The organism is Streptomyces sp. NPDC005722 (genome assembly GCF_040630935.1).
GTDB lineage: Bacteria > Actinomycetota > Actinomycetes > Streptomycetales > Streptomycetaceae > Actinacidiphila.
In genome coordinates this window covers 113,007-168,784 of record NZ_JBEXYN010000017.1, presented here as the reverse complement: position 1 = coordinate 168,784, position 55,778 = coordinate 113,007, and the positions used below count along the sequence as shown (strand labels likewise).

General features: G+C 73.6%; 52 protein-coding genes and 2 pseudogenes (2 of these 54 cut by a window edge). 30 read left to right on the top strand and 24 right to left on the bottom strand.

Annotated elements, in window-relative coordinates; all coding sequences use genetic code 11:
- Positions 1–393: the end of an NUDIX hydrolase gene (locus ABZ479_RS21440; RefSeq protein ID WP_500463070.1), read on the top strand. 648 nt of this gene lie to the left of the window's left edge; only the last 393 of its 1,041 coding nucleotides appear in the window; its start codon lies beyond the left edge, outside the window; its stop codon occupies positions 391–393.
- 45 nt (positions 394–438) lie between these two features.
- Here the strand turns inward: ABZ479_RS21440 and ABZ479_RS21435 are convergent, their stop codons facing one another.
- Positions 439–1,797 carry a dipeptidase gene (locus tag ABZ479_RS21435; protein WP_500463069.1) on the bottom strand — a complete coding sequence of 453 codons (1,359 nt, stop codon included), beginning with the start codon at positions 1,795–1,797 and terminating at the stop codon, positions 439–441.
- A gap of 156 nt (positions 1,798–1,953) precedes the next feature.
- Here ABZ479_RS21435 and ABZ479_RS21430 point away from each other — a divergent pair, with 156 nt between their 5' ends.
- Both ABZ479_RS21430 and ABZ479_RS21425 read left to right on the top strand, forming a co-directional pair.
- Positions 1,954–3,183 carry a geranylgeranyl reductase family protein gene (locus ABZ479_RS21430; RefSeq protein WP_499607619.1) on the top strand — a complete coding sequence of 410 codons (1,230 nt, stop codon included), beginning with the start codon at positions 1,954–1,956 and terminating at the stop codon, positions 3,181–3,183.
- 102 nt (positions 3,184–3,285) lie between these two features.
- On the top strand, positions 3,286–3,939 hold the full coding sequence (locus ABZ479_RS21425) for a DUF4230 domain-containing protein (protein ID WP_500463068.1): 654 nt from the start codon (positions 3,286–3,288) through the stop codon (positions 3,937–3,939).
- Here the strand turns inward: ABZ479_RS21425 and ABZ479_RS21420 are convergent.
- A complete protein-coding gene (locus ABZ479_RS21420; RefSeq protein ID WP_499607612.1) occupies positions 3,932–4,390 on the bottom strand; it encodes a nitroreductase family deazaflavin-dependent oxidoreductase in 459 nt (152 codons plus the stop codon). The genes ABZ479_RS21425 and ABZ479_RS21420 overlap by 8 nt on opposite strands.
- Before the next feature lie 152 nt (positions 4,391–4,542).
- On the opposite strand from ABZ479_RS21420, the gene ABZ479_RS21415 reads away from it, so the two are divergent.
- Genes ABZ479_RS21415 through ABZ479_RS21405 form a run of 3 tightly spaced genes read left to right on the top strand, consistent with a single transcriptional unit; the run spans position 4,543 to position 7,260 of the window.
- Complete coding sequence (locus ABZ479_RS21415) at positions 4,543–5,265, top strand: TetR/AcrR family transcriptional regulator (protein ID WP_500463067.1); 723 nt, start codon at positions 4,543–4,545, stop codon at positions 5,263–5,265.
- A gap of 58 nt (positions 5,266–5,323) precedes the next feature.
- Entirely contained in the window at positions 5,324–6,598 is a 1,275-nt protein-coding gene (locus ABZ479_RS21410; RefSeq protein WP_500463066.1) for a sensor histidine kinase, read from the top strand.
- Positions 6,595–7,260, top strand: a complete 666-nt coding sequence (locus ABZ479_RS21405; RefSeq protein WP_499607605.1) for a response regulator — start codon at positions 6,595–6,597, stop codon at positions 7,258–7,260. The genes ABZ479_RS21410 and ABZ479_RS21405 overlap by 4 nt, the downstream gene beginning before the upstream one ends.
- A 60-nt stretch (positions 7,261–7,320) precedes the next feature.
- Here ABZ479_RS21405 and ABZ479_RS21400 read toward each other — a convergent pair whose 3' ends face one another.
- Positions 7,321–8,823, bottom strand: coding sequence for an MFS transporter (locus ABZ479_RS21400; RefSeq protein WP_500463065.1), 1,503 nt, complete (start codon positions 8,821–8,823; stop codon positions 7,321–7,323).
- Between the two features lie 87 nt (positions 8,824–8,910).
- Between ABZ479_RS21400 and ABZ479_RS21395 the strand changes: the two genes are divergently transcribed.
- Positions 8,911–9,306, top strand: a complete 396-nt coding sequence (locus ABZ479_RS21395) for a MarR family winged helix-turn-helix transcriptional regulator (protein ID WP_499607600.1) — start codon at positions 8,911–8,913, stop codon at positions 9,304–9,306.
- Positions 9,307–9,338: 32 nt separating this feature from the next.
- On the opposite strand, the gene ABZ479_RS21390 is transcribed toward ABZ479_RS21395, so the two are convergent.
- Positions 9,339–10,085, bottom strand: coding sequence for a maleylpyruvate isomerase family mycothiol-dependent enzyme (locus ABZ479_RS21390; RefSeq protein ID WP_500463064.1), 747 nt, complete (start codon positions 10,083–10,085; stop codon positions 9,339–9,341).
- A gap of 76 nt (positions 10,086–10,161) precedes the next feature.
- Positions 10,162–11,394, bottom strand: a complete 1,233-nt coding sequence (locus ABZ479_RS21385; protein WP_500463063.1) for an MFS transporter — start codon at positions 11,392–11,394, stop codon at positions 10,162–10,164.
- Between the two features lie 17 nt (positions 11,395–11,411).
- On the opposite strand from ABZ479_RS21385, the gene ABZ479_RS21380 reads away from it, so the two are divergent.
- On the top strand, positions 11,412–12,635 hold the full coding sequence (locus tag ABZ479_RS21380) for an ROK family protein (RefSeq protein WP_499607590.1): 1,224 nt from the start codon (positions 11,412–11,414) through the stop codon (positions 12,633–12,635).
- A gap of 23 nt (positions 12,636–12,658) precedes the next feature.
- On the opposite strand, the gene ABZ479_RS21375 is transcribed toward ABZ479_RS21380, so the two are convergent.
- Positions 12,659–13,555, bottom strand: coding sequence for a DUF2797 domain-containing protein (locus ABZ479_RS21375; protein ID WP_500463062.1), 897 nt, complete (start codon positions 13,553–13,555; stop codon positions 12,659–12,661).
- Positions 13,556–13,717: 162 nt separating this feature from the next.
- Between ABZ479_RS21375 and ABZ479_RS21370 the strand changes: the two genes are divergently transcribed.
- The 6 genes and pseudogenes from ABZ479_RS21370 to ABZ479_RS21345 form a co-directional block, all read left to right on the top strand.
- Positions 13,718–14,011 (top strand): SHOCT domain-containing protein, encoded by a 294-nt coding sequence (locus ABZ479_RS21370; protein WP_500463080.1) that lies wholly within the window; start codon positions 13,718–13,720, stop codon positions 14,009–14,011.
- Positions 14,008–14,145, top strand: a pseudogene (locus ABZ479_RS21365) (ABC transporter ATP-binding protein); the annotation flags it as partial. The gene ABZ479_RS21370 and the pseudogene ABZ479_RS21365, both read left to right, overlap by 4 nt.
- A 199-nt stretch (positions 14,146–14,344) precedes the next feature.
- Complete coding sequence (locus ABZ479_RS21360) at positions 14,345–14,605, top strand: hypothetical protein (RefSeq protein ID WP_500463061.1); 261 nt, start codon at positions 14,345–14,347, stop codon at positions 14,603–14,605.
- A 193-nt stretch (positions 14,606–14,798) separates the two neighbouring features.
- Positions 14,799–15,035, top strand: a complete 237-nt coding sequence (locus ABZ479_RS21355; RefSeq protein ID WP_500463060.1) for a hypothetical protein — start codon at positions 14,799–14,801, stop codon at positions 15,033–15,035.
- Positions 15,036–15,203: 168 nt separating this feature from the next.
- Complete coding sequence (locus tag ABZ479_RS21350) at positions 15,204–15,404, top strand: hypothetical protein (protein WP_500463059.1); 201 nt, start codon at positions 15,204–15,206, stop codon at positions 15,402–15,404.
- A gap of 226 nt (positions 15,405–15,630) precedes the next feature.
- Positions 15,631–16,045: pseudogene (locus tag ABZ479_RS21345) on the top strand (ABC transporter permease); the annotation flags it as partial.
- Between the two features lie 64 nt (positions 16,046–16,109).
- Here the strand turns inward: ABZ479_RS21345 and ABZ479_RS21340 are convergent.
- Positions 16,110–16,667: an ATP-binding protein gene (locus tag ABZ479_RS21340; RefSeq protein ID WP_500463058.1), complete on the bottom strand. Its 558-nt coding sequence runs from the start codon at positions 16,665–16,667 to the stop codon at positions 16,110–16,112.
- 190 nt (positions 16,668–16,857) lie between these two features.
- Entirely contained in the window at positions 16,858–17,166 is a 309-nt protein-coding gene (locus ABZ479_RS21335; protein WP_499607575.1) for a hypothetical protein, read from the bottom strand.
- 105 nt (positions 17,167–17,271) lie between these two features.
- Here ABZ479_RS21335 and ABZ479_RS21330 point away from each other — a divergent pair, with 105 nt between their 5' ends.
- From ABZ479_RS21330 to ABZ479_RS21320, 3 genes are all read left to right on the top strand, one after another.
- Positions 17,272–18,423, top strand: a complete 1,152-nt coding sequence (locus ABZ479_RS21330; RefSeq protein WP_500463057.1) for a PLP-dependent cysteine synthase family protein — start codon at positions 17,272–17,274, stop codon at positions 18,421–18,423.
- A 93-nt stretch (positions 18,424–18,516) separates the two neighbouring features.
- The gene (locus ABZ479_RS21325; RefSeq protein WP_500463056.1) at positions 18,517–19,917 is read left to right on the top strand and encodes a GlnX family signal transduction membrane protein; all 1,401 of its coding nucleotides are present in this window, start codon (positions 18,517–18,519) and stop codon (positions 19,915–19,917) included.
- A 135-nt stretch (positions 19,918–20,052) separates the two neighbouring features.
- Positions 20,053–21,258, top strand: coding sequence for a hypothetical protein (locus ABZ479_RS21320; protein WP_500463055.1), 1,206 nt, complete (start codon positions 20,053–20,055; stop codon positions 21,256–21,258).
- Positions 21,259–21,274: 16 nt separating this feature from the next.
- Here the strand turns inward: ABZ479_RS21320 and ABZ479_RS21315 are convergent, their stop codons facing one another.
- Both ABZ479_RS21315 and ABZ479_RS21310 read right to left on the bottom strand, forming a co-directional pair.
- Entirely contained in the window at positions 21,275–21,751 is a 477-nt protein-coding gene (locus ABZ479_RS21315; protein WP_500463054.1) for an SRPBCC family protein, read from the bottom strand.
- A gap of 25 nt (positions 21,752–21,776) precedes the next feature.
- Complete coding sequence (locus ABZ479_RS21310) at positions 21,777–22,637, bottom strand: DeoR/GlpR family DNA-binding transcription regulator (RefSeq protein ID WP_500463053.1); 861 nt, start codon at positions 22,635–22,637, stop codon at positions 21,777–21,779.
- A gap of 248 nt (positions 22,638–22,885) precedes the next feature.
- Between ABZ479_RS21310 and ABZ479_RS21305 the strand changes: the two genes are divergently transcribed.
- A complete protein-coding gene (locus tag ABZ479_RS21305) occupies positions 22,886–25,186 on the top strand; it encodes a hypothetical protein (RefSeq protein ID WP_500463052.1) in 2,301 nt (766 codons plus the stop codon).
- Here ABZ479_RS21305 and ABZ479_RS21300 read toward each other — a convergent pair.
- The 4 genes from ABZ479_RS21300 to ABZ479_RS21285 all read right to left on the bottom strand — a co-directional run bounded on the left by ABZ479_RS21300 (position 25,156) and on the right by ABZ479_RS21285 (position 29,894).
- Positions 25,156–27,579, bottom strand: a complete 2,424-nt coding sequence (locus ABZ479_RS21300) for a right-handed parallel beta-helix repeat-containing protein (RefSeq protein ID WP_500463051.1) — start codon at positions 27,577–27,579, stop codon at positions 25,156–25,158. The genes ABZ479_RS21305 and ABZ479_RS21300 overlap by 31 nt on opposite strands.
- Before the next feature lie 167 nt (positions 27,580–27,746).
- A complete protein-coding gene (locus ABZ479_RS21295) occupies positions 27,747–28,355 on the bottom strand; it encodes an Rv1733c family protein (protein ID WP_500463050.1) in 609 nt (202 codons plus the stop codon).
- A gap of 132 nt (positions 28,356–28,487) precedes the next feature.
- Positions 28,488–29,324 carry an MOSC domain-containing protein gene (locus ABZ479_RS21290; RefSeq protein ID WP_500463049.1) on the bottom strand — a complete coding sequence of 279 codons (837 nt, stop codon included), beginning with the start codon at positions 29,322–29,324 and terminating at the stop codon, positions 28,488–28,490.
- Between the two features lie 60 nt (positions 29,325–29,384).
- Positions 29,385–29,894: a DUF6643 family protein gene (locus tag ABZ479_RS21285; RefSeq protein WP_499607546.1), complete on the bottom strand. Its 510-nt coding sequence runs from the start codon at positions 29,892–29,894 to the stop codon at positions 29,385–29,387.
- A gap of 335 nt (positions 29,895–30,229) precedes the next feature.
- On the opposite strand from ABZ479_RS21285, the gene ABZ479_RS21280 reads away from it, so the two are divergent.
- A complete protein-coding gene (locus ABZ479_RS21280; protein ID WP_500463048.1) occupies positions 30,230–31,372 on the top strand; it encodes a glycosyltransferase family 4 protein in 1,143 nt (380 codons plus the stop codon).
- Here the strand turns inward: ABZ479_RS21280 and ABZ479_RS21275 are convergent.
- A complete protein-coding gene (locus tag ABZ479_RS21275; protein ID WP_500463047.1) occupies positions 31,336–32,556 on the bottom strand; it encodes a glycosyltransferase in 1,221 nt (406 codons plus the stop codon). The genes ABZ479_RS21280 and ABZ479_RS21275 overlap by 37 nt on opposite strands.
- Positions 32,557–32,613: 57 nt before the next feature.
- On the opposite strand from ABZ479_RS21275, the gene ABZ479_RS21270 reads away from it, so the two are divergent.
- Together ABZ479_RS21270 and ABZ479_RS21265 are read left to right on the top strand one after the other, a co-directional pair.
- A complete protein-coding gene (locus ABZ479_RS21270; RefSeq protein WP_500463046.1) occupies positions 32,614–33,402 on the top strand; it encodes a glutamate racemase in 789 nt (262 codons plus the stop codon).
- Between the two features lie 97 nt (positions 33,403–33,499).
- Positions 33,500–34,027, top strand: a complete 528-nt coding sequence (locus ABZ479_RS21265) for a hypothetical protein (protein ID WP_499607535.1) — start codon at positions 33,500–33,502, stop codon at positions 34,025–34,027.
- 40 nt (positions 34,028–34,067) lie between these two features.
- Here the strand turns inward: ABZ479_RS21265 and yicI are convergent, their stop codons facing one another.
- The 3 genes from yicI to ABZ479_RS21250 all read right to left on the bottom strand — a co-directional run bounded on the left by yicI (position 34,068) and on the right by ABZ479_RS21250 (position 38,926).
- Positions 34,068–36,407, bottom strand: a complete 2,340-nt coding sequence (gene yicI / locus ABZ479_RS21260; RefSeq protein ID WP_500463045.1) for an alpha-xylosidase — start codon at positions 36,405–36,407, stop codon at positions 34,068–34,070.
- Complete coding sequence (locus ABZ479_RS21255) at positions 36,404–37,798, bottom strand: GH1 family beta-glucosidase (protein WP_500463044.1); 1,395 nt, start codon at positions 37,796–37,798, stop codon at positions 36,404–36,406. The genes yicI and ABZ479_RS21255 overlap by 4 nt, the downstream gene beginning before the upstream one ends.
- Positions 37,799–37,888: 90 nt before the next feature.
- Entirely contained in the window at positions 37,889–38,926 is a 1,038-nt protein-coding gene (locus ABZ479_RS21250; protein ID WP_500463043.1) for a LacI family DNA-binding transcriptional regulator, read from the bottom strand.
- A 243-nt stretch (positions 38,927–39,169) separates the two neighbouring features.
- Here ABZ479_RS21250 and ABZ479_RS21245 point away from each other — a divergent pair, with 243 nt between their 5' ends.
- Entirely contained in the window at positions 39,170–39,685 is a 516-nt protein-coding gene (locus ABZ479_RS21245; RefSeq protein ID WP_500463042.1) for a hypothetical protein, read from the top strand.
- A 50-nt stretch (positions 39,686–39,735) separates the two neighbouring features.
- Here ABZ479_RS21245 and ABZ479_RS21240 read toward each other — a convergent pair whose 3' ends face one another.
- The gene (locus ABZ479_RS21240; RefSeq protein ID WP_500463041.1) at positions 39,736–40,803 is read right to left on the bottom strand and encodes an O-antigen ligase family protein; all 1,068 of its coding nucleotides are present in this window, start codon (positions 40,801–40,803) and stop codon (positions 39,736–39,738) included.
- A 155-nt stretch (positions 40,804–40,958) separates the two neighbouring features.
- Here ABZ479_RS21240 and ABZ479_RS21235 point away from each other — a divergent pair, with 155 nt between their 5' ends.
- From ABZ479_RS21235 to ABZ479_RS21225, 3 genes are all read left to right on the top strand, one after another.
- Positions 40,959–41,444, top strand: coding sequence for an NUDIX hydrolase (locus tag ABZ479_RS21235; RefSeq protein WP_500463040.1), 486 nt, complete (start codon positions 40,959–40,961; stop codon positions 41,442–41,444).
- A gap of 111 nt (positions 41,445–41,555) precedes the next feature.
- Positions 41,556–42,380, top strand: coding sequence for a 3-hydroxybutyrate dehydrogenase (locus ABZ479_RS21230; RefSeq protein WP_499607518.1), 825 nt, complete (start codon positions 41,556–41,558; stop codon positions 42,378–42,380).
- A gap of 66 nt (positions 42,381–42,446) precedes the next feature.
- The gene (locus tag ABZ479_RS21225) at positions 42,447–44,375 is read left to right on the top strand and encodes a helix-turn-helix domain-containing protein (protein ID WP_500463039.1); all 1,929 of its coding nucleotides are present in this window, start codon (positions 42,447–42,449) and stop codon (positions 44,373–44,375) included.
- Here ABZ479_RS21225 and ABZ479_RS21220 read toward each other — a convergent pair.
- Positions 44,366–44,776 (bottom strand): VOC family protein, encoded by a 411-nt coding sequence (locus ABZ479_RS21220; protein ID WP_500463079.1) that lies wholly within the window; start codon positions 44,774–44,776, stop codon positions 44,366–44,368. The two genes, ABZ479_RS21225 and ABZ479_RS21220, sit on opposite strands and share 10 nt — an antisense overlap.
- 95 nt (positions 44,777–44,871) lie before the next feature.
- Positions 44,872–46,248 (bottom strand): MFS transporter, encoded by a 1,377-nt coding sequence (locus ABZ479_RS21215; protein WP_500463038.1) that lies wholly within the window; start codon positions 46,246–46,248, stop codon positions 44,872–44,874.
- Between the two features lie 268 nt (positions 46,249–46,516).
- On the opposite strand from ABZ479_RS21215, the gene ABZ479_RS21210 reads away from it, so the two are divergent.
- Positions 46,517–48,736: an NADP-dependent isocitrate dehydrogenase gene (locus ABZ479_RS21210; RefSeq protein ID WP_500463037.1), complete on the top strand. Its 2,220-nt coding sequence runs from the start codon at positions 46,517–46,519 to the stop codon at positions 48,734–48,736.
- 103 nt (positions 48,737–48,839) lie between these two features.
- Here the strand turns inward: ABZ479_RS21210 and ABZ479_RS21205 are convergent, their stop codons facing one another.
- Together ABZ479_RS21205 and ABZ479_RS21200 are read right to left on the bottom strand one after the other, a co-directional pair.
- The gene (locus ABZ479_RS21205; RefSeq protein WP_499607504.1) at positions 48,840–49,565 is read right to left on the bottom strand and encodes an SRPBCC family protein; all 726 of its coding nucleotides are present in this window, start codon (positions 49,563–49,565) and stop codon (positions 48,840–48,842) included.
- 133 nt (positions 49,566–49,698) lie between these two features.
- A complete protein-coding gene (locus tag ABZ479_RS21200) occupies positions 49,699–50,370 on the bottom strand; it encodes an ArsR/SmtB family transcription factor (protein WP_500463035.1) in 672 nt (223 codons plus the stop codon).
- Positions 50,371–50,670: 300 nt separating this feature from the next.
- On the opposite strand from ABZ479_RS21200, the gene ABZ479_RS21195 reads away from it, so the two are divergent.
- The 4 genes from ABZ479_RS21195 to ABZ479_RS21180 all read left to right on the top strand — a co-directional run bounded on the left by ABZ479_RS21195 (position 50,671) and on the right by ABZ479_RS21180 (position 55,586).
- The gene (locus tag ABZ479_RS21195) at positions 50,671–51,513 is read left to right on the top strand and encodes a nitrilase-related carbon-nitrogen hydrolase (protein ID WP_500463034.1); all 843 of its coding nucleotides are present in this window, start codon (positions 50,671–50,673) and stop codon (positions 51,511–51,513) included.
- A gap of 17 nt (positions 51,514–51,530) precedes the next feature.
- The gene (gene hydA, locus ABZ479_RS21190) at positions 51,531–52,931 is read left to right on the top strand and encodes a dihydropyrimidinase (protein ID WP_500463033.1); all 1,401 of its coding nucleotides are present in this window, start codon (positions 51,531–51,533) and stop codon (positions 52,929–52,931) included.
- Positions 52,932–52,963: 32 nt separating this feature from the next.
- Positions 52,964–53,986 (top strand): TIGR03842 family LLM class F420-dependent oxidoreductase, encoded by a 1,023-nt coding sequence (locus ABZ479_RS21185; protein WP_500463032.1) that lies wholly within the window; start codon positions 52,964–52,966, stop codon positions 53,984–53,986.
- A 67-nt stretch (positions 53,987–54,053) separates the two neighbouring features.
- Positions 54,054–55,586: an NCS1 family nucleobase:cation symporter-1 gene (locus ABZ479_RS21180; RefSeq protein WP_500463031.1), complete on the top strand. Its 1,533-nt coding sequence runs from the start codon at positions 54,054–54,056 to the stop codon at positions 55,584–55,586.
- A gap of 37 nt (positions 55,587–55,623) precedes the next feature.
- Here ABZ479_RS21180 and ABZ479_RS21175 read toward each other — a convergent pair whose 3' ends face one another.
- Positions 55,624–55,778, bottom strand: partial view of a PucR family transcriptional regulator gene (locus tag ABZ479_RS21175; protein ID WP_500463030.1) — the 3' end only. It continues 1,489 nt past the right edge of the window; only the last 155 of its 1,644 coding nucleotides appear in the window; the start codon falls outside the window, past its right edge — the gene reads right to left on this strand; its stop codon occupies positions 55,624–55,626.

The window sequence follows — 55,778 nt, the reverse complement described above, 5'->3', positions numbered from 1 at the left end:
GTCGACCCGACCTACAAGCCCGGCTGGGAGTTCCCCGGCGGGGTCGTCGAGCCCGGGGAGGCGCCCGCCCGGGCCGGCATGCGGGAGGTCGCCGAGGAGCTCGGCCTCCGCCTACCGGCCGTGCCCCGGCTCCTGGTCGTGGACTGGGAACCGCCGCTGCCGCCCGGCTACGGCGGTCTGCGGCTGCTCTTCGACGGCGGGCGGCTGCCCGCGGCGGACGCCGAACGCCTGCTGCTGCCCGGCGCCGAACTGCGGGGCTGGCGCTTCGCCACGGAGGACGAGGCCGCCGCCATGCTGCCGCCCGTCCGGCACACCCGGCTGTGCTGGGCCCTGCGGGCGCGTGAGCGGGCCACCGTGCTCAACCTGGAGGCCGGGGTGCCGGTGGGCGGCTGAGAGGCGCCAGGCCCCCCTCGGACGCCCACCGGCCGCCCGCCGCGCTCAGACCGCCTTGGCGGCGTACTTCTGCAGGAAGAGCGCCTCGGTGAGCGAGAGCTTCTCCAGCTCCTCCGGGGAGACGCTCTCGTTCACCGCGTGGATCTGCGCCTCCGGCTCGCTCAGGCCGATCAGCAGGATCTCCGAGTCGGGGTAGAGCGTCGCCAGGGTGTTGCACAGCGGGATGGAGCCGCCCATGCCGGCGATCTCCATCTCCGTGCCGTACGCCGCCTGCATCGCCTCGGCCATCGAGGCGTACGCCGGGCTGGAGGTGTCCGCGCGGAACGGCTGGCCGCTGCCGACCTGGGTGACCTCCACGCGGGCGCCCCAGGGGGCGGCGGCCTCCAGGTGGGAGATGAGCAGCTTGGCCGCCTGCTGGGCGTCCACGCCCGGCGGGACCCGCAGGCTGACCTTCGCGCCGGCGGTGGCCTGCACGGACGGCGTGGCGCCGACCACCGGAGGGGCGTCGATGCCGATGACGGTGACCGACGGGCGGGCCCAGAGGCGGTCGGCGACCGTGCCGGTACCCATCAGCTCCACACCGTCGAGCACCTTGGCGTCGGCGCGGAAGTTCCCCTCGTCGTACTGCAGCCCGTCCCAGGCCGCGTCGGCGGTGAGACCCGTCACGGTGGAGGCGCCGGAGTCGTCGTGGAGCGTGTGCAGGATGCGGACCAGGGCGGCCAGCGCGTCGGGTGCCGCGCCGCCGAACTGGCCGGAGTGCAGGTTGCCCTCCAGGGTGGTCACCTTCACGTCGACCAGCGCCATGCCCCGCAGGGTCGCCGTGACGGTGGGCAGGCCGACGCGGAAGTTGCCCGAGTCGCCGATGACGATGGCGTCCGCGGCGAGCAGCTCGGGGTGCTCCTCGGCGTAGCGCTCCAGGCCGCCGGTGCCCTGCTCCTCCGAGCCCTCGGCGATGATCTTCACGCCGACCGGGACCCCGCCGTTCTCGCGCAGCGCGCGGAGCGCCGTGAGGTGCATGATCAGGCCGCCCTTGCAGTCGGCCGCGCCGCGTCCGTACCAGCGGCCGTCGCGCTCGGTGAGCTCGAACGGCGGCGACAGCCAGCCGGCCTCGTCCAGCGGCGGCTGCACGTCGTAGTGCGCGTACAGCAGCACGGTGGGCGCGCCCTGCGGACCGGGCAGGTAGCCGTACACCGACTGCGTGCCGTCCGGGGTGTCCAGCAGGGCGACGTCCTCGAAGCCCTCCGTGCGCAGGGCCTCGGCGATCCAGGAGGCGGCCTGCTCGCACTCGCTCTTGGGGAACTGCCGCGGGTCGGCCACCGAGCGGTACGACACCAGCTCGGCCAGCTCGGTCCGGGCCCGCGGCATCAGTGCGGCGACGGTTGCGGCGAGTGGTGCGGTGGACATGGGCGCTCCTGAGGGGTGGGACAGGTCGAACGCGATGTTCGTGGACTGGTGGTCGTGATCGATGGTGCCACAGGCAGCCTCGCTCACCCCGCGGATTAGTATGCGGCTGAGCAGGGGCGACGGCAGTCGGTGGGTCGGACGGGAGCGGAAGCACACGTGAGCAGCGAGTACGAGGCGCAGGACGGCGGTTCGGCGGAGGGCGCCGACGGCGCAGCGGTGTGGGACGTCGTCGTGGTGGGTGCCGGGCCCGCCGGGGCCTCGGCGGCTTACGCCGCGGCGAGCGCAGGACGCCGCGTGCTCCTGCTGGAGAAGGCCGAACTGCCGCGTTACAAGACCTGCGGCGGCGGCATCATCGGGCCGTCCCGCGACGCGCTGCCACCGGGGTTCGAACTCCCGCTGCGCGACCGGGTGCACGCGGTGACCTTCAGCCTCAACGGCCGGCTCAGCCGGACCCGCAGGTCGCGGCAGATGCTCTTCGGGCTGATCAACCGCCCGGAGTTCGACGCCCGGCTGGTGGACGCCGCCGTCGAGGCGGGCGCGCAGCTGCGGACCGGGGCGTCGGTCTCCCGGGTCGAGCAGCACGGCACCTCCGTGCCGGACCGGCGGACCGTCGCGGTGGTCCTCAACGACGGTGAGACGGTCCTCGCCCGCGCGGTGGTCGGCGCCGACGGCTCGGCCAGCCGCATAGGCGCCCACGTCGGCGTCAAGATGGCCCAGGTGGACCTGGGGCTCGAGGCCGAGATCCCGGTCCCCGCGGAGGTCGCCGAGGACTGGGAGGGCCGGGTGCTCATCGACTGGGGCCCGCTGCCCGGCAGTTACGGCTGGGTCTTCCCCAAGGGCGACACCCTGACGGTCGGTGTCATCTCGGCGCGCGGCGACGGCGCCGCCACCAAGCGCTACATGGAGGACTTCGTCGGCCGGCTTGGTCTGGCCGGCTTCGAACCGAGCATCTCCTCCGGCCACCTCACCCGTTGCCGTGCCGACGACTCGCCGCTCTCGCGCGGTCGCGTGCTGGTGTGCGGTGACGCGGCGGGCCTGCTGGAGCCGTGGACCCGTGAGGGGATCTCCTTCGCGCTGCGGTCCGGCCGCCTGGCGGGGGAGTGGGCGGTACGGATCGCCGAGGCGAACGACGCGGTCGACGCGCGTCGCCAGGCCCTGAACTACGCCTTCGCGGTCAAGGCCGGCCTCGGTGTCGAAATGGGCGTCGGCCGCCGCATGCTGAGCGTCTTCGAGAAGCGCCCCGGTCTGCTGCACGCCGCACTCACCACCCTTCCTCCCGCGTGGAACGCCTTCGCCAAGATCACCCGTGGTTCCAGCTCGCTCGCCGAGCTCGTGCGCTCCCACCCTCTGGCCCGTCGTGCACTGGAGTCCTTCGACCGCCGCTGATCTCGGCGACGGAACCCTCCGATTGATCTTGCGATGGCACCCTCCGGCACGCCATAAAGGGGGAGTTGAGGGGCAGACAACTTTGTGGGAGGTGTCCTCGTCATGCCCTTGAGGAATGAAGACGGAAGGCTGCCGTGGTGGCTGCGTACGCTCACCGGGCTCGTAGTGCTCGGCGGACTTCTGTTTCTGGTCGCACGTGCCGACCTGATACCTGGTCTGCCCAACCCCTTCGCCGAGGAGACCAAGGACCGCACCGGTCCCGTGGTGCTCAAGGCGATCCAGGACATGAACCGATTCGAGGGGGCCAGCGGCGAGTTCCAGGTGGTGGTCGACCTGGAGAAGGACGCCAAGTTCCTTCCCGACGCCGTGCGCGGCAGGCGCACGCTCTACGTGGGGGCCGGCAGCGTCGACGCCTACGTGGACCTCGGTGACGTGGGCCCGAAGGGCGTCATCGTCTCCGAGGACCGGACCTCCGCGGTCCTGACCCTGCCCCACGCCCAGTTGGAGCGGGCCTCGCTCGACCCCGACCGCTCCTACGTGGTCGCCCAGGAGCGCGGCTTCTTCGACCGGCTCGGTGACTTCTTCTCCTCGCATCCCGGGGACGAACAGCAGGTCCAGAAGCTCGCCGCGAAGAAGATCCAGCAGGCGGCCGAGTCGACCGAGCTGACGAAGCGGGCGGAGACCAACACCAGGGCCATGCTGGAACGGCTGCTGACCTCGCTGGGCTTCGAGAAGGTGGAGGTCCGCTTCAGCTGACGGGCCGGAGCCCGGTGATGCGGAAGACCGGGTGCTTGTGGGCTATGGCGCGTAGTTCCTCGTCGGTGGAGTCCGCCCCCACACCGCCGAAGAACACGCCCACCTCGGCCTTCCAGCGCTTGAGGTAGGCACGCAGCAGCTCGGGCTTGGCGTCGTCGGCGACCTCGGTCGCGCTGAACTCCTCGGCCCGCTTGCCCAGGAGCAGCCGGCCGCCGCCGGCGGCCCGCATGTTGTGCGTCCACTGGACGTGCCCGCGGGGCGCCACGAGGTAGCGCTCCCCGTTCACCACCAGCAGGTTGACCGGGGTGCGCCGCCACTCCCCGCTCTTGCGGCCGCGGACGGCCAGCACGCGTGACCCCCACACGCTGAGGCCGCGACGCGTCAGCCACGCCACCGTGCGGTTCAGGACGTTGACCGTGAACCAGCCGGGCTTCATGACGTGCTCGGACATGAGGACTCCTCGAAGACGCGCGGGCCGTGGACCGTGGACCGGTCCGTGAGCGGTGCTCTCGCTTGAGAACAGTGTGCACGAGTCCGCACCCCATGGCAAGAGCACTGCTCTCGTTCTTGGTCGTCGCTCCATCCCCGCCTACACTGATCCCCATGAGCGTCATCCGAACCGCCAGGGAACGGGCCCGCGACGAAGTGACCGCGGCCATCAAGGAAGAGGCGCGCAGGCAGCTCGCCGACGAGGGCGCCTCGAGGCTCTCGCTGCGCGCCGTCGCACGCGAGCTGGGCATGGTCTCCTCGGCGCTCTACCGCTACTTCCCCAGCCGGGACGAGCTGCTCACCGCCCTCATCGTCGACGCCTACGACGCCGTGGGCGCCGCAGCCGAGGAGGCCCTTGCCCGCGTCGGCGGCACCGACCCCGTGGAGCGCTGGAGCGAGATCTGTCGGGCCGTCCGCCGCTGGGCGCTCGCCCATCCGCACGAGTACGCCCTCATCTACGGCTCCCCCGTGCCCGGCTACTCCGCCCCGCTGGACACGATCGGGCCCGCGTCCCGGGTCGGGCTCGCCCTCCTCACCGTGGCCGAGGAGGCCCACACCGCCGGGGCGCTCGCCGTGCCCCCGCCCGACGCCCCGCTCTCCGAGGCCGTCCACGCCGACGCCTGGCGGCTCAGCAAGGACCTGGACGGCGATCTGCCGCCGGCGGTGATCCCGTCCTTCGTGGCCGCCTGGGCGCAGCTCTTCGGACTCCTGAGCTTCGAGGTGTTCGGCCAGTTCAACAACGTGGTCGAGGCGCGGGACGACTTCTTCGACCACGCCGTCGCGGGCCTCGCCCACCAGACGGGACTCCGCCGCGGTCGCGTACTCCACGGGGAGTAGACGCGGTCACCCCGCCGACCGGACGCCGACCCGCCGCATCCCGGTCTAGCGTGGCCGCATGACCGACGACAGGACACCGGGGGGCCGCCCGCCCCGGGGACCGTGGTGGCGCCGCGCCGGGACGGGACACCGTCCCGGCGCCGATCGCCTGCGCCACCCCTGGGTCTCGTCGCTCGTCGTCGCGGTCGTCCAGGTGGTCGGCACGACGGCCGCCTCGCACAACGCGGCCGGCCGGGCCGGCCTCGGCCACTTCGGCTACGCGCTCCTGCTCGCCGGGCCCGTACTGCTGTTGTGGCGCAACCGCGCGCCCGTCGCCGTGGCCGCCGCCGTCTCGGCCGTGACGCTCGTGTACGTCGCCGGGGGTTACCCGTACGGGCCGGTCTTCCTCAGCATCGTCGCCGCCTACTTCACGGCCGTGGCCGCCGGTCGCCGAGGTGCCGTCCTGGTCATCGCGGGCGCCCTGTACACGGCCTACCTGCTCATCACCGTGTGGCTGTACCGCTGGCTGCCGCCCGCCGGGGACCACGCCGCCTCGTGGGCCCAGGTCTCGGGGGCCGCCGCCTGGCTGCTGGCGATCCTCGCCGTCGCGGAGCTGTGGCGGTTGCGCAGGGAGCAGTTCGTCCGCGAGCGGCGGGAGCGGGTCGAGGCGGAGCGGCGCCGCGCCGACGAGGAACGGCTGCGCATCGCCCGGGAGCTGCACGACGTGCTCGCGCACAGCATCTCCGTCATCAACGTGCAGGCCGGGGTGGCCCTCGCCCTCATGGACGAGCGCCCCGAGCAGGCCCGGCAGGCGCTGAGCACCATCAAGGCGGCCAGCAAGGAGGCGCTCGGCGAGGTGCGCCAGGTGCTCGGCACGCTGCGCGGTCCCGGGGAGGCCCCCCGCTCGCCGGCCCCGGGCCTGGACCGGCTGCCCGAACTGCAGGAACAGGCCGCGGGCGCGGGCCTGGCCGTCGACATCACCCGCGAGGGCCGCGCCGCCGCCCTGCCGCCCGGCGTGGACCTGGCGGCGTTCCGGATCGTCCAGGAGGCGCTGACCAACGTCATCCGCCACTCGGGCTCCCGCACCGCCCGGGTCCGCGTCTCCCGCCGCCGGGACGCGGTCGAGCTGCGGATCGACGACGACGGTCCCGCCACCGCCACCGCCACCGCCGACCACGCCCACGACTCCACGGGCGGGGGCAACGGGCTGCTGGGCATGCGTGAGCGGGCGGCGGCGCTCGGCGGCACCGTCGAGGCCGGACCGCGCGCCGACGGGGGCTTCCGTGTGCTGGCCCTGCTTCCGCTCGCCGCGGCCGCCGCGACGGCGTCCGTCCCCGACAAGGAGAGCCCATGACGCGGGTCCTGCTCGCCGACGACCAGGTCCTGGTGCGGGCGGGCTTCGCCGCCCTGCTCGGCGCCCAGCCCGACATCGAGGTCGTGGGCGAGGCGTCCGACGGCGCCCAGGCCCTGCGCATGGTCCGTGAACTCACCCCGGACGCGGTGCTGATGGACATCCGCATGCCGGTCATGGACGGTCTCGAGGCCACCCGCCGGATCACCGAGGACGCGGCGCTCGCCGGGGTCAAGGTGGTCATCCTCACCACGTTCGAGCTCGACGAGTACGTCTTCGAGGCCATCCGGGCCGGCGCCTCCGGCTTCCTGGTCAAGGACACCGAGCCGGAGGAACTGGTGCGCGCCGTCAGGGCGGTGGTGGACGGCGACGCGTTGCTCTCGCCCGGGGTGACCCGGCGGCTCATCGCCGAGTTCGCGGCCCGGTCCAAGGAGCCCTCGGCCGCGGCGGAACTGGACCGGCTCACCGAGCGGGAGCGCGAGGTGATGGCCCTGGTCGGGATCGGCCTGTCCAACGAGGAGATCGCCCGCCGCCTGGTGGTGAGCCCGCTCACCGCCAAGACGCACGTCAGCCGCACGATGGTGAAGCTCGGCGCCCGGGACCGGGCCCAGCTCGTCGTCCTGGCCTACGAGTCCGGCCTGGTGCGGCCGGGCTGGCTGGGCTGAGCCGGAAGGGCCCGCGCGGACCGTGGTCCGCGCGGGCCCGGGGCGAGGGGCCGGCGCCGGTCAGTCCCGCACGGGGACCTTGTGCTCCTCGCTCGCCGGTACGGCGGTGTCGGAGGAGGAGGCGACCACGAATCCGTACGACACCCTGCGGCGCAGCCCCGTGAGGGTGATCAGCAGCCCGGCCAGGGCGATGGCGCTGACCACGACCAGCCCGGGCCGGAAGCTGTCGAGCGTCGCCTGCGGGGAGGCCGGGTGCCCGTCGCCGGACCCGGCGGTGATCGCCGCGGTGACGACCGCGAGGAAGATGGCGCCGCCCACCTGGAAGGAGGTGTTGAGGAGGCCGGAGACCATGCCCTGCTCCTCGTCGCGCACCCCGTTGGTGGCCTGGATGTTGAGCGACGGGAAGACCAGCGCGCACGCGGCGCCGAGCAGCAGCATGGACGGGAGGATCACCGCGGCGAAACTCGGGGTGAGGTCGACGCGCAGGAAGAGCACGTAACCGGCGAACAGCAGGGTGAAGCCGGTGGCGATCACCCGCGGTGTCCCGAAGCGGTCCACCAGGGGACCGATCCGCGTGGAGGCGAGCGCGACCAGCGCCCCCGCGGGCAGGAAGGCCAGTGCGGTCTGCAGCGCCGACCAGCCCAGCAGCGACTGCATGTACTGGGTGACGAGGAACTGGAAGCCCACGTAGGAGCCGAAGAACGCGGCGCCGCCCAGGTTGGCGCGTATCTGGTGGGGCGAGCGCAGGACGCCCAGCCGTACGAGGGGATGGGTGCTGCGGTGCTCGATGACGGCGAAGGCGGTCAGCAGGACGGCGACGGCGGCGAAGGAGAGCAGGGTGCGGGCCGAGGCCCAGCCCGCCTCGGGGGCCTGGACGACGGTGAAGACGAGCAGCAGCATCGCACCGGTGCCGGTCAGGGCGCCGGGCAGGTCGTAGCCGCGACCGGAGTGCCGCTCACGGGGGCTCGTCGGGATCAGCCGGATGCCGGCCACGAGGGCCAGGACCGCGATCGGGGCGGGCAGCAGCATCGTCCAGCGCCAGCCCACCTCGGTGAGCAGGCCGGACAGGACCAGGCCCATGGAGAAGCCGGTCGCGCCGCAGGTGGTGTAGATGCTGAGGGCGCGGTTGCGGACCGGTCCCTCGGCGAAGGTCGTGGTGATGATGGACAGGCCCGCAGGGGCGGTGAACGCGGCGCTCAGGCCCTTGATGAAGCGGCTGGCGATCAGGAGTTCACCGGAGTCGACGAGCCCGCCGAGCAGCGAGGCGGCGGCGAACACGGCGAGCGCGACGAGGAAGACCCGGCGCCGGCCGAGCAGGTCGGCGGCCCGGCCGCCGAGCAGCAGCAGGCCGCCGTAGCCGAGGATGTAGCCGCTGACGACCCACTGCAGCGACGAGGTGGACAGGTCGAGGTCGTCCGCGATGGACGGGAGGGCCACGCCGACCATCGAGACGTCCAGGGCGTCGAGGAAGAGCGCGGCGCAGAGGACCAGCAGGGTGCCCCACTGCCGGGCGCTCCAGCGCCCTTCGGGACCGCGGACGGCGGCGGTGTGCGGAGAGGTCATGTCGAGGAACATTACATGCGCATGCATCAAATGCAAGTGCATTTAATGTGCGTACATCTAGTGTTGATTTTCTGCTATCCTGCGGCCATGACCGGCGTGAAGAGTGAGCATGTGCTCGTGGAGCGGTGGCGTGAGGTCCTCTCCCTGCACGCGCGCACCGCGTGCGAGCTCGACCGTGAGCTGAACCAGCACGGTCTGGGCGCGAGCGACTTCGAGGTCCTCGACCTGCTCGCCGAGGGAAACCCCGACGAGGGCGGGTGCACCTACCGCGTCCAGGAGCTCGCGGACCGCGTGCACCTGAGTCAGAGCGCGCTCTCCCGGCTGGTCGGCCGGCTGGAGAAGGACGGCCTCGTGAGCCGTGGCATCTGCAGTGAGGACCGGCGCGGGGTGCGGGTCGCGCTGACCGACGCCGGCCGGGCGCGCCACGAGGAGGCCAAGCCGGCGCAACGAGCCGTCCTGGAGCGGATGCTCGGCCAGGTCTGAGGGCGCGCCCTACCCGGTCCGGCCGCTGTGGATCAGCCGATCGCCGCGGTGCGCCGCCACAGGTCGACCACGGATGTGTCGCCGGTGACCTGCAAATCCTCATAGGCGCCCCGGTTCCACAGCGTCAGGTAGAGCTCCTCTGCGGCGGCGCTCACCGTGCAGTCGGCCTCGCCGGGCGCTGCCCGTTCGACGACCGGCGGATCGGCCGACAGTCGCGCCAGCCAGACGTCCCGCGCGGCGTCGGTGTCCGTCGTACGCACGCGGAGCGTCCTGGGCGTCATGCTGCGGACCCGGCTCCTCGGCCGTACGTGGAAACCCGTGAGCAACTCGTCGACGCCGTCGGCCGCGAACTCCGGGCCGACGGGTGACGGGGCGCGGCCCAGGGCCAGTTCGGCGTCCACGCGGTGTATCGCCGTCTCGTGCGCCTGGCGCCGTGCCCAGAAGGCGCGCGGGGAGGGCGCCTTGAGGAAGGACCAGCAGTCCAGGTCGGCGGGCGCCGCTTCGAGGGCCGCGACCAGCAGCCCGTGACCCTCGCGGAACCAGGGGAGCAGGGAGGGGTCGTCCTCCGGGGTCTCGGCCTCCATGGGTTCCGGCTGCCGACGTCCCTCCGCGACGTAACGGGTCGCCCAGCGGTGCACGGTGCCCTGGTGGCGGACCAGTTCGCGCACGTGCCAGCCGGGGCAGGACGGCACCACGGCGTCGAGCCCGGCCGCCTCCGCCGCGTCGGCGAGCAGTCCGCCCTCGCGCCGCAGGACCTCGATGAACTCGGCTGTCTCCATGTCGGGATTGTGCCAGCCGGTACCGACAACCGGGCCGCAGCGGCGCGATGCGCCTGCCGCGCCCGGACGCGGGGCGTCAGACTCCGGCGGCCGCGGACGCGTGCCGGGTCGTGTGCGCGACCACGGCGGCGACCGCCGCGAGCGCGGCGACCGTGGTCAGCGCCACCGGCAGCCCGTAGGCGTCGGCGAGGAAGCCGATGGTGGGCGGCCCGAGCAGGAAGCCCGCGTACCCCAGGGTGGAGGCGGTGGCCACACCACCGGGACCGCCGAGGGCGCCGGCCCGGCCGATGGCGACGGGGAAGACGTTGGCGGGCCCGAGTCCGGTGAGCGCGAAGCCGGTCAGGACGAGCCAGACCGTGGGCCCCAACGCTCCCAGCAGCATTCCGGCACCCGCGGTCAGTCCGCCCAGCACCACCGCACGGGTCGGGCCGAGCCGCAGCAGGAGCGCGGTGCCGTACAGACGCCCCACGGTCATCGCCAGGGCGACGGCGGCGTATCCGGCGGCCGCGAGGGCCGGGCCGGTGTGCAGGTCCTCCTGCAGGTGGAGCGGACCCCATTCGGCGAGCGCCCCCTCGCCGTAGGCGGTGCACAGGGCGATCAGCCCGAAGACGGCGACCATGCGCCGGGCGCCGGGGCGCGCGGTGCCCGGCGCACCCGCCCCGCTGCCGGCCGCGCCCGCGCTCTCCGTGGGACGGGGGATCGCGTGCCGCAGCAGGAGCCGTCCGAGCGGCACGGTTGCCAGGAGCCCGAACAGGGCGACGCCCCCGAGGTGCTGAGCCGGGGTCAGCCGGGCGGCCAGAGGCCCGCCGACGCCCGCCCCGACCAGTCCGCCCAGGCTGTACGCGGCGTGGAAACCGGGCATGATGGGGCGCCGCAGTGCGGCCACCAGGTCGACGGCGACGCTGTTCATGGCGACGTTCATGCCGCCGAAGCCCACACCGAGCAGGAGCAGCACGAGACCCAGGGCGAGGGGGGAGTGGGTGAACGGAGGCAGCGCGACGCTCAGTGACAGGATCGCCCCGGTGGCGACGGTCACCTGCCGGGCGCCGAAGCGCCGGCACAGCCGTCCGCTGGGGATCATGGTGACGACCGCCCCCGCGGACACGCCGAGCAGGGCGAGACCGAGAGCGCCCGCCGAGGCGCCGACCTGCTCCTTGACGGCGGGGATGCGAACGACCCAGCCGGCGAAGACGAATCCGTCGAGGGCGAAGAACGCGGTGAGGGCGACACGGAGGCGCAGCAGCGGGAGCGCCGGACTTGCGGGATCTTGCCTGCTGAGTACGCTCCGTATTTTGTTTAGGCTCGGCACAAAGTGAGAATAGGACTGTGACCCAGACTCGGACAAGGTTGGAGCGGGGCCGCGGTGCGCTCGGTCCCGCGCTCGCGCTCGTGCACACCGGGCGTGCGCCCACCCGCGCCGTGCTCACCGTCGAACTCGGCGTGACCCGGGCGACCGCGGGGGCCGTCGCCGCCGAGTTGGAGGCACTGCGCCTGATCCGCGTCGACACCCGGCCGGGCGGGCCCGCCGGAGCACAGGGCCGGCCCTCGCACCGGCTCGCCGTCAATCCCGAGGGGCCGGTCGTCCTCGCCGCGCAGATCCACGCCGACGGGTTCCGCGCCGCGCTGGTCGGACTCGGCGGCCACATCCTCGCGTCCAAGCCGGTCGCCATGACCGTGCCCGCGGACCCCGCCCGGGTCCTCGGCGCCGTCGTCGAGGCGGGCGCGGAGTTGCTGCGCGCCTCCGGCCGGGAGTGCGCGGGCGCGGGACTTGCCGTGCCGTCCGCCGTCGCCGAACCCGAAGGCGCCGCGCTCAACCCCCTGCACCTGGCGTGGGCCGCGGGCGCACCGGTGCTGGACATCTTCCGCGAGCAGATCGAGCGTTCCGGCATCATCGCCCCCAACGGGGCGCCGCCGCCGTGCTTCGTCGGCAACGACGTCAACGTCGCCGCGCTCGCCGAGCACCGGCACGGCGCCGGGCAGGGCGCCGAACACCTGCTGGTCGTCGCCACCGGGCACCGCGGCGTGGGCGGTGCCCTCGTCCTGCACGGCAAGCTCCACACCGGCAGCGCCGGGCTCGCCCTGGAGGTCGGTCACCTGACCGTCAACCCCGAGGGCCGGCCCTGCCATTGCGGCAGCCGCGGCTGCCTGGACGTCGAGGTGGACCCCCTCGCCTTCCTGGAGGCCGCCGGGCGCATCCCCGGGCCCGAGGGCTCGCTGCCCGACCAGTGCCGTGCCCTACTGCGCGAGGAGTACGACGACCCCGCGGTGCGCAGCGCCGCCGACCGCCTCATCGACCACCTCGGGCAGGGACTCGCCGGACTGGTCAACGTCCTCAACCCGGACCGGATCCTGCTCGGCGGCCTGCACCGCTGGCTGCTCGACGCGGACCCGGAGCGGCTGCGCGCCGTCGTCGCCGAACGCAGCCTGTGGGGACGCAGCGGCGGGGTCCCGCTGCTCGCCTGCGCGCTGGACCACAACAGCCTCGTCGGGGCTGCCGAACTGGCCTGGCAGCCCGTGCTGGACGACCCGCTCACGGCGCTCGGCGCCTAGAACCCCCGGCCCTCCACGGGGCGTCAGAACAGCGGCTCCGGGGGGTCGGCGGGTGGCGGCAGCGCCTTGACGGGCGGCTCCGGCAGCCCCTCCGCCGAGGCGGTCAGCGGCCATCCCGGCACCAGGTGTGTGTCGAGCAGCAGGACACCGCCGGACGGCCCGGCGGCGCGGAGGTAGAGGTCACCTCCGGCCACCGCCGTGACGGTGCCGCGCAGCGCGGTACCCGCCGCGAGCCCGGTCACCGCGGCGGTGGCTTGAGGTGCGCGCGGCTCCAGGCCGAACACCACCGCGTGGTCCACGGGCCGGAAGCCGGTGGGCGTGAGCGTGTCCCGCCAGTCGGGGACCGCGGCCGCCACCTTGTGGAGTGCCCGCAGCTCCGCCTCCCGCGCGTCCGCGGGCGGCAGTGCGGCGCGGGCGGCACGCTTCGCCGACGTCGGCACCCGGTCCGGGATGCCCAGCGCCGTCCCGAGGACCGACTCGGCGCGGCGCGCGGCCATCAGCGGGCCCCGGCCGAGGAACGTGAAGCAGACCGCGGCCTGTTCGAGCAGCCGCGCACTGCCCCGCTCGGCCGCCGTGATGCCGACCTTGCCCAGGCCGGGCCCGAACCAGGCCAGGTACACCGAAAAGGGCCGCGGGTCGTCCAGCCGGGTGTCCGCGGCCACGGAACGGGAGCGGTCCAGGGCCGCGCACTGCTCGCACTGGTCACGGCGGGCCCGCTCGGGAAGTTCCGCGGAGCGCGGGCACGGGGTCCAGCGGCCCGAACGCCACACGCCCGTGCAGCGACGCACCGCGCCCGGTTCCACGGCGAGCGTCAGCGGGTCGCCGAGGCGCACGGGACTGCGCCGGTCACCGTGGCGCGGGTGCCACCACGTCCACACCGGGCCCCCGGACACCCATCGCAGACCCGTGCATCGCCACATGATCCGCATGCTAGGCGCAGCCACCGACAGCGGCCGTACTCCCCGGGTGGTACCTGCGGTGCCGCTGGCCGTACGACGACCGGCGCCCCCGCACGGACCAGTCTCGTGGTGTCGTGAAACACGGCCCCACCAAGGAGACGCATCGCCATGGACACCACCGCACTGACCACGCTGGCCGACCACTGGGACGGGGGACCGGGTCCCTGGATCCTGTTCTTCCCCCTCATCTGGGCCGCCGCCATCGCGGGCGTCGCATTCGTGCTGCGCCGTACCGCGTGGCGCCGGGGCCTGGGCCGCGGCCCCTGGCACGCCCGGGCCGCGATCGGCGAGCACTCGCCGATCGCCGTGCTGGGCCGCCGCTTCGCCGCGGGCGAGATCGACGAGGACGAGTACTGGCGCCGGCTGTCCGTCCTGGACGAGGAGTTCGGCCGCTTCTCCAAGGGCGGCGAGCGATGACCGCCGCCCGCGTCGCCGACGCCGTCAAGACCTACGGGACGGGCGACGCCCGGGTGCACGCCCTGGACGGGGTCACGGTGGCGTTCCCCGCCGGAAGGCTCACCGCGATCATGGGCCCTTCCGGATCCGGCAAGTAGACCCTCATGCACTGTGCCGCCGGGCTGGACACCCTCACCTCGGGGGGCGAACAGCATCGCGGCCGCGGGGGAGGGCGACTTCGGCGGGGTGCTGCGTGGGGAACGGTACGACGGTGCGGCGTCGGTCGGGCGCGTCGAGGTTTCCACCCTTGATCCTTAGGAACGCGGTCTTCAACGACTCGGACATCATGCGGTCGTGGCCGGCCTCGAACTTGGCCTGGAGCTTGCGGCGTTCAGCCTCGACCTGCATGGCAGCGCGCTGGAGGCAAGCGGTGGTCTCACGCCGGAGACGGTCACGCTCGACGGTGGTCGCGGCCTGCAGTGCCACCTGCCGGGTGCGCTCGCTTTCGGCTGCCCTGATCGCGGCGAGAGCGGCGTTGCGTTCGGTGGTGGTGTCGGTGCCCCATGCCCGGATGAGGTTGAGGGCGTGAACGAGGGCGGGCGGTCATCGCGATGACGGCGCCACCTGCGGCGTGCGCGGAAATCCACGCCCACCACGTCCGCGAGCGGCGGCACGGCCGGCACCGAAGGCGCGGACGGCGGTATCACCGGCGGGTAGGCACGCACGTCACAGAACCGTCACACAGCAGGCGCCCGCCCCCTCCTGTTGGATAATGCTCGCTCATCCGTGCAACGTCCATGGGGGGACCATGCGCACCCGAACGACCGCCCTTGCCATCGCGGCCATCACCACGGCCACACTGGCCCTCACCGGCTGCGGCGACAGCGAGCCCGACCTGGCCGCCTGCAAGGCTGCCCTGGCCAAGCAGGACACCGCTCAAGTCAGCGACAACGCCCAGGAACCCGGCCGCCCCGACGAATGTGAAGGTGTCAACTCCGCAACCCTGGTGCGCCTCCTCAACGAGATCGACGCAGAGCAGGGCTGATAACACACGCCCAGGCCCCGCTCGCGGCCCCGCACCCACACGGGTACGGGGCCGCGGCCATGCCCACCCCCACCCGAGAGAGGCCCCCGTGCCCGCACACCTCGACGTCCTCGAACTCCCGCCGCACAGCGGCGACGAGCACCAAGACGTCACGGAGGTGGTGACTGCATGCGACCGCCCCTCAGCAGCGAGGCCCGCGTCGTCACCGCGCTCGCGGCCGTGCTCTGGCTCCTCGGAGCCGCGGCCACCTTCGACACGACCCGAGGCAAACCCGCCGCCATCACCGCCGTCGTCGGCTGCGGGATCATGGAGCCCCTGATTACGGCCGTGGCGGTGTCCTTCTGGCGCCGGGACCGACGGAGGCGATGATCATGGCCACGGGAGCCGACCTCGGCATGACCGTATGGTGGCCCCGTCTGCGGCCAGCCCGCGCCCACCCCTACCGACCTCCGGCACAGCGGACCCCGCACCGTCACCCTCGGTGTGGACACCGGGCCGGCCCTGCAGCACATCACCGCACACCGCGGTGCACGCCGCCTCTGGCCCCGCTACCGGCGCCGGGCCGAGTGCCGCAGCCCCATCACGTGGGCGCTGCGCCTCGGGCGTGGACATCATGCTGACGCTCGTCTACGCGCTGCTCGCGCTGGCCGTCCTCATCGCCCTGCTGGGCATCGCCAACACGCTCACCCTCGCGGTGCACGAACGCACCCGCGAACTGGGGCTGTTGCGGGCGGTCGGGCAGACCAGGGCGCAGCTGCGGGCCATGGTGCGCTGGGAGTCCGTGCCTGGTGGCCGCCTTCGGCACGGCCGGCGGCCCGGGGCTCGGGGCCTTCCTCGGCTGGGCACTGGTGAAGGCGTCGGACGCCGCGGGCACGAGCGCCTTCGCGCTGCCGCCCGGCCGGCTCGCGGTCGTCCTGCTGGTCGGACTGGTCGCCGGGGCCCTGGCCGGATGGCGCCCGTGCCGGCGCGCGGCACGCCTGGACGTACTGAGGGCCATCGCGGCGGAATGACTCCGCCGACGACGGCCCGGAGGGCCACGGCCGCCGTGCCCCACCGGGGTGCGGCGGCCGCGCGTCAGACCAGAACCGGTTCGGCCGCGGCCGGGACCAGACGATCGAGCACCGGGGGCCACGCCTCCGGCGTCTCGGGAAGGACCGGCAGCGTCCGCGGGGCGACCTTGCGGACGACGGCCGCCGACACCTGCTCGCCCATCGTGCTGGGCGAGACCGTCGCCTCGGCCCGGAGCGTGAACCACACGACCTTGCCGCCGTCGTTGAGGGTCTCGGTGCCCCAGCTGTCGCTCATCGACACGACCATGGCGAGGCCGCGGCCGCAGGTGGCCAGGGGCTCGAACTCGCGGACCCGCGGCAGGCGCGGATCGTTGTCCGAGACGGCGACGGTGAGCCAGCCGGAGGCGAAGCTCAGCTCGACGGAACAGCGCTTGTCCGGCCGGGCGTGCCGGTGGACGTTGCCGAGCAGTTCGGTGATGCCCAGCAGAGTGGGGTCGATCAGCGGGTCCAGCCGCCAGTACCGCAGCTGAGCGGCGAGGATACGGCGTACCTGCTGGATCCGGGACGGCAGTGCCTCAAGTTCCAGAGCACACTGCCGCTTACTGCCTTCTGAGCTGATCACGGCTGCGACTCCCTCCGCGGTGGAGGGCGCGCCCCTGTGACCGGGGCATGCCCCGCCCGCATGGAATGGGAACACCTTTGCGGGATTGCTGTGAGTGACTGCTGCAGTGACTCCGTGACGCCACTCAAGGATCACCCCGATGGATGCTTACCGCAACTCCGCGAACGCGGAGAGTGCCGTTCCGTTCGCGTCAGTGCCGCTTGACCCGCTCGCGGGCGGTCCGCAGGGCGTCCAGGAAGCGGCCCGCCGAGGCCGCGCCCTGCGTGCGCAAGGTCAGCAGGTAGCCGGTGCCGTTGAGGCGGGCAAGGGTGCGGCGCCGTACCGCGAACCGCGGGGTCAGGGCGTGGACGTCCTCCACCGGAGCGCTGTCGATCTCCCGGCCGCGGCTGGTGAGCAGCACCAGGCGGCCGTCCTGGATCACGACCTGCCCTCCCCGGGTCAGCGACCGCAGCCGCCGTCCGATCCGCACCCCGGTGGCGGTGAACTCCGCTTCGGCCACGGCGCATCCCCTCCTTCGTCCGGTCGCAGTCTGCCCGCTCCGGGGGGCGCCGCACCAGCGCCCGCCTAAGATCGGGACACAGGCGGCGAACGAAGGGCGGCGCGGGTGAGCAGCAACGAGAAGGGCGACCGCGAAGACCGCACAAGGGCGGCGCAGACCGTACCCACCATCGACGTGGACCGGACCGACCCGCACTACCGAGGATGGCTCAAAGAGGCCGTACGGAAGGTCCAGGCGGACGCCAACCGCTCCGCCGACACGCACCTGTTGCGCTTCCCGCTCCCCGATGCCTGGGGCATCGACCTCTACCTCAAGGACGAGTCGACCCACCCCACCGGCAGCCTCAAGCACCGCCTCGCCCGCTCGCTCTTCCTCTACGGGCTGTGCAACGGCTGGATCCGGCCGGGCAAACCCGTCATCGAAGCCTCCAGCGGCTCGACCGCGGTGTCCGAGGCGTACTTCGCGGCCCTGATCGGCGTGCCGTTCATCGCCGTCATCCCGCGCACCACGAGCTGGGAGAAGCAGCGGCTGATCGAGTTCCACGGGGGCCGCTGCCACCTGGTGGACGACCCGCGGACGGTCTACGAGGTCTCCGCCCGTCTCGCGGAGGAGAGCGGCGGCCACTACATGGACCAGTTCACCTACGCCGAACGCGCCACCGACTGGCGCGGCAACAACAACATCGCCGAGTCGATCTACCAGCAGCTGCGCCTGGAGCGGAACCCCTGCCCGGCGTGGATCGTGGCGACCGCCGGCACCGGCGGCACCTCGGCGACCATCGCGCGCTACGTCCACTACATGCAGTACGACACCTTGGTGTGCGTCGCGGACCCGGAGAACTCGGTGTTCTTCGACGGCTGGGTGAGCGGCGACGACTCCGTGTGCTGCGAACGGGGTTCGCGGATCGAGGGCATCGGCCGCCCCAGGGTGGAGCCGAGTTTCGTGCCCGGTGCGGTCGACCGGATGATGAAGGTGCCGGACGCGGCCTCGGTGGCGGCGGTACGCGCCCTGGAGGCGGCCATCGGGCGCAAGGCCGGGGGGTCGACGGGCACCGGTCTGTGGAGCGCCTTCAAGCTCGTCGCGGAGATGGTCGCGGCGGCCCGCACGGGCAGTGTCGTCACCTTGCTGTGCGACCCCGGCGACCGCTACCTGGACAAGTACTATGCGGATGCCTGGCTCGCCGAACAGGGCCTGGACATCCGGCCGTACGCCGCCACCATCGACGCCTTCCTGGCCGCGGGGAACTGGCCGGACTGACCCGGTCCGTCCGTTCCGTTCTGTTACGTCGTGGTCACCCGGAGTCCGCCGGAGCACCGCCTTCCCTTTTCCGGGCGCTCTTAGCGTCCCGATATGACGATCTCTCAAGTGGCGCCCCCGGCGGTCGCGCCGCCGCCCCCCGCGCCCGGTGCGTCAGCGCCGCCCGCGCCCCGGGTGCCGGTGCCGCCCGTCCGGGCGCGGCGCCGGCGCATGCCGCCCCCGGCGCGGCTGGTCGTCCAGGCGACCGCCGCACTCGTCGCCGTCCTCGCCCTGTGCCTTGCCGCGGTCGTCGGGGCCGTCACCGTGCGGTCGGACGCCGAGCAGTTGCGCGACACGTCCGCGCACCGCGCCGCCGTCGCGGCCGAACTCCGCTTCGCCCTCGCCGACCTGGACGCCCAGCGCGCCAACCAGTTGGTGCCCGGCCACGCGGCCGACGATCCCGAGGTGTCGGTCGGCAACCGGCTGCTCGCGCTCATCACCGCGCAGCAGCGCCGCGCCCAGGCCAGCGACCTCCTCCGCCGGCTCGGCGCCGACGAGGCCCACGCCGCGCAGGTGCGCGGCATCCTCGACCTCCTCGGGCGCTACGACGACGCCGGCGGCCGCGCCGCCTACGTCGACGAACAGCACCACGAGCGGGCCGCGGGCCACCCGCCGGCGGTCGCCGTCGCCTTCTCCGCGGAGGCGGGCGACATCATGCACAGCCATCTGCTGCCCAAGGTCGCGGCCCTGGCGAACGCCTACGACGCGCAGGCCACCGCGGCCTCGCGCACCGCGCAGGACGCCGCCATGGGCTCGGCCGTGGCCGTCGGCGCACTCGGCCTGATCGCGGTCGCCGTACTCCTGTGGTGGCAGCGCGACCTGGCGCGCCGTTACCGCCGTCTGATCAACCCGGCACTGGCCGCCGCCACCGCCGCCGCCCTCGGCGTCACCCTGGCCGGGGTGTTCGCCTTCACCGGCGCCGCCGCCGACCTCGACGCCGGGACCCGGGACGGACTGCGCCCCTGGTCGCGTCTGGCGGAGGCGCGCGCCGTCGCCGCGGAGGCCGCCGCCACCCAGAGCCGCTGGCTCGTCAACGGCGCCGAGCCGCAGCAGCGCGCCGAACTCGACTCCCTCAACCGGCGGCTGGACGGTCTGCTCGCCCCCGGCGGGTGGGCCTCGGCGGACGAGCGCCCGGCGTACGCCGACGTCAACGAACGCTACGGGCACTTCCGCGCCGACGACCGCCGGCTCGTCGGGCTGATGGCCGGCAAGCGGATCGACGAGGCGGCCGTCGTGCTCACGGACGTCGGCCGCGGGGAGGTGGGCTTCGACTTCTGGGACTTCGCGACCACCCTGGACGCCCTCGCCCAGCACCAGCAGGCCGACTTCGTCGCGCGCACGGACGCCGCGCACTCCGGGCTCGACGGCTGGCCCGCCGTTCCCGCCGGTGTCCTGGGCATTGCCGCGGTCCTCGTGGTGGTGGGCGTGCGGCCGCGCCTCGCGGAGTACCGCTGAGCCGGTGACAGTGGGGCGACGGGCGAGCGACGGGGCAACCGGGCCGACGGGACCGGCGGGGGCGCCCGGGCTTGTGGGGAACCTGTGTTCGGTTATAGAAAGGCCTGTCTGCCCGATCTTGTGAAAGAGCCTCAGGTGACCACGACCCCGCCGTCCCCCGACGACGTCCCCTCCGTTCCCGACGACGTCTGGGACCGGTTCGTACAGGACACCGAGGCGGACATCCGCTCGTCGGCGCCCAAGGAGCCCTCCGCACGGGCCCGCATGGTCACCGAGCGGCTGCGGCAGCAGGACGAGGAGGCGGCGCGCCGCACCAAGCGCAGGTGGCGTGGGACCCCGCCGCCCGCGCAACCCGAGGGCTGGCGCACCGGCCCCGCCGTCTACGAGGTCGAGGAACGCCGCCCCCGGCGCCGCCGGTGGCTGGGCCTGGTCGGCGTCCTCGCCGCGGTCGGCGTGCTGCTGTTCGCCCTGAACCCGGGCTGGGCACTGGACGCGATGCGCGGCGGCGACAGCGGCGGTGGTGGCGGGGCGGAACGCTCGCCGCTCCCCGTGGAGACCGCGCGGCCGACTGGCGCCCCCTCGCAGGAGGCGTTCCCCGGCATGCCCACATCGGACGAGCCCTTCGCGGGTTCCCCGGCGGAGCGGTACGCCGACGGCGCGGAGGGGATCGTCCCGCCGAAGGCGCGGGCTGCCGGCTGGATGACGTCCGCGCAGGTGGCGGCGGCCCTGAAGAACGTCAAGGCGTTCCTGGTCGACACCAACCTCGACCCCGCCACGCTGCGGGGCGAACGGCCGGACGCCGCCCTGGGGATGCTCGACCCGAGCCAGCGCGAACTGCGCGCCCGGTTCGAGACGGCCTTCCGCAAGCCGACCGAGAAGAACGACCCGCTCCGCCTCGCGGTGCGCTTCAAGCCCGCGGAACTCGCCCTGGCCGGCGACGTGGTCAAGACCCGCGGACGGATGACCTTCGGCAAGGGCAAGGAGCACGCCGTCGTCGTCCACGCCGACTACACCTTCGTGTACCCCCTGGTGAAGGTGGGGTCCGGCTCCGACGAGGTCGCCCGAACGATCGTCCGCCGCGTCCTGGACCTGGAGTTCCCGGATCCGTCCCGCTACCGGGTGACCCCCGGCAAGTTCGCGATCACGTTGTACGACGACGACGTCGCCAACTCCGCCTGCTTCGTCCACGACGGCTGGCTCCACCCGCAGTTCGCCTCCGACGCCTCGGCTCGCGAGGACGCCGATCGGTCGGGACCCACGGTGGACCCCTACGACCGCAGCCGGGACCTGGTGGCCGAGCGCACCGAGACCGAGGGCTGCGGCACCGTATCCCGCACCTGAGGTGTCCGGGCCCCGCTCACGAGGCCAGCCGGCGGTCCAGCGAGCGGACCGCCGCGCGGAAGGACAGGCCGAGGCCCGGGCGGGACATCAGCAAGAAGGTGCGCAGGGCCGGCGGCCCGTCGGCGGCGAAGGTCCAGCGCACGTGGGTGCCGCCGTCCGGCGTGGGGGAGAGCGCCCACTCCTCCAGCAGGGCGCGCAGGCCGGGGACGTTGGTGGCGTCCGCGCGGTAGGCGAAGCGGCGCGGGGGCTCGTCGGCGAGGACGGTCTCCTCGAAGCGCACTCCCGCGCGCAGCCCGATCGTCCGGCCCCCGGTGGTCGGCACGGCGGCCGTGACGGCGTCGAACCACGCCGTCCAGCCCTCGGTGTCCTCGGCGAGGGCGGCGTGGACGGCCTCGGGCGGCGCCGAGGCATCGGCGGCGAAGACGAGACGGAGCGGCGCCGAGGCGAGGAAGCCCAGGTCCACCTGGCGTGTGGGGTGCAGTGGGCGCGTCATGCGCCGCACGGTAGTTGATGGACCGTCAGTTGTCTGCGGGACCCCCGCCGGGGACGTCGCCCGCCTCGGTGTCCCCCGGCTCACCGGCGACGACCAGGTCCGACAGGTGCTCGGCGATCTCCGCCCGCAGCACCTCGGGGATGCCGGCGTCCGTGACGAGGGTGTCCACGTCCTCCAGCGTGGCGAAGGAGCTCAGGCCCACGGTGCCCCACTTGGTGTGGTCCGCGATGACGACCACCCGGCGGGCGGAGCGCACGAAGCGCCGGTTGGTCTCCGCCTCGGCGAGGTTGGGGGTGGACAGGCCCGCCTCGACGGAGATGCCGTGGACGCCGAGGAAGAGCAGGTCGAAGTGGAGCGAACCGATGGCCTGGTCCGCGACGGGGCCGACGAGGGAGTCCGAGGGGGTGCGCACCCCGCCGGTGAGGACGACGGTCGCGGCGCCCTCGCGGCCGCTCGCGCCGCGGGCCGCGGAGTGGAAGACGTCGGCTACCCGCACGGAGTTGGTGACCACGGTGAGGTCGGGGACGTCCAGCAGGTGGTGGGCGAGGGCGTACGTCGTCGTGCCGCCGGTGAGCGCGATGGCGCTGCCGGGGGTGACCAGGCGGGCGGCGGCGCGGGCGATGGCCTCCTTGGCCCCGGGCTCGAGGCCCGCCTTCGCCTCGAAGCCCGGCTCGTGGCTGCTCGCCGGGGCGACGGGCACGGCACCGCCGTGGACCTTCTCGACCACGCCTTGGCGGGCCAGCGCGTCGAGGTCGCGGCGGACCGTCATGTCCGAGACGTTCAGCTTCCGGGTCAGCTCGTTGACCCGGACCCCGCCGCGCCGCCGGACCTCGTCCAGGATCAGCGCACGGCGCTGTTCCGCGAGCAGGTTCTGGTTGTCGCTCACCCGAGGTCCCGTCCCATCCTCTGATGTGATCCCGATGCTGCCCGGACCGGCAGTCTCGCCATCCTTCCACGACCTCCCCCGCCGGTCGGGGGCCGGAAGGCACGGGGTGACCGGTCCCACACGTACCGCGCGTGACACGTTCGGGTGGCATTCGTGAACACCTCTGTCCAGTACTGGTACGTGTGCCCGATTCTGAATACGCGCGATGCCGTACGCGCGTCACGGGGAAAGTACGGGAGGCGATCGCGATGCGGTCGGATACGGTACGGACGGAGCTGTCGCTCGAGCTGCTGGTCCACGGCGTCGGCGGGACGACCCCGCAGACGATGCTCAACGACCCGCGCATCACGCGCGTCTGCGGTGACGACACCGCCGGGATCTACCGGCGTGCCGACGACGCCGACGCGGAGCGCCGTCCGCAGGAGTACGGCGAGGGCCCGGTGCCCGACGCCTATTCGTGGTGCAACCTGACGTCCGGGGACGGCAGTCGCGCGCTGTGGCTGCTCCTGCTCCCCTTCATGGTGGCCAACCTGGCCCACTGGATGCGACCGCCGGTCTCGAGGCCCGGCCTGGACCGGGCCTACGACGTGCTGGTGCGGCTGCTGGCACTGTCGCTGACGGTGCTGCTGGTGGCCGCGGCCTGCGAGGTCGCGATGGATCTGGTGGCCTGGCAGTGCGCGGGCAACGCGGCCTGCGCGGGCGGGAAGAGCTGGCTGTCCTTCCTCGCCGCCGGCGAGCCGGGGCGCCGGATCGCCGCCGGGGCGGCGCTGCCCGGCGGGCTGATCCTGCTGCTGTGGTGGCTCTCGCGGCGCACCTGGTACGCCTACGAGTCCCAGCGCCCGCTGCCCGGCCCGCATCCGCGGGAGCGGGAGGGACCGGACGTCACGCCGCTGGCCCGGCGCGGCTTCTGGTACGGGCGGCGGCTGGTCGCCCGGCTCCGCGCGGCGCACACGGCGGCCGGGCTGCTCACGGTCGCGTTCGCGCTGGTGGTCCCCCCGCTGGAACGGGACATGGACGCCGGCGGGGTGCGGATACTCGCCGCCGTCGGCTGGCTGCTGACGGGCGCCCTGGCGGGGCTGACGGTGGCGGCGGTCGCCGTGACCTGCGGCATGGGGCGCAGCGAGCACGCGCCGGACGAGGCCCTGGACCCACGACTGGCCCGGGCGATGCTCGGGGGCACGGCTGCCGCGCTGCTCGCTGCGGCCGGTTACGCCTGCTGGCACCGTCCCGGCTGGAACGCCGTCGGACGGCTGCCGTCCGGGGATGCCTTCGGCTGGCTCGCCCTGGCTCAGGGGACGTTGCTCGTGGCGCTCGCCTCCGTCGCCCATCTGATGTTCCGCTCCGGCGGCGGCCGCGCGGAGCTGCGCGGGCTGGGGGGACCGGCGGTGGCGCTGCTCGCCTGCTCCCTCGGCGGCGTGCTGACCGGTGGCATCGCCCAGCGGGTCGCGGACTGGCTGGACCGCGGCGCCACGCCGGGCAGCGGCGGCAGCGCGGTCGCGGGGCCGCCCGTGCTGCTGTCCTGGCAGGCCTCGGCGATCCCGGTGCTGCTGCTGGTGCTGGCCGTGGTGGTCGTGGTGCGCGGCAGGAGACTGGTGCGCCGCTCCCGGGCACTGGTGCCGAGGGTGGAGTCGGACTATCCGGGGGAGGAGCACGAGCCCGCGCGCAGCCGCCAGATCGCCATGGCCCGGGCCAGAGCCGAACTCACCGACCAGGCCGCCCTGTTCATCGGGGTCATCGGGGCCGTCGCCTTCCTGCTGGGCGCCGGGGCGCTCGCCGGGGCCTGGCTGAGCGGTGCCGTCCCGGGACGGGCCGGGGCCGGCGCGCCCGGCTGGCTGCGGACGGTCGCGGAGACCGCCCAGGGACTCGGCTCCTGGCTGGTCGGCGCGGGGGTGGTCGCCCTGATCGCGCTCGGTCGCCGGGCCTACCGCGACGCGGGGGCACGCCGCACCGTGGGCATCCTCTGGGACGTCGGCACCTTCTGGCCGCGCGCCGCGCACCCCTTCGCCCCGCCCTGCTACGCCGAGCGCGCCGTGCCCGACCTGACCTGGCGGATGACGACCTGGACCCGGGCGCACGCCGGCCGGATCATCCTCTCCGGGCACTCGCAGGGCAGCGTCCTGGCCGCGGCAGCGGTGTGGCAGCTGGATCCGACGACCCGGGCGCGGATCGCCCTGCTCACCTACGGTTCTCCGCTGGGCCGGCTGTACGGGCGCTGGTTCCCCGCCTACTTCGGGCCCCCTGCCCTGACCTCGCTCCACGGCGAGCTGCACGCCTGGCGCAACCTGTGGCGCCGTACGGATCCGATCGGCGGCCCGGTCCACCTCGACGAGCCCGGACCACCGGTCGACCGGGCGCCGCTGCCCGATCCGGCGGCGTACGGACGGACGGCGGAACACCCGCTGCCCGCGCCGCTGCTCACCCACTTCGACTACCAGGCCGACCCGGCCTTCGCGGCCGAGCGCGGCGCGCTGCTCGGCTGGTTGTACGGGAACACGGAGGGGGTGCTGCCCGTGCAGGGTCAGGGCAGTGGGGGAAGGTCCTCCGGGTAGAGCAGCTGCAGCTCCTCGTGGCTGGGCTCGCTGATCCGGGCGAGCCGCCCCGCGTGGCGCTCGACCATGGCCTCGAAGGTCTGCCGGGCGGTGCGGCCGTTGCCGAACGCCGGGCCCTTGGGGATCGCGGTGAAGTACTTGTAGAGCGCCTCGCCGGTGTCCTCGGAGAGCTGGTACTCGTGCTCCTCGGCCTGGGCCCGCACGATCCGCAGCAGTTCGACCGGGGTGTAGTCGTCGAAGGTGATGGTCCGCGAGAAGCGCGAGGCGACACCGGGGTTGGCGGACAGGAAGTGTTCCATCTCCGCCGTGTAGCCCGCGACGATCACCACGACGGCTTCGCGGTGGTCCTCCATCAGCTTCACCAGGGTGTCGATCGCCTCCCGCCCGAAGTCCCGGCCCGAGTCCTCGGGGGCGAGCGCGTACGCCTCGTCGATGAAGAGCACCCCGCCGCGGGCGCGGTCGAAGGCCTCCTGGGTGCGGATGGCGGTCGAGCCGATGTGCTCGCCCACCAGGTCGACGCGGGCCACCTCCACCAGGTGCCCGCGCTCCAGCACGCCCAGGGTGGCAAGGATCTCGCCGTACAGCCGGGCGACGGTCGTCTTGCCCGTGCCGGGGGAGCCGGTGAAGACCAGGTGGCGGCGCGGGGAGGGGGCCTTGAGGCCGGCCTCGCGGCGTCTGCGGCCCACCGCGATCAGGTCGATCAGCGAGCGCACCTCGCGCTTGACGCTCTCCAGGCCCACCAGCGCGTCGAGTTCGGCCAGCACCTCGTCCGAGGGACGGGCGTCCGCGGCCGGGGCTTGCGGGGCCGCGGGCTCGGCGGCGGTCGGCGCCACGGGCAGTCCGCCGAGCAGCCCGAACGACGCAGGGGCGGGCTGCCGTTCGCCGGCCGGAGCGGGCACGCCCGAGGACTCCGGCACGGTACGGCGCTCACCGCTCTGGTCCCCGGTGCAGTCCTCCGTGACCGGTCCTGGCTCGGCGAACTCGTAACCGCCGCGCGCGCAGCGCTCCGTGCGGCAGCGGGTGAGCGTGGAGCGGCAGCCGTCGATGATGTGGAAGCCGTAGCCCCGGCTGCCGGTGACCCGGCACCCGGTGAAGGTGCCGCGGCCGCCCGCGGAGACGTAGAACCCGGCCTCGGCCGGGTTGGTGACGACGCAGCGCTCCAGCGTGGGGTCGGCGCCCTTGGTGACGATGACGCCCGTGGCCGTGTCGTCGATGGTGCAGGCGGACAGCGTGCCGCCGCTGCCGTGGTCGCGGAACCAGGCGCCGGTGGAGGCCTCGCGGATGCGGCAGTCGTCCAGTTGCACGGTGGCGCCGTCGCTGACCGAGACCGCGGTGTTGCGGACCTGGGAGATGTCGCAGTCGACGACGTCGGCGCGGGAGCCCCGGTCGAGCACGAACAGGGCGTCGGGCACGTCGTGCACGCGGCAGGAGTCCAGGACGGCGGCCGCGCCGTCGCTGACCCAGACCGCCGGGTAGTCGCCCTGGCTGTCGTGGATCTCGCACTGGTTGGCGTCCACCCGGGTGCCCGGGTCCCACACCGACAGGCCGTTGCGGCCGAAGCGCCGCACCGTGGTGCGGGTGAGGGTGAGGACCGAACGGGAGCGCAGGTCGACGGCGTTCTCGGGGACGTCGTGGATGTCGCAGTCGGAGAGCGTGAGGACGGCGTCCGTGTCCAGGGTGATGCCGTCGCCGGTGGTGCGGTGCACCTGGCACTCGGTGAGGTGGCCGGCGGCCCGCGAGGCGACCTGTACGCCGGTGCCCTTGACCTCGTACACCTCGCAGCCGACCGCCTCGGCCACGGTGCCCTCGCCGGTGAGCGCGAGTCCCGCGCCGGAGGCGTTGTGGACCCGGCAGCGCTCCAGCCGCGGGGAAGCGCCGCCGCGCACCGAGATGCCGGTCTGGCCCGCGGACACCACCTCGCAGTCCTCGAACAGGCCGCCGGCGGCCTCCAGGACGCTGATCCCCAGCCCCGCGGGGTTGTCGACGGTGCAGCGGCGCACGGTCGGCCGCGCCCCGTCGCGGACCTCTATGCCCACCGCGGAACGGGTGCTGACCCGCAGTCCGGTGAGTTCGGGCGCGGCGTCCTCGACGAGGAGGGCGGCGGCGGAGGTGTCCTGGCCCTCGACGGAGAGGTCCTGGACCGTCGCCGCGGCCCGTACGGTCAGGGCGACACCGGCGGGCGGGGCGATCCGCACGGAGCCCGGGCCCTCGGCCGCGCGGAGCGTTATGACCTTCTCCACGACGAGGTTCTCCCGGTAGGTCCCGGGGTTGACCGAGAGCACGTCGCCCTCGGCGGCCGCCTCCAGGGCCGCGGCGAGGCTCTCGTACTCTCCCGTGCGGCGGCGCCACCGCGAGCTGCTGGTGTGCGTCACCTGAACCACGCCCTGTGCCATGGAGATGCTCTGCCCCGTCCTCTTGCACTGCGCCGACCTGGGGGCCTCCACGGTAGCGCGCGCCGGGCGCGCGCCAGCACCCAGATGCTGATGGATCACCTGATGGATCCGGCCGGATGACGCCGATTGCGGATGATCCGCGGGACCGACCTACGTACCCGGTGTGGTCAGCCGCCGGCCCCGGCCCGGCCCCAGCTCTGCCCGGCGGCCGCCCACTCGCGCTCCCACTCGGCGAGCCTGCGTCGCATCAGGTGCCACATGAGTACCTGGCGCCCCATCAATCCCAGCACGGTCGCGGCGAGGAAGGTGCCGATGCCGGCGAGCATCGCGTGCGTGGTGGCGGAGCGGGAGTCCAGGGGCGCCGGCACGGGCAGGGCACCGGACCTGTCGGTCCACATCGTGATGTGGTCGCCCTTGTCGTGGGAGGCGCCCACCCGCACCTGGGCGGTGTGGACGTGCCCGTCCGGCGCGGTCCAGCGGACCACGGCGTCGCGGCGGTCCTCGTGGACGCGGCCCGATTCGGGGTCGGGGTCGGGGGCCTCACGCGGACCGGCCCTGAGCACCACGGCGGAGACTTCGGTGCGGTTGGCGTGCTCGACGCTGACGGTGTGCTGGAGGGAGTGGTCCACGGTCAGCCCGGCGGTCAGCCCGGCCGCGGGCGCGCCCAGGACGATGGCGCAGCCGGCCGCGACCCCAGCGCAGGCCTCGAACACGTCGGAACGGCGGCGCAGGCTGTTCTTCCGCCAACGCCACCACCGCACGTGCGTGGCCGCCATCGGGCGCACCCCCTTCACCGTCCAAGTACCGCACACGGCGCGGTACATGCGCGGCATGGACCGGGCGGGAGAGAGCCGTCTCACGCCGGCGCCCACCCGGGGCCCGGACCGTGCCGCGGTCTTGGGACGCGTTCACTCCACACATGTCAACGCGTCGCCCACCCGGAGTGTTCCGGGTCGTTCGGGCACGAGATTCTGTCCGAAAACCAGTCTGCCCCCGATTCTGCGGTGGCGCGCGAGGGTGCGCAGCGGTTCCCGGCCGCGGGTCGCGGTGTGCTGGTCGGTGGTGGTCACCACGCAACGCCCGCAGGGCTTCACGACACGGAATTCCACTTCCCCGATGCGGATCCGGGTCCAGGTGTCCTCGGCCCAGGCGCCGGTCCCCGCGATCACGGCGTTGGGTCGGAAACGGTCCATCGGCAGCGGCCCCTCCCCGGGGTGGTCGCCCGCGGCGACCAGCGCGTTGAGGGCGGCCAGGGAGGCCTCGGTCGTCACGAGCAGGGGGAAGCCGTCGGCGAAGCTCACGGTCTCCCCGGGGCGCGCGTACTCCGGGTCGACCGGGCGCCGACGGGCCGGGTCGTCGAGGTGGACGAGGGTGACCTCCGCGCCCAGGAACGTGCCGAACCAGGCGGCGGCCGCGTCTCCCGCGGGCACGGCCTCCACCTTGTCGCCCCATATGTGCACCGGGACCGTCGTGGACGGTCCCGGTACCGCGATGTCCAGCACCGGCATCCCCGGAGCGGTGAGCAGCAGCCCACCGCCGGGGGACGGCTCCGCGCGCGCCAGGGCCAGCCGGGGTTGCTCGCGCTGCGTGACGCATCGTCCCGCAGCGTCCACGAGCATCCACCGGCGGTCTCCGGCGAGCCCCCACGGCTCCACCACTGCCTCGGACAACCGCTGTCCACCGAGCGACTTGACGGGGTGGACGTGCAGTGAACCGAGGTGAGGTGTCGGCGTCGGAGTCGTCATTCAGCCATCGTGCCAGGCGGCACGGTCACCCGTCGGCGGGGACCGGGCCGCCCGCGGTCGTCAGCCGGAGTAGTAGCCCTGGCCGAGGTTCCGCCGCTGGTACGGCTGCTCGTCGTAGCCGGTCGGTGCGACCGGGCGCGGCGGGGCAGGACGCGGGGCGGCGGCGGGGCGCACCTGCTCGTAGCCGGCCGGGCCCTGGTACTGCTGCGGGGCCTGCTGCGCCGGGTACCCGCCGTTGAACGCGGCGGGACGGGGCGCGGTGGCCTGCTGCGGGATGTAGGGCGCCGGTGCCTGCTGCAGCTGGGGCTGCTGGTAACCGGGCGCCGAGTAGCCGGAGTACGACGGCGTGCTCGGCGCGGAGGAGTGGTGGGACGGTCCGGGGGGCAGCGCGGGGAGCGCGGCCGGCAGGGCCGGGAGATTGCTGCCGGTGGTCTCGTACGCGGACGGGACGCGGATCGGCGCGATCTGGGGGGTGCCCCGCTCTGCGACCAGGCTGTCGTAGATGGGGGTGTCGGGGAAGAACGGCGACGTGTAGTAGCCACCGCTGTAAGAACCGCGGGGGGAGGTCATAGCCCATAAGTTAAGCCCACGATGTGCTGGTTGGGGAGACCGATTAGCAGGTCATTTCATGTGCAGTGAGTGACGGCTGACCCTTATTGCGATCGAATCGGAGGAAATCGGCCCGTGGCCGCCGTTCGGATCGCGTAAAGGCGCTGGGCCTGGGGCGTTACCGCTCGTCACGCGGGAACACAGGCGCGGAAAACCGCCCGGCCGAATGGTGTCGGAGGGTGACGGGACCGGCACTCTCGCGCACCAACAGGTCACCCGCACGAAGGAGGAACGCGGTGTTTCCGTGACTCCGGCGAACTTCGTCCCGCGAGGACCCCGATGTGCCACAGTGAGCCATGCGCGTCGCCATGCTCTTCGGGCAGGACCGGCCCGCGCGGCCGGACGAATGGCACAAGGCCGCGGCGACCGTCGCCGACGTCGTCGACGTGGTGGCCGTCCACGAGTTGACCCTGCCCGCGGTCCGCGGGCTCCCCTACGCCGGCCGCGACCCCGAGCGTCCGCACCACTACCAGGTCGCCGTCCCCCACGGCGGTGCCGTGGCGCGCAGGGTCACCGCCGGGCGCGTCGGGGGCGTACTGCGCCACGAGGCGGCCGAGTGCGGCCGGTTCGACCTCCTCCACGGCCATCTGCCCGGCGCCGAGGAACTGCTGCCCCGGCTCGCACGCGCCGCGAGGCTGCCGTACGTGCTCACCGAGGACGACCCCTCCCTCTTCGGTCACCCCACGCGCCCGCTCCCCGGGCTGCCCGCGCGACGGGCCCGCGCGCGGGTCTACCGCGAGGCCGCCGCCGTGCTCGCGGTCAGCGACGCGCTGCTGCTGCGGCTCGGCGAACTGCGCCTGCCCGGCCGGCACCGCCTGGTCCCGCACCCGGTCGGTCCCGAGTCGCTGCCGCCGGTGCCCGCCCGTGCCCGGATCAGCCAGGACCCGGTGCGGGTGGCGGCAGCCGGGAGCTTCGAGGCCCACGAGGGCTGGGAGGTGCTCGTGCACGCCTTCGCCGCCGCCCGGGTCAAGGATCCGCGGCTGCGGCTGGACGTCGTCGCCGAGGGGGCCGCCGAACTCCCCGCCGACGTACGCGAGCTGATACGCACGTGCGGGGTGGCCCACTTCGTCACGGTGCGCCGGGCGCGGGGCCGCGCCGAGGCGCTGCACACCGTCGCCCACGCCGACCTCTTCCTCGTGGCGAGCCACGTGGAGAGCTTCTGCGTACGCGCGCTGGACGCGCTGGGCTGCGGCACGCCCGTCGTCGGCACCCGCACCGGCGCGTTGCCCGAACTCGTCGGGCACGACGGCGGGGTGCTCGTCGCACCGGGTGACGCCCCCGCCCTCGGCCGGGCGCTCGTGGAGGCCGCCGCCCGGCTGTCCTCGCGCCGGCCCACGCTCCTCGCCGACCGCACCCGGCGCCGCTACGGCACGGCGGCCGTCGGTGCCCGGCTGGCCGTCGTCTACGCCGAGGCGTCGTCGGGCCGCGGCCGCGCATAGGTGCGGCCCTTCCATGCGGCCCCGCGGCCGCGGCCGTGCTGCACGGCCGAGTCGACCGTCATCAGCAGGTAGAGGACCGCCGTGAACGGCAGCAGCAGCGCGGGCCACGGCGGCCGGCGGTAGTAGCGGAGCATCGGCAGGTAGGTACCGCACATCAGGGCCCACGCTCCCGCACCCGCCGCGCACAGCCACCCGTCCCCGGTGAGCGCCCCGCCGATCGTGGCGAGCGGCGGGACCACGTACACCAGGAGCAGGCCGAGCACCGTGCCGGTGAGGAGGAGCGCGCTGTGCCGCAGCTGCGCGTAGGCGCTGCGCGACACCATGCGCCACAGCTCGCTGAGGCCCGGGTAGGGACGGACGCTGTCGACCTCGTCGGCCAGGCCCAGCCAGATCCGCCCGCCCGAGCGCTTGACGGCGCGGGCCAGCGCCACGTCGTCGATCACCGCGTGCCGGATCGCGTCGGGCACGCCCGCCCGCTCCACCGCCGTGCGGCGGATCAGCACGCAACCGCCGGCCGCCGCGGCGGTCCTGGCACGCGGCCGGTTCACCCGGCGGAACGGGTACAGCTGGGCGAAGAAGTAGACGAAGGCCGGGACGATCAGCCGTTCCCATGTGCCGGCGACCCGCAGCCGGGCCATCTGCGACACCATGTCCAGGCCGGCGCCCTGCGCCGCGGCCACCAGGTGGCGCAGCGAGTCGGGGCCGTGCGCGATGTCGGCGTCCGTGAGCAGCAGGAACTCGGGACCGCCGGAAGAGGTGGCGACCTCGATGCCGTGCCGGACCGCCCACAGCTTCCCCGTCCAGCCCTCCGGCACGGGGCCCGGGCTGACGACGTGCAGCGGCAGTCCCTCCGCACGCCCCGCCAGCTCGCGGGCCAGTTCCCCGGTGCCGTCGGTGCTGCCGTCGTCCACCAGGACGACCTCGGCGCGTCCCGGGTAGCGCTGCGCCAGGACGCTCGGCAGGCTCCTCGGCAACACCTCCGCCTCGTCCCGCGCCGGGACGACCACCGTCACGTCCGGCCACTCCCGCGGCTCCTCGGCCACGGCCGGCAGCCGCACGTCCGTCCGCCAGAACAGCCCCTGTGCCAGCAGCAGCCACACCCACGCCAGCAACGACACCACGGTCACCCACGTCAGCCACGTCACCCCCGCAGTCTGCCGCCGTCGCTCTCCTGTACGCGTCATTTCCCCCGGTACGGCCGCGGAGCGGGCCGACAATCGCATCGCGTAAGGTGGTGCCCCGTGAAGATCGCGCTGATGGACTCCGGTATCGGCCTGCTCGCCGCGGCCGCCGCCATCCGACGGCTGCGGCCCGACGCGGACCTCGTGCTCTCCGCCGACCCCGACGGCATGCCCTGGGGCCCGCGTACCCCCGAGGACGTCACCGCGCACGCCCTGGCCTGTGCCCTCGCCGCCGCCGAGCACCGCCCGCAGGCGCTGATCGTGGCCTGCAACACCGCCACCGTGCACGCCCTGCCCGCGCTGCGCGCGGCCCTCGAACCCGCGATCCCGGTCATCGGCACCGTCCCGGCGATCAAGCCTGCCGCCGCAGGGGCCGGCAAGGTGGCGATCTGGGCGACCCCGGCGACCACCGGCAGCCCCTACCAGCGCGGGCTGATCGAGGAATTCGGCAACGGCGCCGAGATCACCGAGGTGCCCTGCCCCGGCCTCGCCGACGCCGTCGACCGCGCCGACGAGGCCGCGACCGCCGCGGCCATCGCCGCCGCTGCCGCGCTCACGCCCGCCGACGTCGAGGCGGTCGTCCTCGGCTGCACCCACTACGAGCTGGTGGCCGACCGCATCCGGGCCGCCCTGGCCGCCCCCGCCCTGCTGTACGGCTCGGCCGACGCCGTCGCCGCCCAGACGCTCCGCCGCATCGGCACCGGGCCCCGCCCCGACGCGGCGCCCACCGGAAGCCTCGCGGTGATCCTCAGCGGCCGGGCGGGCACCGTCACCCCCGAGGCCCTGGCCTACGCGGAGGGCCGCTCCCTCGGCGCCGACGTGGCCCCCGCCGCGGCCGAGGCCCGCTGACCCCGCCCCGCACGGCGTCCGGGGGCGCCGCCACTTTCCGCCGTATCCGCTCCGTACAACGGTGCCAACTCGCCGTGGGATGAGTAGGCTGCGCACTATGACGGACGCGCAGCGTGACGACGCGCGTACATCCCAGGTGTGGACGGGCCACGCGAGCAACCGCTTCCAGTGGCTCCTCGCGGCCGCGGGGGCTGCCTGCATGGCGCTCGGCATCGAGCTCGCCGTGACCTCGCCCTACACCTCGGGCACGGTGCCGCTGGTCATGTCGGTGGTGGGCTGCATCGCGGCGGGGCTGCTGGTGCTGTTCGGAACCGTCGCGTTCACGCACGTCCGCGTGAACGTGGACCGGGACGGGCTCCAGGTGCGCTGCGGCCACATCGGCGTGCCCCGCCGCCGGATCCGGTGGGAGGAGATCAACGACGCGCACCTCGCGCCCGTCGTCAGCCCCCGCCACTGGGGCGGCTGGGGGTACCGATGGCGGCCCGAGCAGGGCACCGCGGTCGTGGTCCGCCGCGGGCCGGGGGTCGTCATCGACCTGGGCAACGGCCGGCACTTCACCGTCACCGTGGACGACGCCGAGGGCGCCGTCCAGGCCATCCGCAGCCGGCTGGGCCTGCGCCCGTAGCCCGGGGGCCACGGGCGCAGACGTGCCGGCCGGCGCGCGCTCACGACCAGCGCGCGCTCACCCGCCCGGTTCCCGCGGCACACGTCAGGAGCACGCCCAGCCCGGTGCGCTCGGCGGAGGCGGCGCCCTCCACCCCGTCCGTGTCCTGCGCGCCGACGAGCAGCACGTGCCACGGCGCGGCCGGCGGGTGCTCGCCCACGGCCTCGACCGTCACCGTGTCACCCGTACGGCCCACGCGGAAGACGGCGGCCGTCGAGCCGTCCGGAGCCGGCACGGTGGCGATCGTGCCGCCGCCGTCGGCCGGGGCGTGCACCCGCAGGGTGACCCCGTCCGCCCAGTCGTACTCCGGGGCCTCCTCGGCGGCGCCGAAGGGCACCACCGAGCCGGGCCTGGCCAGCAGCGGGAGCGTGTCGAAGCCGTGCGTCTCGCGCCGCCAGCCCGGGCCCTCGACGCGCTCGCCGGTCAGCAGGTGCGTCCAGGTGCCGGCCGGGACGTAGTACTCGACCTCGCCGTCCGCGCTCAGGACCGGCGCGACCAGCACGTCGTCGCCGAGCATGTACTGCCGGTCCAGGTGCAGGCAGGCCGGGTCGTCGGGGAACTCCAGCAGCATCGCCCGCATCATCGGCGTGCCCTCGTCACGGGCCTGCAGCGCCGCCCGGTACAGGTACGGCATGAGGCGGTTCTTCAGCCGGGTGAAGTCGCGGGTGACGGCGACCGCCTCGTCACCGAACTCCCACGGCACGCGGTAGGACTTGCTGCCGTGCAGCCGGCTGTGCGAGGACAGCAGGCCGAACTGCACCCAGCGCTTGAACAGCGCCGGGTCGGGCGTCCCCTCGAAGCCGCCGATGTCGTGGCTCCAGAAGCCGAAGCCCGACAGGCCCAGCGACAGTCCGCCGCGCAGGCTGTCGGCCATCGCCGTGAACGTCGACTCGCAGTCGCCGCCCCAGTGCACCGGGAACTGCTGCCCGCCCGCGGTCGCCGAGCGCGCGAAGAGCACCGCCTCGCCCTCGCCGCGCTCCTCGCGCAGCACGTCGAAGACGACCTGGTTGTAGAGCTGCGTGTAGTAGTTGTGCATGCGCTCCGGGTCGGAGCCGTCGTGCCACACCACGTCCAACGGGATGCGCTCGCCGAAGTCGGTCTTGAAGACGTCGACGCCCTGCCGCAGCAGTGGGCGCAGCTTCTCCGCGTACCAGGTGCGGGCGGCGGGGCTGGTGAAGTCGACCAGTGCCATGCCCGGCTGCCACAGGTCCCACTGCCACACGTCGCCGTTCGCCCGCATGACGAGGTGGCCCTCGCGCATGCCCTCCTCGAAGAGTGCCGACTTCTGCGCGATGTACGGGTTGATCCAGGCGGAGACGCGCAGCCCGCGCTCCTTGAGCCGGGCGAGCATGCCCTCGGGGTCGGGGAAGACCTCCGCGTCCCAGGTGAAGTCGCTCCACTGGTACTCGCGCATCCAGAAGCAGTCGAAGTGGAAGACGCTGAGCGGGATCCCGCGGTCCGCCATGCCCTGGACGAAGTGGCTGACGGTCGCCTCGTCGTAGGAGGTGGTGAAGGAGGTCGACAGCCACAGGCCGAACGACCAGGCCGGCGGCAGCGCGGGACGGCCGGTGAGGGCCGTGTAGCGGGCCAGGATCTCCTTCGGGGTGGACCCGTGGACGACGAAGTACTCCAGCGACTGGTCCTCGACGCTGAACTGCACCTGGTCGACGACCTCGGAGCCGACCTCGTACGAGACCTTGCCGGGGTGGTTGACGAAGACGCCGTAGCCGCGGTTGGTGAGGTGGAAGGGGACGTTCTTGTAGGCCTGCTCGCTGATCGTGCCGCCGTCCGCCTGCCAGATGTCCACCGTCTGGCCGTTCTTGACGAACGGGGTGAAGCGCTCGCCGAGGCCGTACACCGTCTCGCCGACGCCGAGCGAGAGCTGGGCGACCATGAAGTGCCGGTCGTCCGCGTCGGTGACGAAGCCCGTGCCGCGGGTGCCGGCCGAGGTGAGCGTGCGGCCGCCCGCGGTGAAGTCCAGGTGCCACGGGGCGGAGGCGTCGACGCGCAGCGTCAGGCCGCCCGAGGTCAGTTCGAGCAGGGAGCCGTCGCGGGAGGTCTTGCCGGCGCCGCCGTCCACCGCGCCCGGCAGGGCGAACTCCGGCCCGCGGCGGGCCTTCCCGGCGTGGTGCGTGGTGCGCACGCCGATCACGCCCTCGGCCGGGGACCAGCACTCCACCCTCAGCAGCGGGCTGTTGAGCGTGTCGCCGCGCTGCCGCACCGGCTTCACCGGGGCGTGCAGGACGATCCGGTCGTCCGCGACGGAGGCGTCCGCGACGGAGGCCGCGTACTTCGCCGTGACGCCCGGGCGCATCATCCAGAAGCCGTCGGTGAACTTCACGACTGCTCCTGCCGTCCCGCCCGGTGGGCGCCGATCAGGTCCCGGTACCAGTCGTAGCTGGCCTTGGGGGTGCGCTCGCCGTTGTCGTAGTCGACGCGTACGATGCCGAACCGCTGGCCGTAGCCGCGGGCCCACTCGAAGTTGTCCAGCAGCGACCAGACGTAGTAGCCGCGCACGTCCATGCCCTCGTCCATCGCGGCGCGCAGCGCGTGCAGGTGGTCGCGGAGGTAGGCCACGCGGTCGGTGTCCTCGACACGGCCGTCGGCGGAGGGGACGTCGGCCTCGGCCGAGCCGTTCTCCGTGATGAAGGCGGGCGGCAGCGAGGGGTAGCGCTCCTTGAGGTCCAGCAGCAGCGCCGTGAAGGACTCCGGGACGACGGGCCAGCCCATGGTGGTGTGCCGGGTGCCGTACGGGTCGGTCTCGCGCACACCGATGTCGACGGCGGTGCGGCGGGCCGGGTCGGGCTCGCGGTGCGGGGCGTCGGTGACGGTGAGGGGGCGGTAGAAGTTGAGGCCCACGAAGTCCAGCGGGGCCCCCATGACCTCGAGGTCGCCCTCGCGGCGGTACGAGCCGTCGGCGAGCGCGCCCCAGGTCTCGGCCTCGCCGGTGGGGTAGCGGCCGGCGAACAGCGGCTCGGTCCACGTCTCGTTGTGCAGCGTCTCGGCCCGGCGCAGCGCGGCCAGGTCGGCGGCGGAGCCGCTCGCGGCCTCGATGCGGTCGAGGTTGAGGGTGATGCCGACCTCGCGGGCACCCGCCTCGCGCAGGGCGCGCACGGCCAGGCCGTGGGCGAGCAGCAGGTGGTGGGCGGCGGCCAGCGCGCCGGTGCCCTCCTGGGCGCCGGGGGCGTGCCGGCCCTCGGCGTAGCCGACGAAGGCCGAGCAGTAGGGCTCGTTGAGGGTGATCCAGCGCTCCACGCGGTCGCCGAGCCGCTCGGCGACGGCCGTCGTGTACTCGGCGAAGGCCTCGGCCGTCGCGCGGTTGCGCCAGCCGCCCTGGTCCTCCAGGGCCTGCGGGAGGTCCCAGTGGTAGAGCGTCACGGCGGGGGAGATGCCGGCGGCGAGCAGGTCGTCGGTGAGGCGGTCGTAGAAGTCCAGGCCCTTGCCGTTGACCGCGCCGCGGCCCTGCGGGACGACGCGCGGCCAGGAGACGGAGAAGCGGTAGGAGTCGACGCCCAGGCCGGCGAGGAGGCGCACGTCCTCGGCGTGCCGGTGGTAGTGGTCGCAGGCCACGTCACCGGTGGCGCCCTCGGCCGTGCGGCCCGGGGTGTGGCTGAAGGTGTCCCAGATCGACGGGCCGCGGCCGTCCTCGTCGTGGGCGCCCTCGATCTGGTAGGCGGCGGTGGCGGCGCCGAAGCGGAAACCGGGCGGGAAGACCGGGAAATCGGTGGACATGGGGGCGTGCTCCCTCGGCAGGGTCAGTGGTGGGCGGGAAGGGACAACGGAGAACGGAGGATCCGGGAGGGGGGCGGGCGGGTGCCGGGGTCAGGCGCCCGCCGCGCGGGGGCCCGGCGGGGCGATCCGCGCGCCCGGCACGAACGCCGGGGGGATCAGCCGGTGCCCGGGCGGCATGACGGACGCTCCCTCGGCGCGGGTGGCGATGGCCTCCACGGCGAGCCGTGTCACCGCTGCGGACATCTCGGTCACGGGCAGTTCGACGCGCGGCAGTTCCAGACCCCCCAGGTCGTCGGGGAGGTTGCCGACCGCCACGACCGCCAGGTCCTCGGGCACCCGCAGGCCCTCCGCCGTCACGGCGGCGAGGATGTGCGGGAGGGCGGCCACGTGCTGCACCACCAGGGCGGTGGGCGGGTGTTCGCCGTGCAGCAGCGTCCCGATGCGCCGCGCGAGCCGCGCCATGTCGCCGGTCGACTGGTGCACGCGCACGTCGGCGCCGGTCCGCGCGGCCGCCCGGCGGGCACCGGCCAGTCCGCGGACGGCGTAGCCGCGTTGCGCCAGGATCTCGCGCTCGGTGGTGGCCAAGTAGGCGATGTCCCGGTGGCCGGCGGCGGCGAGTTCGCCCACGGCGAGGGCGGCGGCCGCCTCCCAGTCCAGGTCGGTCCACGGGAGCGCGGTGTCGTCGGCGGACCGGCCCAGCAGCGCGGTGGGGAAGCCGAGTTCCAGCATGGCGACGATCCGCGGGTCGTCCATCTCGACGGCCATCAGGATCGCGGCGTCCGCCTGGCCGCTGCGCGCGATGCGGCGCAGGCCCGGCACGCCCTCGTGCGCGGTCATGAGCAGGACGTCGTACCCGTGGGCGCGGGCCGCGTCGCTGATCTCGATCGCGAACCGCCCGTCGACCGCCCGGTAGCCGCCCGCCACGCGGGGGAGGGCGAGCGCCAGCACGTTGGTGCGCGTGCTGCGCAGCGTGCGGGCGCTGGCGCGCGGGTGGTAGCCCAGCTCGTCGATCGCCTGCTGCACGGTGCGGCGGGTGTCCTCGGAGATCTTGCGCGAGCCGCTCAAGACGTACGACACGGTGCTGGGCGCGACCCCGGCGCGTTCGGCGACGTCCTTGATGGTGGTCATGCAGCTCCTTCGCGGCCCTGTGCCGGTTTGTCGAATCGATTCGTCGAATCGATTCGACCGCTCTGTGGCACGATGCTATGCCGCCACCCCGGGGAGAGGCAATGGCCCCCTTCGGGGCGGTGGCGGGTGGGTGCCGTGGAGGCCGGCGGCCCGGTCCGCCGCGCCGGTCGGGTGTTGCGGATGCCACGAGCAGGGTAGGGCCGGTGCGGGCGGCCCCGGCGGGCCGACGAGAGGGGGGCTCGTGTGGACGAGGCAACAGCGGTGCTGCTGGGCGCCGCGGTCGGCGCGTTCGGCTCGTTGGCCACTGGTGGCTTCGCCTGGGCGGCGATGCGATGGCAGGTCGTACGGCAGCGGGACCTCGACGACCGGCGGTGGCGGCGGCAGAACCGCCGCGACGCCTATGTGACGTTCATGGCCGCCTGCCGTACCGCGACCCAGGAACTCGCCTCGGCGGTGGACCATCGCGCCGCCCACCCCGACGACCCCGTGGACAACCTGGTTGCCGCCTGGCAGGCACTCGTCCCGATGGACGCCGCACTCGCCGCAGTGCGGCTGGAGGCACCGGACGCGGTCATGGGCGCCGCGGGAGAACTCGCCCACGCCGTCAGCGCACTGTTCGAGGCCGCCTACCCGTTGCGATCCGGCAGTGCCGTCGACGACATCCGTGCGAATGTCCGGCCGGCCATGGACGGCTTCGCAGTGGCCAACCGCCGGTTCGCCGACCTCGCCCGGGCGGATGTCGCAGGGCCTGCGGGGTGAGCGGAGGCGCGCCGGTCCCGCCTGCGAGCGGGTGCGGCGGAGCCGGGGGCTCACGGGCCGGTGGCGTGGTCCGGGGGGCCGCTCAGGGGGCGGGACGTGGCGAGGCCGGCGAGGAGGCCGACACCGGCGGTGACCACGGGGTAGCTCAGGACGTGGTCGACGGCGGACTGCATGGCGAGGCCGGTCAGGGCGGCCGCCGCGGTCAGGACGACCGGGGTCGGGCGCGGGGAGCGCTGCAGGGCCCAGAGCAGCCAGACGTAGGAGGCGGCGAGGAAGGCGACGCCGGGCAGGCCCTGTTCCGCCGCGAGTTGCAGGGGCGCCGACTGCGGTGTGCCCGCGCCGGGCGCCGAGCTTGCCGTTCCGGCGGCCGCCTCGGCGAAGCGGCCCGGGCCGATCCCGCGTACGGGGTGGTCCCGGGCGGTCTCCAGGGCGTCGTGCCACAGCCGGACCCGGGCCGGGGTGAGCTGTCCGGACAGCGAGGCCGAGAGCCCCGGCGGCAGGGCGTCGACGGCGACCGCGCACGTGCCGCCGACGGCCACGACGAGGGCCAGCGCCAGGCCCGCGAGACCGAGCGCCCGGCGCGTACGGGCGGCGCCCAGGGAGCACAGGACGACGCCGAGGCACGCCGCGAACCCCGCGGCGGAGCCCACCGCCAGCGCGAAGCCGGCGGCCGTGGCGCCGAGCAGGCGCAGCCCCACCCGGAGCGGGCGGGACCGCGCGGTCCAGGCGGCGCAGCAGGCGGCGCCGGTCGCGAGCACCATGAGCGCGGCGTCGGCGTTCGCGTAGCCGAGCGGCGGGGCGTCCGGGCCACCGGACAGCCGGCCGGGCAGGGCGACCACCAGCACGACCGCGGTGAGGGCGGCCGCGGCGGGGACGGCCACCGGCCGCAGGGCACCGCCGATGCGTCCGGCGGCGTATCCGGCGGTGACCGCGAGGACGGCCAGGAGCACCCCTTCCGGGCGGGCCGGGCGGCCCGCCGCGGCGACCAGCGACCACACCGCGCAGCCGGCGAGGACCAGCGCGCCCACGGCGTCCGTCCATCCGGAGCGCGGACGTTCCGCCGCGCCGTCCGCGGCACCGCCGGTGCCCGGCCGCACTCCACCGGTTCGCGTGTCCACAGCCCGCACCCCCTGACCCCCGGGGAACCCCCGACCCCGGGGTCACCGTAACCGTTGGGCCCCCGTGGTGTGGAGATCCCGTGCACGAACGGCACATGCCGCGGGCGCGGGCGTGATCGACGGAGGGCCACCGCCGAGGACGTAGGCTCGGGGGCGTGCCGATTCCCGAATTCCTCCGCGAGCTGCGGGCCGTCGTCGGCCACCGGCAGCTGCTCCTGCCCGGTGTCACGGCGGTCGTCCTCGACGACGACGGACGTGTCCTGCTGAACCGGCGGGCTGACAACGGCCGTTGGTCCCTCATCGGCGGCATCGCGGAACCCGGCGAGCAGCCCGCCGAGACCGCCGTCCGCGAGGTGCTGGAGGAGACCGGGGTGCGCGCGGTCGCGGAGCGCGTCGTCCTCGTCCAGACGATCGACCCCGTCCTGTACCCCAACGGGGACCGCTGCCAGTACGTGGACATCACCTTCCGCTGCCGGGCCGTCGGCGGGCGGGCCAGGGTCGCCGACGACGAGTCGCTGGACGTCGGCTGGTTCGACGTGGACGGCCTGCCCGACCTCGGCAACCACGGGCGGCTCCGGCTCAAGCACGCGCTGTCCGACGGCCCGACCTGGTTCGAGCCCGCGGGACCGCCGCAGGGGTGAGCCGCGGAGGTGAGCCGCAGGAGCGAGTGTGCGCCGCCCCCACGGGCGGTCACAGGAGTGTGGGCGGCGCACACATCGGTCGGCGCCCGCGCGCTGCCTAGCCTGCAGTGCATGACGCCCACGCCCCCCGCGCCCCGTCCCGCAGCAGGCCCCCTCCCGCCCTCCGCGGCGCCGGACCTGGACGGACGCACCGCCCTCGTCACCGGAGCCGCGGGCGGCATCGGCCGCGCGTGCGTCCTGCGCCTGGCCGCCGCCGGCGCCAAGGTGCGGGCCGCCGACCGGGACGCCGAAGGCCTGGCCGAACTCGCGGAACAGGCGGCGACGGGCGGCCGCCCCGGCGCCGTGGAGACCGTGACCCTGGACCTGACCGACCTCGACGCCGCCGAGCAGGCCGCCGAGGGCACCGACATCCTGGTCAACAACGCCGGCCTGCAGCTCGTCCGCCCGATCGAGGACTTCCCGCCGGACGTCTTCGCCACGGTGCTGCGGGTGATGCTGGAGGCGCCCTTCCGGCTGATCCGGGGGGCGCTGCCGCACATGTACGGGCAGGGCTGGGGCCGGATCGTGAACATCTCCTCCGTCCACGGACTGCGGGCCTCGGCCTACAAGAGCGCCTACGTCTCGGCCAAGCACGGGCTGGAGGGGCTCTCCAAGACCGCCGCCCTGGAGGGCGCCGCGCGGGGCGTCACCTCCAACTGCATCAGCCCCGCCTACGTGCGCACCCCGCTCGTCGAGCGGCAGATCGCCGACCAGGCGGCCGCGCACGGCATCGAACCCGAGCGGGTCGTCACCGAGATCATGCTCGCCGACTCCGCCGTGAAGCGGCTGGTGGAGCCGGAGGAGGTGGCCGAGCTCACCGCCTACCTCTGCACGCCGCAGGCGTCCTTCATCACCGGTGCCTCGCTCACCATGGACGGCGGATGGACGGCACACTGATCTGCCGGTATCCCTGACAGCGTGCCGCGCGACCCACACGAAGCCCCCGACGACCACGGCGGAACCATGGCTCCCCACAGCCCTTCCGACGCGCCCTTCCTGCGGCTGCTCGCCCGCGGGGCACCGGCCGAGGAGTACGAGCGGCCCGTCCTCGCGGCCAGGGCCGCGGGCGCGCCGCCCGCCGTGCTGGCGGAGATGGAGCAGGCCAAGCTGCTGGCCCTGCGCGTGCGCGCGGAACTGGAGGGCCGGCGGCGGCGCGAGGCCGAGCTGTCGGCGCTCTTCGAGACCGCCGGCGACCTCGCGGGGCTGCGCGACCTGGACTCGGTGCTGCAGGCCATCGTGCAGCGGGCCAGGTCCCTGCTCGGCACGGACGTCGCCTACCTCAGCCTGATCGACCGCAAGGCCGGGGACACCTACATGCGGGTTACCGAGGGGTCGGTCTCCGCCGAGTTCCAGCGGGTGCGGCTCGGGATGGGGGAGGGGCTCGGCGGCCTGGTCGCGCAGACCGCGCTGCCCTACGTCACCGAGTCCTACTTCGACGACGAGCGCTTCCGGCACACCCACCCGATCGACTCGGCCGTGCACGACGAGGGACTGGTGGCGATCCTCGGCGTGCCCCTCGTGCTGGGCACCGGCGTCATCGGTGTGCTGTACGCCGCCGACCGCAGGGCCCGGGTCTTCGAACGCGGCCAGATCGCCCTGTTGGCCTCCCTCGCCTCGCTCGCCGCCGTCGCCATCGACACGGCGAACCTGCTGGACGAGACCCGGTCCGCGCTCGCCGACCTCGGCACCGCCAACGACACCATCCGCGACCACAGCGCCGTGCTGGAACGGGCCTCCGAGGTGCACGACCGGCTCACCGAACTCGTCCTGCGCGGCGGCGGGGTGGACGACGTCGCGGACGCCGTCGCCGAGGTGCTCTCCGGGACGGTGCGGGTCGTCGGCACCGACCGCGACCCCGTGCCCGACGCGCTCGCCGACGCCGTCGCCCGCTCCCGGAAGGACGGCCACGCCGTACGGCAGGGCGAGACCTGGACCGCCGCCGTCACCGCGGGCGGTGAACTGCTGGGCGCCCTGGTGCTGCACGGCCATCCCGGACTCGATCCCGTCGACCAGCGCACGCTGGAACGGGCCGCGATGGTCACCTCCCTGCTGCTGCTCGCCCGGCGCACCGCCGCCGAGGCGGAGCAGCGCTTCCGCGGCGAACTCCTGGACGACCTGCTCGACGCCCCGCACCGCGACCCCGGACTGCTGCGCGAACGCGCGGGCCGGCTGCGCGCCGACCTCGACGCCCCGCACGTCGTGCTCGCCGCCCGTGTCGACGAGGAGCACGCCGGAGCCGCCGCCGACCGGCAGCGGCTGTGGTCGGCCGCCTCCCACCTCGCCGCCACCCGGCGGGGCCTCGCCGCGGCGCGCGACGGCGGCACGGTGTTGCTGCTCCCGCTGGAACCGGGCTCCGACGCCTCCGCCACCGCCCGCCGCGTCGCCCAGCAGCTGGGCACGGCGGTGCAGGCGGCCGTCACCGTTGGGGCCTCCGGCCCCGTCCGTTCGCCGGCCGGCCGGCCCGGTTCCGTCGCCCTGGCCTATGCGGAGGCGCAGCGCTGCGGGGACACGTTGCGCGCCCTCGGCCGGGCCGGGGAGGGCGCCGCGGGCGACGACTTCGGTTTCCTCGGCCTGCTGCTGACCGAGGCGCGCGACGTCGACGGCTTCGTACACCGCACGATCGGCACCGTCGCCGGCTACGACGCCCGCCGCGGCACCGAACTCGTGCGCACCCTGGACGCCTACTTCGCCAGCGGGATGAGCCCCGTACGCACGAAGGACGCCCTCCACGTGCACGTCAACACCGTCGCGCAGCGCCTGGAGCGGATCTCGCACCTGCTCGGCGCCGACTGGCAGTCCCCGGAGCGCGCACTGGAGATCCAGCTCGCGCTGCGCCTGCACGGCCTGGCGGCCGGACGGCAGGAACCGCCCGGCCCCGCAGGTCAGGACTGATCCGGGCCCGCGACCAGCTCCACCTCGAAGCCGTCGGTGTTCTCCAGGTAGGCGGCGTAGTGCCGCTCGCCCCCGGCGTACGGATGCAGCGCGGGGAACATCAGCGTCCAGCCGTGCAGCGGCGAGCGTGCCACCAGCGCGTCCAGCTCCGTGCGGCCCGCGACGTGGAAGGCGAGGTGGTTCAACCCCGGCGCGCGGCGCTCGTGCCGCCCCTCGAAGCGGTCGACCAGGTCCGGCGACCGTTCGACGACGATATAGGTCGCCCCCAGACGCCAACTGCGGCCGGCCTCCCACCGCTGGTGGGGGACGTAGCCGAGCTCGCCCAGCAACCAGCCCCACTCGGCGTCCGCGCGCTCGAGGTCCGGAACCCACAACTCGACATGGTGCAGCACCCCCGTCATCGCTCCTCCGTCACTCACGGTAACGACAGTAGACCCCGCCACTGACAACGGCGGGGTCCACGCATCGGGGGTGGGGGAACGGCGGCCGACCCGGGTCAGCCCGCGTGGGCCGACGGGGCCAGCGGGGCGTCCTGCGCCGCCCCGGCCTCGACGGCGTCGAGGTCGCGGCCGCGGGTCTCCTTGGCCACGCCGACCGCGATCAGCGTGAGCAGGGCGGCTGCGATCACGTACAGCGCGATCGGGACCGAGCTGTCGTAGGACGCGAGCAGCGCCGTGGCGATGAGCGGCGCCGGGGCGCCCGCGGCCACGGAGGCGAACTGGGCACCGATGGAGGCACCGGAGTAGCGCATGCGGGTCGCGAACATCTCCGTGAAGAAGGCCGCCTGCGGCGCGTACATGGCACCGTGCAGCACCAGACCGCCCGTGACGGCCAGCAGCAGGGCCGGGAAGCTCTTCGTGTCGATCAGCGCGAAGAAGGGGAAGGCCCACAGCCCCACGCCCGCGGCGCCCAGCAGGTACACCGGCCTGCGCCCGACGCGGTCCGAGAGCGCGCCCCAGGCCGGGATCACGGCGAAGTGCACCGCGGAGGCGATGAGCACGGCGTTGAGCGCGGTCTGCTTGCCCAGGGCCGCGTGTTCGGTGGCGTAGACCAGCACGAACGCGGTGATGACGTAGTAGCTGATGTTCTCCGCCATGCGGGCACCCATCGCCACCAGGACGTCCCGCCAGTGGTCGCGGAGCACCGAGACCAGCGGCAGCCGCTCCACCGCGGACTCCTCCGTCCGGCGCGCCTCCGCCCTGGCCAGCGCCGCCTTGAACACCGGCGACTCGTCGACCGACAGCCGGATCCACAGCCCCACCATCACGAGCACGCCCGAGAGCAGGAACGGGATGCGCCAGCCCCACGAGGTGAAGGCCTCGTCGGAGAGCAGTGCGGTCAGCGCGGACAGCACACCGGTGGCGAGCAGCTGGCCGGCCGGCGCGCCCGTCTGCGGCCACGACGCCCAGAAGCCGCGTCGCTTCGCGTCGCCGTGCTCCGAGACCAGCAGCACCGCGCCGCCCCACTCCCCGCCGAGGGCGAAGCCCTGCACCAGACGGAGCACGGTGAGCAGCACCGGAGCGGCGACGCCGATCGTGGCGAAGGTGGGCAGCAGGCCGATGCAGAAGGTCGCGCCGCCCATGAGCAGCAGGCTCAGCACGAGCAGCCGCTTGCGGCCGAGACGGTCCCCGTAGTGGCCGAAGACCAGGGCGCCGACGGGGCGGGCGGCGAAGCCGACCGCGTAGGTGAGGAACGACAGCAGGGTGCCGACCAGGGGTTCCTCGCCGGGGAAGAACAGCTTGTTGAACACGAGCGCGGCGGCGGAACCGTAGAGGAAGAAGTCGTACCACTCGATGGTGGTGCCGATGAGGCTCGCCGCGACGATTCTGCGGAGCGAGCCGGGTGCGGTGGGCGCGGGTGCCGGGGTTGCCATGGTCACCACTTCCGGGCGGGGGACGGGGGACGTTTCCGATGTCGCCACACCGTAGGAACGGCCACGTCACGCTCCCATGTGGTGGAACACCACAGTTGCCCCGCCGGGTATCCGGGCGGGCACCATGAGCGCCCGCCCGGGGTCGCCCGGCGCGCCCCGGCCCGGCGCCGGGGGTGGCGCCTGCCCCCGGGAGGGTCCATTCGAGTGATGCGCGCTCACGAGATATCTTGATGTCGAGCAATGTTGCAGACGTGGAGCGGAGCACCCGGTGACTGACTCGACCATCATCTATACGCACACCGACGAGGCGCCGGCGCTGGCGACGTACTCGTTCCTGCCCGTGATCCAGGCCTACGCCTCCACGGCCGGAGTCGCCGTGGAGACCCGTGACATCTCCCTGGCCGGGCGCATCATCGCGAGCTTCCCCGAGTACCTGGAGGAGGGCCAGCGCATCGCCGACGCCCTCGCCGAGCTCGGCGAGCTCGCCAAGACCCCGGCCGCCAACATCATCAAGCTGCCGAACGTCTCGGCCTCGATCCCGCAGCTGAAGGCCGCGATCGCGGAGCTGCAGGAGCAGGGCTACGCGCTGCCCGACTACCCGGACGACCCCAAGTCCGACGAGGACGAGGACGTCCGCGCCCGCTACGACAAGATCAAGGGCAGCGCCGTCAACCCCGTCCTGCGCGAGGGCAACTCCGACCGCCGCGCCCCCGCCTCGGTGAAGAACTACGCCAAGGCGCACCCGCACCGCATGGGCGCCTGGTCGGCCGACTCGAAGACGAACGTCGCGCACATGACGGCCGACGACTTCCGTTCCACCGAGAAGTCCGCCGTCATCGCCGAGGACGGCGCCCTGCGCATCGAGCTGGTCGGTGACGACGGCACCACCACCGTGCTGCGCGAGTCCGTGCCGGTGCTCGCGGGCGAGGTCGTGGACGCCTCCGTCATGCGCGTGGCCGTGCTGCGCGAGTTCCTCGGCGAGCAGGTCGCGCGTGCCAAGGCCGAGGACGTCCTGTTCTCGGTGCACCTGAAGGCCACGATGATGAAGGTCTCCGACCCGATCGTCTTCGGCCACGTCGTCCGCGCCTTCTTCCCCAAGACCTTCGCCCAGTACGGCGAGGCCTTCGCGGCGGCCGGCCTCACCCCGAACGACGGCCTCGGCGGCATCCTCAAGGGCGTCGAGTCCCTGGCCGACGGCGCGGCGATCAAGGCCTCCTTCGAGGCCGAGCTGGCCGAGGGCCCGGCCCTGGCCATGGTCGACTCCGACCGCGGCATCACCAACCTCCACGTCCCGAGCGACGTCATCGTCGACGCCTCCATGCCGGCCATGATCCGCACCTCCGGCCACATGTGGGGCCCGGACGGCCAGGAGGCCGACACCCTCGCGGTGCTCCCGGACAGCAGCTACGCCGGCATCTACCAGGCCGTCATCGACGACTGCCGCGCGCACGGCGCCTTCGACCCTTCGACGATGGGCTCGGTGCCCAACGTCGGCCTCATGGCGCAGAAGGCCGAGGAGTACGGCAGCCACGACAAGACCTTCGAGGTCCAGCACACCGGTACGGTGCGCCTGGTCGACCAGACCGGCGACGTCGTGCTGGAGCAGGCCGTCTCCGCGGGCGACATCTTCCGCGCCTGCCAGACCAAGGACGCCCCGATCAGGGACTGGGTCAAGCTCGCCGTCACCCGCGCCCGGGCGACCGGCGACCCGGCGGTCTTCTGGCTGGACGCGGAGCGCGCGCACGACGCGAACCTGATCGCCAAGGTCGAGCAGTACCTGCCGGAGCACGACACCGAGGGCCTGCAGATCGAGATCAAGTCGCCGGTCGAGGCGACGAAGTTCTCCCTGGAGCGCATCCGCCGCGGCGAGAACACGATCTCCGTCACCGGCAACGTGCTGCGTGACTACCTGACCGACCTCTTCCCGATCCTGGAGCTGGGCACCAGCGCCAAGATGCTGTCGGTCGTGCCCCTGATGAACGGCGGCGGCCTCTTCGAGACCGGCGCCGGCGGCTCCGCGCCCAAGCACGTCCAGCAGCTGGTCAAGGAGAACTACCTGCGCTGGGACAGCCTCGGCGAGTTCCTGGCCCTCGCGGTGAGCTTCGAGCACCTGGCGACCACCACGGGCAACGCCCGCGCCCAGGTGCTGGCCGACACCCTCGACCGCGCCACGGGCACCTTCCTCAACGAGGACAAGTCGCCCAGCCGCCGGCTCGGCGGCATCGACAACCGCGGCAGCCACTTCTACCTGGCCATGTACTGGGCCCAGGAGCTGGCCGGGCAGACGGACGACGCGGAGCTGGCCAAGGCCTTCGGCGCGCTCGCCCAGACGCTGACCGAGAAGGAGCAGACGATCGTCGACGAGCTGATCGCCGTGCAGGGCTCCCCGGCGGAGATCGGCGGCTACTACCAGCCCGACCCGGCCAAGGCCGCGGCCGTCATGCGCCCGTCCGCGACCTTCAACGAGGCGCTGGCGACGCTCGCCTGACGCGAGCCGCGAGACGACGACACCCGCGGTACGACGCGAACCGCCCCGGCTGGTGATCCAGCCGGGGCGGTCCCGTGTCCGGGGCGGGGCGTGCCCTATGCGACTACGCGAAGACGCCGTCCAGCCACGCCTGCCAGCGCTCGCCGGCCCGCTCGCCGTCCGCGCCGGGGGCGAAGTCGTGCACGCTGACGCCGACCGGGGCGCCCCAGTGGTTGCGGCCGAAGACGCGGTACATCGCGTCGCCGGTCCGCAGGCCGACGAAGTACCGGTCGCGGTAGTCGACCACGGCCTCCACCGGCCCGGCGCCGGGCAGTTCGACCCGCACCCCGGCGCCTTCGGCGGCGTCGTCCGGCACCCCGAGGGCCCGGGTGACGACGCCGAGGGCGTCCGGCGCGGTGGACGCGGCGGGCCCGTTGACGGTGGCGAAGGCGGCCGGCCGTCCGGTGAAGTGGGTCAGGTACTGGCGCAGGGTGTGCAGGTAGAAGTCGGTGTGCTTGCTCGCGCCGTCGTACTGGTTGTCCCAGTCGTCCACGAAGACGCCGCTGTGGACGTAGCGCACCCATGCACCGCCGCCCTCGCGCTCCTCGATGACGTGCTCGAGCTGGTTGAAGGTCTGGCGCGCGGCTTCGAGGTCCTCCGCGCGGGCGATCAGGTGGTGCGGCGGGTCCCAGGCGGTGATGGTGCCGCCGAAGGACGCGGCGCCGCCCTTGCGCGGCTCGAACTCCTGGGGCCAGAGCCAGCCGGCCGAGCCGGTGGTGACGGCCTCCCAGACCTCCTCCGGACCGGCCTCGGTCGCGAACTCGCGGACGATCTCGAATTCCTTGGACATGATGCTGCTCGCTCCTCGTGGGACGGGCTCGGGCGCCCGGACGGCGTGGTGGGTGGTGGGCGGTGGGGCGGGGCGGTGCCCGGCGGTGCCGTGCCGGACGTGACGGTTCACGGGCCGCACCGGGCGGTCGTGCTCAGGGCAGCTCGGCCCGGGGCGGCTCCGCTCCGGGGGACGCCTCGACGGCTGCCGGTGCGGTCTCCCCGGGCGCGGGCGCGGGGGCTGGTTCCTTGACGGTGGGGTGGAGGGCCACCACGATGCGGTGGTCGCGGCCGCCCTCGCCGTCCCCGGAGTGGTACTTGGCGATCAGCGCGCTCACCCCGCGGGTCAGCTCCTCCACGAACGCGGCCCGGTCGGCGGCGGAGGCGAAGCGCACCTCCCCGTCGAGGGCGTACGTCGCGAGCCGCTTGCGGGCCCGGGCCGCGCCGGTGATCAGGGTGCCGACGTCGCGGACGAGCCGGGCGGCGACGGCCAGCAGCCAGCGCGCGGACAACTGGTCGCGGAAGCGCCCGGGGTCCGGCTGGACGGCGGCCAGCGCGAGCGGGGAGATCACGTACGAAGCGGCGGTGGCCCGCATCAGCCGCTCGGTGACGTTGCCCTTGCGGCGCTCGCCGGCCAGTTCGACCAGGCCGTGCGCCTCCAGTGTCCGCAGGTGGTAGTTCACCTTCTGCCGGGGCAGCCCGACCCGGGCGGCGAGCATGGCCGCCGACGCGGGCCCCTCCGCCAGCTCGGCGAGGAGCCGGGCCCGGACAGGGTCCAGGGTGGCGGCGGCCGCCGCCGAGTCCTCGATGACGCTCACGTCCAACATGGCTCCACCCTCTCACCGACAAATTATTTTGTCCAGCCCAAATTTCTTGTCGGTGGACCCCGGACACCGGACGGCAACGCCCGCGCCGGGGACGGAACACCGATTTCACCTGCCGCGCGAACGCCCCTGACACACCGGTGGGCGGTGTCCGCGCAGATGACGCGACGGAACGCCCTGGGCCCCATCGCGTTACAGCGTGGTACTGCACCCCGTACCGCGCGGCTCCTAGGGTCAGCGGTCAAGCGGCCCGGAGTTCGCCTCCGCGGCCCGCCCATTGCCGCGACGTCGGAGGGAAGACCGATGAGTCGAGTAGTGCGCGCCGCGCTCGTCCAGACGAAGTGGACCGGCGACAAGGAGTCGATGACCGACCTGCACGAGCGGTACGCCCGGGAGGCCGCCGCCCAGGGGGCGCAGGTGATCGGCTTCCAGGAGGTGTTCAACGCCCCGTACTTCTGCCAGGTGCAGGAGCCCGAGCACTACCGGTGGGCGGAGCCGGTGCCGGACGGCCCGACGATCGTGCGGATGCAGGCGCTCGCCAAGGAACTCCGCATGGTGATGGTCGTCCCGGTCTACGAGGTCGAGCAGGCGGGCTTCTACTACAACACCGCCGCCGTGATCGACGCCGACGGCAGCTACCTGGGCAAGTACCGCAAGCACCACATCCCGCAGGTCAAGGGCTTCTGGGAGAAGTACTACTTCAAGCCCGGCAACCTGGGCTGGCCGGTCTTCGACACGGCCGTCGGCAAGGTCGGCGTCTACATCTGCTACGACCGCCACTTCCCCGAGGGCTGGCGGGCGCTCGGCCTCGCCGGCGCCGAACTGGTCTACAACCCCTCCGCCACCTCGCGCGGGCTGTCCGCCTACCTGTGGCAGCTGGAGCAGCCGGCGGCGGCCGTCGCCAACGAGTACTTCGTCGCCGCGATCAACCGGGTCGGCCAGGAGGAGTACGGCGACAACGACTTCTACGGCACGTCCTACTTCGTCGACCCGCGCGGCCAGTTCGTGGGCGACGTCGCCTCCGACAAGGAGGAGGAACTGCTCGTGCGCGACCTGGACTTCGGGAGGATCGAGGAGGTCCGCCGGCAGTGGGCCTTCTACCGCGACCGCCGCCCCGACGCCTACGGCCCGCTGACCGAGGCCTGAGGAGAGGGAGGGAACCCGTGAGCCGAACCCTGATCCGCGGCGGCCTCGTCATCACCGCCGCCGAGGAGGTCCACGCCGACGTCCTCGTCGAGGACGAGAAGGTCGTCGCCCTCGCCGTCGCCGGCAGCACGGTCGCCGAGGGCTGGACGGCCGACACCGTGATCGACGCCACCGGGAAGTACGTCATTCCGGGCGGTGTCGACGCGCACACCCACATGGAGCTGCCTTTCGGTGGCACCTTCGCCTCGGACACCTTCGAGACCGGTACGCGGGCCGCCGCCTGGGGCGGGACGACGACGATCGTGGACTTCGCGGTGCAGTCGGTGGGCGAGTCGCTGCGGGCCGGTCTGGACACCTGGCACGCCAAGGCGGAGGGCAACTGCGCCGTCGACTACGCGTTCCACATGATCGTGTCGGACGTGAACGAGCACAGCCTCAAGGAGATGGACCTCCTGGTCGACGAAGGAGTCACCTCCTTCAAGTTGTTCATGGCGTATCCCGGTGTGTTCTACAGCGACGACGGCAGGATCCTGCGGGCGATGCAGCGGGGTGCCGGCAACGGTGGCCTGGTGATGATGCACGCGGAGAACGGGATCGCCATCGACGTGCTGGTCGAGCAGGCGCTCGCGGCGGGAAAGACCGATCCCCGCTACCACGGTGAGGTGCGGCGGGAGTTGCTGGAGGCCGAGGCGACCCACCGCGCGATCCGGCTGGCCGAGGTGGCCGGTGCGCCGCTCTACGTCGTGCACGTCTCCGCCGAGCAGGCCGTCGCGGAGCTGGCGACGGCGCGCGACCGCGGCCTCAACGTCTTCGGTGAGACGTGCCCGCAGTACTTGTTCCTGTCGACGGACAACCTGGCGGAGCCGGACTTCGAGGGTGCGAAGTACGTGTGTTCGACGCCGTTGCGTCCGAAGGAGCATCAGGCGGTGTTGTGGAGGGGGTTGCGGACGAACGATCTGCAGGTGGTGTCGACGGATCACTGCCCGTTCTGCTTCGTGGGGCAGAAGGAGCTGGGGCGGGGTGACTTCTCGAAGATCCCCAATGGTCTGCCGGGGGTGGAGAACCGGATGGACCTGTTGCACCAGGCGGTGGTGGACGGGCACATCAGCCGTCGCCGGTGGATCGAGATCGCGTGTGCGACACCGGCGCGGATGTTCGGTCTGTACCCGCGCAAGGGGACGATCGCGCCGGGTGCGGACGCCGACATCGTGGTCTACGACCCGGACGCGGAGCAGGTCATCTCCGCGGCCACCCACCACATGAACGTCGACTACTCGGCCTACGAGGGCAAGCGGGTGCGCGGCAGGGCCCGCACCGTGATCTCCCGCGGCACCGTCGTCGTCGACCAGGACCGCTACCTGGGCCGGGCCGGCCACGGCCGCTACCAGACCCGTGAGACCTGCCAGTACCTCGTCTAGCCACCCCGTCGAGCCACCCAGGGAGCGCAGCAATGGATTTCGGTCTCGTCCTGCAGACGGACCCGCCCGCCGCGGGGGTCGTGGAGCTGATGCGGCGCGCCGAGCGCAACGGCTTCACCCACGGCTGGACCTTCGACTCGACGGTGCTGTGGCAGGAGCCGTTCGTCATCTACAGCCAGATCCTGGCGAACACCGAACGTCTGGTCGTCGGCCCGATGGTCACCAATCCGGGCACCCGTACCTGGGAGGTGACCGCCTCGACCTTCGCCACGTTGAACGAGATGTTCGGCAACCGCACGATCTGCGGCATCGGCCGGGGCGACTCGGCGATGCGCGTGGCGGGCCGCAGGCCCAACACCCTCGCGCGCATCGAGGAGGCGATGCACGTCATCCGCGAGCTCGCCGAGGGCCGCGAGGCCGACCTCGGCAGCGGGACGGTGGTGAAGTTCCCGTGGGTGCGGCCCGGTGCCGAACTGCCGGTGTGGATGGCGGCGTACGGGCCGAAGGCGCTGGCGGTCGCCGGGGCGAAGGCGGACGGGTTCATCCTGCAGCTCGCCGACGTCTACCTGACCGAGTGGATGGTCAAGGCGGTCAAGGAGGCCGCGGTCGCCGCCGGACGCGACCCGGCCGAGGTGAAGGTGTGCGTGGCGGCTCCGGCGTACGTCACCGAGGACGACTCCCCGCAGGCGCTGGCCCATGCCCGCGAGCAGTGCCGCTGGTTCGGCGGCATGGTCGGCAACCACGTCGCCGACCTCGTCTCCAAGTACGGCGAGGTGTCCAACGCCGTCCCCCAGGAGCTCACGGATTACATCCGGGCCCGTCAGGGGTACGACTACTCGCACCACGGCCGCACCGGCAACCCCGACACCGCGTTCGTCCCCGACGAGATCGTCGACCGCTTCTGCCTCATCGGCACCGCCGAGCAGCACGTCGAGAAGCTGCGCGCCCTCCAGGCCCTCGGTGTCGACCAGTTCGCCCTGTACGACATGCAGGACGCCAAGGAGTCCGTGATCGACGTCTACGGCTCCACCGTCATCCCCGCGCTCCGCGCCTGATCCCCGGCCCGCCATCCCCCCGCACGGCACGTTCGATCCCCGTACCCCTCGAACGAAGGGGGCTGCCATGACAGCCACCGCTCCACCCCCCGCCGGAAGAGCCGGGGCCGAGGGCCGCGTCGAGCTCTCGCCCGACGCCGTCCCGACCGGCCCCTACGCCAACGAGGACCTGCTCCCCGTACCGCTCGCCCAGCGGAAGTGGACCACGTACAACTTCACCGCCCTGTGGGTCGGCATGGCCCACAACGTGGCTTCCTGGACCCTCGCCTCGGGCCTGGTCGCCCTCGGCATGGACTGGAAGCAGGCGGTGCTCACCATCGCCCTCGCCAACGTCATCGTGCTGGTGCCGATGCTGCTCACCGGCCACGCCGGCCCCAAGTACGGCATCCCCTTCCCGGTGTTCGCCCGGGCGTCGTTCGGGGTGCGCGGGGCCAACCTGCCCGCACTGGTCCGGGCGGCGGTCGCCTGCGTGTGGTTCGGCATCCAGACCTGGATCGGCGGCTCCGGCATCTTCCTGCTCGCCGGGAAGCTCTTCGGCGACTCGTGGGCGAACGCGGGGACGATCGGCGGATACCCGTGGACGCAGTGGCTGTCCTTCGTCGTCTTCTGGATCATCCAGGTCGCGATCATCGCGCGCGGCATGGAGATGGTGCGACGGTTCGAGAACTGGGCGGCCCCCTTCGTCATCGTCGGCGCGATCGCGCTGCTGATCTGGATGACGAACAAGGCGGGCGGCCTCGGCCCGCTGCTCGACCAGCCCTCCGCCCTCGGCTGGGGCGGTGACTTCTGGAAGGTCTTCTTCCCCGCCCTCATGGGCATGATCGGCTTCTGGTCGACGCTCTCCCTCAACATCCCCGACTTCACCCGCTACGCGGCCGGGCAGCGTGCCCAGTTGTGGGGGCAGTCGCTCGGACTGCCCACCACGATGACGCTGTTCGCGCTGCTGTCGGTGCTGGTGACCTCCGGCTCGCAGGCGGTGTACGGCGAGCCGATCTGGGACCCGGTGGCGCTGGCGGCCAAGCTCGACAACTGGGCCGCGGTGCTCTTCGCGCTGATCACGGTCCTGGTGGCCACGCTGTCGGTGAACATCGCGGCGAACGTGGTCTCGCCCGCGTTCGACCTGTCCAACATCGCGCCGCGCAGGATCAGTTTCCGCACCGGCGCGCTGATCACCGCGGTCGTCGGCGTCGTCATCTTCCCGTGGAAGCTGCTGGCCAGCCCGCAGGCGTACATCTTCACCTGGCTCGGGACCGTCGGCGGCCTGCTGGGCACGGTGGCCGGCATCCTGATCGCCGACTACTGGATCCTGCGCCGCACACGGCTGGAACTCGCCGACCTCTACAGGTCCGAGGGCCGCTACTGGTACGACGGAGGCTGGAACTGGCGGGCACTGGCGGCCTTCGTGGTCGGCGGTGTCCTCGCCATCGGCGGCTCGCACTCGGGCCTCGACGCCAGGGGTGTCAAGCAGGGGCCGTTCCCGGTCGACGGACTGATCCCCTTCCTGAAGCCGCTATCGGACTACGGGTGGGCCGTCGGCCTCGCCGCCTCCCTCCTCGTGTACGTCCTGCTCAGCCGTCTCGCGCCCCAGCGCGAGGACTGAACCGGCGCCGCGCCCGCGGGGCCCGGGCCCGGCACGCTCAGCGGCCGGACCCGGGCCCCGCGGCGCTCTGCGCCTCGTGCGCGAGCAGCGCCACGTAGAGCGAGGTGAGCTGCTCCCAGTCGTCCAGGTCGATGCCGAGCAGCGCCTCGATGCTCTGCAGCCGTCGGTACAGGGCGGGCCGGCTGACGTGGT

Excerpts from the sequence above, each read along its gene's own strand:
- ABZ479_RS21435 (WP_500463069.1), bottom strand. The coding sequence starts at position 1,797 with ATGTCCACCGCACCACTCGCCGCAACCGTCGCCGCACTGATGCCGCGG.
- ABZ479_RS21425 (WP_500463068.1), top strand. The coding sequence starts at position 3,286 with ATGCCCTTGAGGAATGAAGACGGAAGGCTGCCGTGGTGGCTGCGTACG.
- ABZ479_RS21420 (WP_499607612.1), bottom strand. The coding sequence starts at position 4,390 with ATGTCCGAGCACGTCATGAAGCCCGGCTGGTTCACGGTCAACGTCCTG.
- ABZ479_RS21415 (WP_500463067.1), top strand. The coding sequence starts at position 4,543 with ATGAGCGTCATCCGAACCGCCAGGGAACGGGCCCGCGACGAAGTGACC.
- ABZ479_RS21410 (WP_500463066.1), top strand. The coding sequence starts at position 5,324 with ATGACCGACGACAGGACACCGGGGGGCCGCCCGCCCCGGGGACCGTGG.
- ABZ479_RS21405 (WP_499607605.1), top strand. The coding sequence starts at position 6,595 with ATGACGCGGGTCCTGCTCGCCGACGACCAGGTCCTGGTGCGGGCGGGC.
- ABZ479_RS21400 (WP_500463065.1), bottom strand. The coding sequence starts at position 8,823 with ATGACCTCTCCGCACACCGCCGCCGTCCGCGGTCCCGAAGGGCGCTGG.
- ABZ479_RS21395 (WP_499607600.1), top strand. The coding sequence starts at position 8,911 with ATGACCGGCGTGAAGAGTGAGCATGTGCTCGTGGAGCGGTGGCGTGAG.
- ABZ479_RS21390 (WP_500463064.1), bottom strand. The coding sequence starts at position 10,085 with ATGGAGACAGCCGAGTTCATCGAGGTCCTGCGGCGCGAGGGCGGACTG.
- ABZ479_RS21375 (WP_500463062.1), bottom strand. The coding sequence starts at position 13,555 with ATGTGGCGATGCACGGGTCTGCGATGGGTGTCCGGGGGCCCGGTGTGG.
- ABZ479_RS21355 (WP_500463060.1), top strand. The coding sequence starts at position 14,799 with ATGCGCACCCGAACGACCGCCCTTGCCATCGCGGCCATCACCACGGCC.
- ABZ479_RS21350 (WP_500463059.1), top strand. The coding sequence starts at position 15,204 with ATGCGACCGCCCCTCAGCAGCGAGGCCCGCGTCGTCACCGCGCTCGCG.
- ABZ479_RS21325 (WP_500463056.1), top strand. The coding sequence starts at position 18,517 with ATGACGATCTCTCAAGTGGCGCCCCCGGCGGTCGCGCCGCCGCCCCCC.
- ABZ479_RS21315 (WP_500463054.1), bottom strand. The coding sequence starts at position 21,751 with ATGACGCGCCCACTGCACCCCACACGCCAGGTGGACCTGGGCTTCCTC.
- ABZ479_RS21305 (WP_500463052.1), top strand. The coding sequence starts at position 22,886 with ATGCGGTCGGATACGGTACGGACGGAGCTGTCGCTCGAGCTGCTGGTC.
- ABZ479_RS21300 (WP_500463051.1), bottom strand. The coding sequence starts at position 27,579 with ATGGCACAGGGCGTGGTTCAGGTGACGCACACCAGCAGCTCGCGGTGG.
- ABZ479_RS21295 (WP_500463050.1), bottom strand. The coding sequence starts at position 28,355 with ATGGCGGCCACGCACGTGCGGTGGTGGCGTTGGCGGAAGAACAGCCTG.
- ABZ479_RS21290 (WP_500463049.1), bottom strand. The coding sequence starts at position 29,324 with ATGACGACTCCGACGCCGACACCTCACCTCGGTTCACTGCACGTCCAC.
- ABZ479_RS21285 (WP_499607546.1), bottom strand. The coding sequence starts at position 29,894 with ATGACCTCCCCCCGCGGTTCTTACAGCGGTGGCTACTACACGTCGCCG.
- ABZ479_RS21280 (WP_500463048.1), top strand. The coding sequence starts at position 30,230 with ATGCGCGTCGCCATGCTCTTCGGGCAGGACCGGCCCGCGCGGCCGGAC.
- ABZ479_RS21275 (WP_500463047.1), bottom strand. The coding sequence starts at position 32,556 with ATGACGCGTACAGGAGAGCGACGGCGGCAGACTGCGGGGGTGACGTGG.
- ABZ479_RS21265 (WP_499607535.1), top strand. The coding sequence starts at position 33,500 with ATGACGGACGCGCAGCGTGACGACGCGCGTACATCCCAGGTGTGGACG.
- ABZ479_RS21255 (WP_500463044.1), bottom strand. The coding sequence starts at position 37,798 with ATGTCCACCGATTTCCCGGTCTTCCCGCCCGGTTTCCGCTTCGGCGCC.
- ABZ479_RS21250 (WP_500463043.1), bottom strand. The coding sequence starts at position 38,926 with ATGACCACCATCAAGGACGTCGCCGAACGCGCCGGGGTCGCGCCCAGC.
- ABZ479_RS21230 (WP_499607518.1), top strand. The coding sequence starts at position 41,556 with ATGACGCCCACGCCCCCCGCGCCCCGTCCCGCAGCAGGCCCCCTCCCG.
- ABZ479_RS21225 (WP_500463039.1), top strand. The coding sequence starts at position 42,447 with ATGGCTCCCCACAGCCCTTCCGACGCGCCCTTCCTGCGGCTGCTCGCC.
- ABZ479_RS21220 (WP_500463079.1), bottom strand. The coding sequence starts at position 44,776 with ATGACGGGGGTGCTGCACCATGTCGAGTTGTGGGTTCCGGACCTCGAG.
- ABZ479_RS21215 (WP_500463038.1), bottom strand. The coding sequence starts at position 46,248 with ATGGCAACCCCGGCACCCGCGCCCACCGCACCCGGCTCGCTCCGCAGA.
- ABZ479_RS21205 (WP_499607504.1), bottom strand. The coding sequence starts at position 49,565 with ATGTCCAAGGAATTCGAGATCGTCCGCGAGTTCGCGACCGAGGCCGGT.
- ABZ479_RS21200 (WP_500463035.1), bottom strand. The coding sequence starts at position 50,370 with ATGTTGGACGTGAGCGTCATCGAGGACTCGGCGGCGGCCGCCGCCACC.
- ABZ479_RS21195 (WP_500463034.1), top strand. The coding sequence starts at position 50,671 with ATGAGTCGAGTAGTGCGCGCCGCGCTCGTCCAGACGAAGTGGACCGGC.
- ABZ479_RS21185 (WP_500463032.1), top strand. The coding sequence starts at position 52,964 with ATGGATTTCGGTCTCGTCCTGCAGACGGACCCGCCCGCCGCGGGGGTC.
- ABZ479_RS21180 (WP_500463031.1), top strand. The coding sequence starts at position 54,054 with ATGACAGCCACCGCTCCACCCCCCGCCGGAAGAGCCGGGGCCGAGGGC.